The sequence below is a fragment of the Nitrospira sp. genome (assembly GCA_015709715.1).
In the GTDB taxonomy this organism is placed as follows: Bacteria; Nitrospirota; Nitrospiria; order Nitrospirales; family Nitrospiraceae; genus Nitrospira_A.
The window spans coordinates 401,930-459,600 of record CP054184.1; the positions used below are offsets into that span (position 1 = coordinate 401,930).

48 protein-coding genes and 1 pseudogene (2 of these 49 running past the window's edge) are annotated in these 57,671 nt (G+C 56.0%); 25 read left to right on the forward strand and 24 right to left on the reverse strand.

The features are described 5' to 3' along the window. The 17 genes in view from HRU82_01900 to tssJ are tightly spaced (at most 51 nt apart) and all read right to left on the reverse strand, a layout consistent with a single transcriptional unit that may run on beyond the window. Positions 1 to 333, reverse strand: the 5' portion of a protein-coding gene (locus HRU82_01900; GenBank protein ID QOJ33775.1) for a DUF4150 domain-containing protein. The gene continues 48 nt to the left of window position 1, outside the view; the window shows 333 of its 381 coding nt (coding positions 1-333); its start codon is at positions 331 to 333; its stop codon lies off the left edge, out of view. Positions 334 to 358: 25 nt separating this feature from the next. Further along, positions 359 to 1,387, reverse strand: a complete 1,029-nt coding sequence (locus HRU82_01905) for a hypothetical protein (GenBank protein QOJ37080.1) — start codon at positions 1,385 to 1,387, stop codon at positions 359 to 361. Between the two features lie 35 nt (positions 1,388 to 1,422). After that, on the reverse strand, positions 1,423 to 2,457 hold the full coding sequence (locus HRU82_01910; GenBank protein QOJ33776.1) for a DUF2169 domain-containing protein: 1,035 nt from the start codon (positions 2,455 to 2,457) through the stop codon (positions 1,423 to 1,425). A gap of 12 nt (positions 2,458 to 2,469) precedes the next feature. Next, positions 2,470 to 2,979, reverse strand: a complete 510-nt coding sequence (locus HRU82_01915) for a hypothetical protein (protein ID QOJ33777.1) — start codon at positions 2,977 to 2,979, stop codon at positions 2,470 to 2,472. Between the two features lie 23 nt (positions 2,980 to 3,002). After that, positions 3,003 to 5,135 (reverse strand): type VI secretion system tip protein VgrG, encoded by a 2,133-nt coding sequence (gene tssI, locus HRU82_01920; GenBank protein ID QOJ33778.1) that lies wholly within the window; start codon positions 5,133 to 5,135, stop codon positions 3,003 to 3,005. A 14-nt stretch (positions 5,136 to 5,149) separates the two neighbouring features. Further along, positions 5,150 to 7,789 (reverse strand): type VI secretion system ATPase TssH, encoded by a 2,640-nt coding sequence (gene tssH, locus HRU82_01925; protein ID QOJ33779.1) that lies wholly within the window; start codon positions 7,787 to 7,789, stop codon positions 5,150 to 5,152. A gap of 15 nt (positions 7,790 to 7,804) precedes the next feature. Further along, positions 7,805 to 8,863 carry a type VI secretion system baseplate subunit TssG gene (tssG, locus tag HRU82_01930; protein QOJ33780.1) on the reverse strand — a complete coding sequence of 353 codons (1,059 nt, stop codon included), beginning with the start codon at positions 8,861 to 8,863 and terminating at the stop codon, positions 7,805 to 7,807. Next, a complete protein-coding gene (gene tssF / locus HRU82_01935) occupies positions 8,827 to 10,599 on the reverse strand; it encodes a type VI secretion system baseplate subunit TssF (GenBank protein ID QOJ33781.1) in 1,773 nt (590 codons plus the stop codon). Before tssF ends, tssG begins: the two co-directional genes overlap by 37 nt. A gap of 48 nt (positions 10,600 to 10,647) precedes the next feature. Continuing rightward, a complete protein-coding gene (gene tssE / locus HRU82_01940) occupies positions 10,648 to 11,061 on the reverse strand; it encodes a type VI secretion system baseplate subunit TssE (GenBank protein ID QOJ33782.1) in 414 nt (137 codons plus the stop codon). A 17-nt stretch (positions 11,062 to 11,078) separates the two neighbouring features. Next, on the reverse strand, positions 11,079 to 11,564 hold the full coding sequence (locus tag HRU82_01945; protein QOJ33783.1) for an Hcp family type VI secretion system effector: 486 nt from the start codon (positions 11,562 to 11,564) through the stop codon (positions 11,079 to 11,081). Positions 11,565 to 11,582: 18 nt separating this feature from the next. Further along, positions 11,583 to 13,070, reverse strand: coding sequence for a type VI secretion system contractile sheath large subunit (tssC, locus tag HRU82_01950; protein ID QOJ33784.1), 1,488 nt, complete (start codon positions 13,068 to 13,070; stop codon positions 11,583 to 11,585). Positions 13,071 to 13,097: 27 nt separating this feature from the next. Further along, positions 13,098 to 13,595, reverse strand: a complete 498-nt coding sequence (tssB, locus tag HRU82_01955) for a type VI secretion system contractile sheath small subunit (GenBank protein QOJ33785.1) — start codon at positions 13,593 to 13,595, stop codon at positions 13,098 to 13,100. A 51-nt stretch (positions 13,596 to 13,646) separates the two neighbouring features. Further along, positions 13,647 to 15,257 carry a type VI secretion system protein TssA gene (tssA, locus tag HRU82_01960; GenBank protein ID QOJ33786.1) on the reverse strand — a complete coding sequence of 537 codons (1,611 nt, stop codon included), beginning with the start codon at positions 15,255 to 15,257 and terminating at the stop codon, positions 13,647 to 13,649. Between the two features lie 40 nt (positions 15,258 to 15,297). Further along, complete coding sequence (tssM, locus tag HRU82_01965) at positions 15,298 to 18,798, reverse strand: type VI secretion system membrane subunit TssM (GenBank protein ID QOJ33787.1); 3,501 nt, start codon at positions 18,796 to 18,798, stop codon at positions 15,298 to 15,300. Continuing rightward, positions 18,795 to 19,502: a DotU family type IV/VI secretion system protein gene (locus HRU82_01970; GenBank protein QOJ33788.1), complete on the reverse strand. Its 708-nt coding sequence runs from the start codon at positions 19,500 to 19,502 to the stop codon at positions 18,795 to 18,797. The genes tssM and HRU82_01970 overlap by 4 nt, the downstream gene beginning before the upstream one ends. 9 nt (positions 19,503 to 19,511) lie before the next feature. Next, on the reverse strand, positions 19,512 to 20,846 hold the full coding sequence (tssK, locus tag HRU82_01975) for a type VI secretion system baseplate subunit TssK (protein QOJ33789.1): 1,335 nt from the start codon (positions 20,844 to 20,846) through the stop codon (positions 19,512 to 19,514). 15 nt (positions 20,847 to 20,861) lie between these two features. After that, on the reverse strand, positions 20,862 to 21,371 hold the full coding sequence (gene tssJ, locus HRU82_01980; GenBank protein ID QOJ33790.1) for a type VI secretion system lipoprotein TssJ: 510 nt from the start codon (positions 21,369 to 21,371) through the stop codon (positions 20,862 to 20,864). A 1,328-nt stretch (positions 21,372 to 22,699) separates the two neighbouring features. Here tssJ and HRU82_01985 point away from each other — a divergent pair. The 6 genes from HRU82_01985 to HRU82_02010 all read left to right on the forward strand — a co-directional run bounded on the left by HRU82_01985 (position 22,700) and on the right by HRU82_02010 (position 26,305). Further along, entirely contained in the window at positions 22,700 to 22,942 is a 243-nt protein-coding gene (locus tag HRU82_01985) for an AbrB/MazE/SpoVT family DNA-binding domain-containing protein (protein QOJ33791.1), read from the forward strand. 87 nt (positions 22,943 to 23,029) lie between these two features. Then, positions 23,030 to 23,212, forward strand: a complete 183-nt coding sequence (locus tag HRU82_01990; GenBank protein ID QOJ33792.1) for a DUF2384 domain-containing protein — start codon at positions 23,030 to 23,032, stop codon at positions 23,210 to 23,212. 410 nt (positions 23,213 to 23,622) lie between these two features. Then, positions 23,623 to 24,096, forward strand: coding sequence for a hypothetical protein (locus HRU82_01995; protein QOJ33793.1), 474 nt, complete (start codon positions 23,623 to 23,625; stop codon positions 24,094 to 24,096). Between the two features lie 46 nt (positions 24,097 to 24,142). Continuing rightward, on the forward strand, positions 24,143 to 25,471 hold the full coding sequence (locus HRU82_02000) for a TonB family protein (protein ID QOJ33794.1): 1,329 nt from the start codon (positions 24,143 to 24,145) through the stop codon (positions 25,469 to 25,471). Between the two features lie 438 nt (positions 25,472 to 25,909). Next, positions 25,910 to 26,065: a transposase gene (locus HRU82_02005; GenBank protein QOJ33795.1), complete on the forward strand. Its 156-nt coding sequence runs from the start codon at positions 25,910 to 25,912 to the stop codon at positions 26,063 to 26,065. Between the two features lie 24 nt (positions 26,066 to 26,089). After that, positions 26,090 to 26,305: a hypothetical protein gene (locus HRU82_02010; protein QOJ33796.1), complete on the forward strand. Its 216-nt coding sequence runs from the start codon at positions 26,090 to 26,092 to the stop codon at positions 26,303 to 26,305. Between the two features lie 562 nt (positions 26,306 to 26,867). On the opposite strand, the gene HRU82_02015 is transcribed toward HRU82_02010, so the two are convergent. Beyond that, complete coding sequence (locus HRU82_02015) at positions 26,868 to 27,422, reverse strand: hypothetical protein (GenBank protein ID QOJ33797.1); 555 nt, start codon at positions 27,420 to 27,422, stop codon at positions 26,868 to 26,870. Between the two features lie 862 nt (positions 27,423 to 28,284). Between HRU82_02015 and lexA the strand changes: the two genes are divergently transcribed. Genes lexA through HRU82_02030 form a run of 3 tightly spaced genes read left to right on the forward strand, consistent with a single transcriptional unit; the run spans position 28,285 to position 33,078 of the window. Continuing rightward, positions 28,285 to 28,830: a repressor LexA gene (gene lexA, locus HRU82_02020; protein QOJ33798.1), complete on the forward strand. Its 546-nt coding sequence runs from the start codon at positions 28,285 to 28,287 to the stop codon at positions 28,828 to 28,830. A gap of 29 nt (positions 28,831 to 28,859) precedes the next feature. Then, entirely contained in the window at positions 28,860 to 30,044 is a 1,185-nt protein-coding gene (locus HRU82_02025) for a hypothetical protein (protein ID QOJ33799.1), read from the forward strand. A gap of 4 nt (positions 30,045 to 30,048) precedes the next feature. Continuing rightward, the gene (locus tag HRU82_02030) at positions 30,049 to 33,078 is read left to right on the forward strand and encodes a DNA polymerase III subunit alpha (GenBank protein QOJ37081.1); all 3,030 of its coding nucleotides are present in this window, start codon (positions 30,049 to 30,051) and stop codon (positions 33,076 to 33,078) included. Here the strand turns inward: HRU82_02030 and HRU82_02035 are convergent. Further along, a complete protein-coding gene (locus HRU82_02035; protein ID QOJ33800.1) occupies positions 33,075 to 33,590 on the reverse strand; it encodes a thermonuclease family protein in 516 nt (171 codons plus the stop codon). The genes HRU82_02030 and HRU82_02035 overlap by 4 nt on opposite strands. A 98-nt stretch (positions 33,591 to 33,688) precedes the next feature. Here HRU82_02035 and HRU82_02040 point away from each other — a divergent pair, with 98 nt between their 5' ends. Continuing rightward, a complete protein-coding gene (locus tag HRU82_02040) occupies positions 33,689 to 33,829 on the forward strand; it encodes a hypothetical protein (protein QOJ33801.1) in 141 nt (46 codons plus the stop codon). Between the two features lie 109 nt (positions 33,830 to 33,938). Continuing rightward, positions 33,939 to 34,877, forward strand: coding sequence for a DUF72 domain-containing protein (locus tag HRU82_02045; protein QOJ33802.1), 939 nt, complete (start codon positions 33,939 to 33,941; stop codon positions 34,875 to 34,877). Between the two features lie 326 nt (positions 34,878 to 35,203). Here the strand turns inward: HRU82_02045 and HRU82_02050 are convergent, their stop codons facing one another. Then, positions 35,204 to 35,542 carry an XRE family transcriptional regulator gene (locus HRU82_02050; protein ID QOJ33803.1) on the reverse strand — a complete coding sequence of 113 codons (339 nt, stop codon included), beginning with the start codon at positions 35,540 to 35,542 and terminating at the stop codon, positions 35,204 to 35,206. A 619-nt stretch (positions 35,543 to 36,161) separates the two neighbouring features. On the opposite strand from HRU82_02050, the gene HRU82_02055 reads away from it, so the two are divergent. The 14 genes and pseudogenes from HRU82_02055 (at position 36,162) to HRU82_02120 (ending at position 53,741) form a co-directional block, all read left to right on the forward strand. After that, a complete protein-coding gene (locus HRU82_02055) occupies positions 36,162 to 36,395 on the forward strand; it encodes a type II toxin-antitoxin system VapB family antitoxin (GenBank protein ID QOJ33804.1) in 234 nt (77 codons plus the stop codon). A 108-nt stretch (positions 36,396 to 36,503) separates the two neighbouring features. Further along, positions 36,504 to 37,489: pseudogene (locus HRU82_02060) on the forward strand (IS481 family transposase). A gap of 1,313 nt (positions 37,490 to 38,802) precedes the next feature. Continuing rightward, the gene (locus HRU82_02065; protein ID QOJ33805.1) at positions 38,803 to 39,726 is read left to right on the forward strand and encodes a hypothetical protein; all 924 of its coding nucleotides are present in this window, start codon (positions 38,803 to 38,805) and stop codon (positions 39,724 to 39,726) included. A 69-nt stretch (positions 39,727 to 39,795) separates the two neighbouring features. Beyond that, positions 39,796 to 40,884 (forward strand): DUF1036 domain-containing protein, encoded by a 1,089-nt coding sequence (locus HRU82_02070; protein QOJ33806.1) that lies wholly within the window; start codon positions 39,796 to 39,798, stop codon positions 40,882 to 40,884. A 499-nt stretch (positions 40,885 to 41,383) separates the two neighbouring features. Continuing rightward, positions 41,384 to 42,028 (forward strand): hypothetical protein, encoded by a 645-nt coding sequence (locus HRU82_02075; protein ID QOJ33807.1) that lies wholly within the window; start codon positions 41,384 to 41,386, stop codon positions 42,026 to 42,028. A gap of 559 nt (positions 42,029 to 42,587) precedes the next feature. Then, positions 42,588 to 42,920, forward strand: a complete 333-nt coding sequence (locus HRU82_02080) for a PilZ domain-containing protein (GenBank protein ID QOJ37082.1) — start codon at positions 42,588 to 42,590, stop codon at positions 42,918 to 42,920. A gap of 238 nt (positions 42,921 to 43,158) precedes the next feature. Continuing rightward, on the forward strand, positions 43,159 to 43,305 hold the full coding sequence (locus HRU82_02085) for a hypothetical protein (protein QOJ33808.1): 147 nt from the start codon (positions 43,159 to 43,161) through the stop codon (positions 43,303 to 43,305). Continuing rightward, positions 43,302 to 43,577, forward strand: coding sequence for a hypothetical protein (locus HRU82_02090; protein QOJ33809.1), 276 nt, complete (start codon positions 43,302 to 43,304; stop codon positions 43,575 to 43,577). Before HRU82_02085 ends, HRU82_02090 begins: the two co-directional genes overlap by 4 nt. 594 nt (positions 43,578 to 44,171) lie before the next feature. Further along, positions 44,172 to 45,254 carry a transglutaminase family protein gene (locus HRU82_02095; protein QOJ33810.1) on the forward strand — a complete coding sequence of 361 codons (1,083 nt, stop codon included), beginning with the start codon at positions 44,172 to 44,174 and terminating at the stop codon, positions 45,252 to 45,254. A 708-nt stretch (positions 45,255 to 45,962) separates the two neighbouring features. Next, complete coding sequence (locus tag HRU82_02100) at positions 45,963 to 47,981, forward strand: SAM-dependent DNA methyltransferase (protein QOJ33811.1); 2,019 nt, start codon at positions 45,963 to 45,965, stop codon at positions 47,979 to 47,981. Beyond that, a complete protein-coding gene (locus HRU82_02105) occupies positions 47,978 to 48,322 on the forward strand; it encodes a hypothetical protein (protein ID QOJ33812.1) in 345 nt (114 codons plus the stop codon). Before HRU82_02100 ends, HRU82_02105 begins: the two co-directional genes overlap by 4 nt. 16 nt (positions 48,323 to 48,338) lie before the next feature. Further along, a complete protein-coding gene (locus HRU82_02110; GenBank protein ID QOJ33813.1) occupies positions 48,339 to 49,295 on the forward strand; it encodes an IS5 family transposase in 957 nt (318 codons plus the stop codon). A gap of 163 nt (positions 49,296 to 49,458) precedes the next feature. After that, entirely contained in the window at positions 49,459 to 50,487 is a 1,029-nt protein-coding gene (locus HRU82_02115) for a restriction endonuclease subunit S (GenBank protein QOJ33814.1), read from the forward strand. After that, positions 50,484 to 53,741 carry a type I restriction endonuclease subunit R gene (locus HRU82_02120; GenBank protein QOJ33815.1) on the forward strand — a complete coding sequence of 1,086 codons (3,258 nt, stop codon included), beginning with the start codon at positions 50,484 to 50,486 and terminating at the stop codon, positions 53,739 to 53,741. Before HRU82_02115 ends, HRU82_02120 begins: the two co-directional genes overlap by 4 nt. Positions 53,742 to 53,746: 5 nt before the next feature. Here the strand turns inward: HRU82_02120 and HRU82_02125 are convergent, their stop codons facing one another. The 4 genes in view from HRU82_02125 to HRU82_02140 are tightly spaced (at most 27 nt apart) and all read right to left on the reverse strand, a layout consistent with a single transcriptional unit that may run on beyond the window. Beyond that, complete coding sequence (locus HRU82_02125) at positions 53,747 to 55,129, reverse strand: TniQ family protein (protein ID QOJ33816.1); 1,383 nt, start codon at positions 55,127 to 55,129, stop codon at positions 53,747 to 53,749. A 6-nt stretch (positions 55,130 to 55,135) separates the two neighbouring features. Next, positions 55,136 to 56,026, reverse strand: coding sequence for a TniQ family protein (locus tag HRU82_02130; protein QOJ33817.1), 891 nt, complete (start codon positions 56,024 to 56,026; stop codon positions 55,136 to 55,138). Positions 56,027 to 56,053: 27 nt separating this feature from the next. Beyond that, entirely contained in the window at positions 56,054 to 57,442 is a 1,389-nt protein-coding gene (locus HRU82_02135; GenBank protein QOJ33818.1) for an ATP-binding protein, read from the reverse strand. Next, positions 57,439 to 57,671: the 3' portion of a transposase family protein gene (locus tag HRU82_02140; protein QOJ33819.1), read on the reverse strand. The gene runs 1,864 nt beyond the window's last position; the window shows 233 of its 2,097 coding nt (coding positions 1,865-2,097); its start codon lies beyond the right edge, outside the window — the gene reads right to left on this strand; the stop codon is at positions 57,439 to 57,441. Before HRU82_02140 ends, HRU82_02135 begins: the two co-directional genes overlap by 4 nt.

The window sequence follows — 57,671 nt, forward strand, 5'->3', positions numbered from 1 at the left end:
GCACACGTTCTTCCCTTCGAACTTCACATCGAACGAGTACATCATGAACTCTGCTTCGCCCTTGAAGGAATTACTGACGACACCTCCACCAGCGTTGCCCGCCTCGTCGCCGCTGGTCATTTTATAGGTGGCGCCCTTCACCATCGGCATCTGCCCGTCAGTTTTTACGCTTTTAGGACCGCCCGACGTGTTCGAGGACATGCCGATGTTCGGATAGGGAATGGGAACCGGTCCGCCTGGCGTGGGCGTCTTACAGACATCCGGAAAGACCGTGCTCGTTCCTCCGCTACGCTTATGGACGACACCACGACAATTCGCAAAGATCGATGCCATACGAGCCTCACCCACCAGTGATTGTTCAGTTCATATGAATCAGGGCTGCCCCTCGTTCTTGGCGGTCGGACGAGCACCACACGAGGCAGGGGCCATCGAGATAACCTTTCTGCATTCCGACCGCTCCTAAACCCAGCATCAATGGACCTAGCGCCGCGCCGGGATCCCCGAAACAGTCAGCCGGATGTTCTATTCTGACGTTCTCTTGGAACCGCTCCTTGCTTCGGAGATAGGCGACGCCCCACTCCTTGGACCAGAAATTCTCGCCGTTGAAGCCGGCTAACACTGTCTGCACGTTGTCTTTAACGGATGGGATGGCAGCGAAGAGCTCTTGGATCGTGCTCGCGAGTCCGTCGCCTCGATACGGTTCTTCACTATATCGATGGCCCTTCTCGACCCCAGTCGCGGCACCGGCAATCCTTGAGATTTGACCTTGGTCTGAAGTGCTTTTGTATGGAGCCGTGAGCAATAAGAAAGCCGCCCCTTCACCCGGCACGAATCCGTCCATCACGCCTTTGGCCAGGATCCGACCTTCCATATCGAGCGTGCCAAGTAGATAAAGGTCCAGATAAGTGTCGACCCCACCTACGATCACAGAGCTATTTTCGCCGGACTGCAATCGCGCGAGGGCCTCTCGAAGCGCCAACAGGCCTGCCGCGCGACCATGCGGAAACATCTTGCTTCGCGCGAGATTGAACTTCAGACCGGACTGCGTTGCGAGCTGATCAAGAAACTTCTCTCCCGCGGGATCGGCACGGTTCGGCAAAGACTCCGGCGTGCCGAGCAGGACCGGGATTTCCCCCACATTCGACATTCCTCTCAGAACCTCGCTCAACGCCGGTGCTGCGAGTCTTAACATTCTGGCCTGACGTGCCGTCATGCCGATGGTTTCTTCCAACGACCGTTCGAGCGGTGGAAGACATTCATCCGGAACGAGGGCCATGGTGAAGGGTTGGAACCGTCTATCATAGATCGACGTTTCGCAGAACCGCGAGATACCGGCCCTGACCGAGGAGGCCGTCTGCTGGGCTCCGATCCCCACCGCTGAGATCATGCCAAGAGACAGGATTGCCGCTCCTTGCTCAGACATCAGGCTGCCTTGGCTTCAAGATCCAATTTCTGGATTCCTATGTCGATCTGCTCGACTTTGAGCACTTGCTTATCGCAGGGCACGGCTGCTCGCCACAGCATCGAGAGGCGTGCCTCGCCCGGCTCAATCAGCACGGTTTCTAGATTGAGCGGCGGCGTCTGGTTTTTCCCCGCCACCCGTACGATTGCCTCAAGGCGGTAGGCCGGCAACTTGCACTTGAATGGTCCATGGGGCGACGCATTGAGCACTTCCACCGGCTCGCCGCCCTTCAAATAGCCGTCACACACCAAGTCGGGGTGGGCCATGTTGAAGAACCGTGGATTGAAGTCTTGGGGCAAATAGGGCGCTCGCTTCTTTTGCCAAGTCTCGTCATAGGTCCCGGCAAAGGATTTTCTTGGCTCCCAGGAGGGAGCGATATATCCAAACCCTGCGGGGCGAGGCCTGGCGCTATGCCCCGATATGAGATCGGCCGGGTCTTCGAGGTTTGGGATTGGCATGCCCTTGATGTCCTTTCGTCGCCTCTTTCCCGTGAACCCAGATCCGACTGGGTTCCGGGCCTCATACAGAATTCCCTTCTGTTCGGCAGTCCGATCATGGATTCCCCCGAATGCCCGCTCGTACACGAGCGGCATCGAGCGAAAGGGCGCCGGGCTGGTCATGCGAAGCCAAAAGGGTCCGCCTTTCCATTGTCTATCTCCGAATACACGGACGACCTTCTTGCGATCGGCTATGGTCACAGACACATCGAGTTGAGTCACCTCCCGCTGGTCCGGTGCGCAGGCCTCGCCCATCAACACCACATCCGTCGATGGCTTGGTAAGGTGCATTTCGGAAGCGTATTTCACGCTCGACGCTCCCGGTTGGCCCCAGTACTCGTCCGCAGGGATGATCGGTTGCTGCTTTGGGGCGATTTCGAGCGTCTCCCCGAGCTCAAAGGTCGCTTTGATCACCACGTACAGGGTGTCTATTCCCTGCTCGTTCGGGAAGACTGCCATCGAGGCTGGAAACGGAGTCGTGTTCTTCAGTTGAAGCACAGCTCATTCCTTTTAATTGATACTGACGCTTCCCCCTTGGATCCTATGCGGCCCGGAAGATCGCGACAATATGTGGGTACCCCTGATGACAATCTTGCCGTCCTTTCGAAGTGTCATGCTGCCACTGCCGCATCGCAGGACGATTTCCTCTCTACCTTCGATGATGAGCCGTTCCCCGTCGATCACCATTTCCTTCGGCTTCTCCGGCTCATCCGATGTCACAACCATTGATGCCATTCTTTCCAAGCGGTCTTCTAGGACGCCAACAATAATGGGATGGTCGGGATCGCCTCCCTCGAACACCAGAAGGACTCCTTGCCCCTTAGTTCTTCGTTCGGCCGGATCACTGCCCATCACACCTGAGACGATCCTGACGGGCATGTTCCTCCGGCCCTCATAATCAACAAGGATTTCCCCCGAGTCATTCCAGCCAGCGACATGACCGATGCAAGGGAACATAAACCGGGCTTCATACGCCTCTGTGGTTTCGACTTCTTCCATGGAGTGCTGATTGCCGGCCATATCTCCCCCCCCGAATTCACCTGTTAGTTTTGAGTAATCTTCGAACCCTTCAAAGCCAGATCTCCGGACGCGTTGATGGTGATCTTTCCGCCCTTGATCACGATGTCCCCGTTGCTCTTCATCGTGATGGAGGCGCTCCCAGTCTTGATCGTGATTTGGTCCCCCGCGTTCAAGACCATATTCTTGCCGGCCGAGATGGTCACATTGTCGCCCGCCGTGATGCCGATGTTTTTGCTGGCGTTCTCGGTGATGCTTTCGCCAACATCCACAGACTTATTCTTTGCCACGTTCTCGCTGCTCAAGGCTCCGACCACGACCGTCTTCGCGCCACCGATCTCTTCAGCCTTGGCGCCGCCCACCGTCTCGTTCATGGCCGCGCCGACGCTGACCTGATAGGCGCCACCGATCGTCAAGGCCCGAGCCAACGCAACGGTGTGAGCCGAGCCCTTGCCCACCGTGATGGATTCGGCGCCGCCGATGCTCTCCGTATGGTTCGCCCCGACTTGGATCGTTTTGTTCGCCCCGACCGTCTCGCTCTGGTCCACGCCCACCGTCTTGGTGCGATTGTTCGTCACGGCCAATGTTTCGTCATGGCCGACCGTTTGGTTCTTGTCGTTCTCGATGGCGATCGTCCAGTCCTTTTGGCCATGAAGAAAAATTTCTTCCTTGTCCTTCCCATCTTCGAATCGAATCTCGTTCGACCCTCCGCCGCCGATGGAGCTATTGGACTTGAGGGTGCTCTTGGTCTTTTCACTCGGCAGCGCGTAGGGCGGCATGTTGTCGCCGTTGTACACGCGTCCTGTCACAATCGGCTGGTCGGGGTCTCCTTCCAGAAATTCCACCAGCACTTCCTGCCCGATCCGTGGAATGAACATGGCACCCCAACTCGTGCCGGCCCAGACCTGCGCCACCCGCACCCAGCAGGAACTCTTTTCGTCCCGGTTCCCCTCGCGATCCCAATGAAATTGAACCTTCACCCGCCCATGCTTATCCGTGTAAATCTCCTCTCCCTTCGGCCCGACCACGATGGCCGTTTGCGGCCCTTGGATCGTGGGCCTCGGCGTGATCGCAGCAGGACGGAAGGGCACATCGGAAGGAATGCAGTGGAACTCATTGTGATAGGCGGGCTCATTCGCGACCGTTCCCGTCTCAGCCCCCAACGACTGCGATTGGGTCCCCTTGTGTGTCACCCCCACGGTCAGATACTCGCGGTTCAGATCAGACCGATGGCATTGTTCCATCGTGAAGCGGTAGCCGGGGATGATCCGGCAACAATCACTGTGCCCCATTCCCAGCTGCCCGACCGCCTGCGCCTCTTCCAACCGCACCTTGGCCAACAGATTCCTCTCACTGCTGTCGCGGCATTCACCGAGATATTCGTAGTCCTCCAACTTACCGTCCATCTTGGCCTGCGCGTCCCCGGTGACGGTCAGTCGCGGCTTTTCGAAGTCGAAATCCCGTAACTTCACAGCGCCGCATCGGATCTCGCGGTGGTAGGAGAAGAAGGCGATATGTTCGTCGGTCGAGAGGCCGGCGGTCGCGGGCGCGTGGTATCGGATGGAAGATGCACCGGGCAGCGTCGCTGCGGCGGAGGGGTCGTCGCCCAGGACCAGGACGTGGCTCGTTTCCCGGTGCTCGAAGTAGTACCAGATCCCATACTGCTCCATGAGCCGGCTGATGAAGTTCAGATCGGACTCGCCGTACTGGACGCAATAGGTCCGGCTCTTGTACCGGCCGGAATTCAGCGCGAACCGAAATTGGTTGGCGGTCAGGCCTGCATCGAGCAGAACTTCCTTGATGATGTCCGGGATCGTCTTCTCCTGGAAAATCCTGCAATTGGTTCGAAGGCCGAGTTTCCAGATTCCCGGCACCACCTCGGCCCGGTAGAGGCTCCATTTCCCCTCTTTGCCCGTCTGCTCGAAGGAGCTGACCAGTCCGTGGAGGAGCCTGATGCCCATGCTCCCTCGCGCCGTCAGCAGGGCCGGCTGGCCGATGACTTGATCGAAATCAATCTTTGGGTCGGACGAGGCAAGGTCCAGGCTGAAGCGAAATACTTGAGACAGGCCCTCGCTCCCCTCGAAGCGAATGACTCGGAGCTTGTCGCCTGAGTAGGCGCCGACTTTGAAAAGATGGGGCGCGTCGGTGTGTGTGTCCATGAGAGGCATGGTCCTTATCCTTGCACCAAGGCCACGGCCTGGCGCTCCGAGAATGCGAGGTTGAAATCGCCGTCCGCCGCCAAGGTCAGGCTGAGCCGCTCAGGCAGGCGGCCTTCTCCCAGACGCGAGAGGATTTCCGTCGAGACACGCGGGAGCAACGACCCCTGCATGATATGGTCGATGTTGCGCGCCCCGGTTTCGACCTCGTTGCAACGCCGCACGATCTGTTCGACCACGGCCGACTCGTAGTCGAAGGCAATCCGATGGCTCTCCATGAGCCGCTGGGCCAGGCGGGCCAGCTTCAACTCCACGATCATTTTCATCGCCGCTGCATCGATCGGGTAGAACGGCACGATGGTCATCCGGGCCAGCAGCGCCGGCTTAAAGTGACGGCTCAACAGCGGCCTGATGGCGGCGGTCACCTCGTCCGGCGAGGGCCGCGTCCCGCGCGCGCACAGTTGGAAGATCATGTCCGAGGCCAGGTTACTGGTCATGAAGATCACCGTGTTCTTGAAATCGATGACCCGGCCTTCGCCGTCGGCCAACATGCCCTTGTCGAAGACCTGATAGAAAATGTTCATGACTTCAGGGTCGGCCTTTTCCACCTCGTCGAGCAGCACGACCGAATAGGGCCGCTGCCGGACCGCCTCGGTCAAGGCGCCGCCTTCGCCGTATCCCACATACCCGGGCGGTGAACCGATGAGTCGCGAGACCGTGTGCTTCTCCTGAAACTCCGACATGTTCAGCGTGACGACGAATCGCTCGCCGCCGAACAGCGCCTCCGCCACGGCCAACCCCGTCTCCGTCTTTCCCACACCGCTGGGGCCCACGAACAGAAACACGCCGATCGGAGTGGCCGGATTCCCGATGCCGGCCTTGGAAGCCCTGATTCCTCTCGCGATGGCCTCGATCGCATGGTCTTGGCCCTTGATTCTCGTCTTGAGCCGCTCATCCAACTGCAGAATCGTCTGGGCTTCGTCCCTGACCATGCGGCCCACGGGGATGCCGGTCCAATCGGATACGACCTCGGCCACGACATCCGTATCCACTTCGATCCTGATCAGCGGATCCTTCCCCTGAATCTTGCGCAAATCGGCCTTGGCGCGGTCCCAGTCGGAACGATAGCGCTCTGCGCCCTGAGCCCCTTCCGCCTGTATTTTTCCCCGCAGGGCCAAGACCGATTCCGCCAACACTTTCTCCTCGCGCCACCGCGCCTCTAACTGCTCCAGTTCCTGCCTTCGTTTCGCGATGGCCTCACCCAGCGCGCTAATCCGCTCCGGTTCCACCGGCACCCCGCTGAGCAGATCGCGTCGATGAGCGCCTTGTTCCCGTTCCAGCGCTTGGATCGTCCGTTCGATGTCTTCCAGACGGTCCGGTTTGCTGGTCAGCCCGATCTTGATCCGAGCCGCAGCCGTGTCCAACAAATCCACCGCCTTATCCGGAAGTTGGCGTCCTGAAATATACCGGCTGGACATGCGCGCCGCCGCGACGACACCTTCATCCAAGACCTGTACCTGATGGGCCTCTTCGTACTTGCTCCGCAGGCCGCGCAACACCAGAATGGCATCGGTTTCGGACGGCTCCTCAAGCTTCACGAGCTGGAAGCGCCGGGCCAATGCCGCATCCTTTTCGAAATACTTCTTGTACTCCGACCAGGTCGTGGCGGCGATCGTGCGCAATTCGCCCCGCGCCAGGGCCGGCTTGAGCAGATTGGCGGCATCACCCATCCCCGCCGTGCTCCCCGAGCCCACCAGCATATGGGCCTCGTCGATGAAGAGAATGATAGGTTTCGGAGAGGCCTTCACTTCATCGATGACGGACTTCAGGCGATGCTCGAACTCGCCCCGAACCCCGGCGCCGGCCTGGAGCAATCCCAAATCCAGCGCCAGCATGTCCATATTCTTGAGCAGATCCGGCACATCATGTTGCACGATCCGCAAGGCCAATCCTTCGACGACCGCCGTCTTTCCCACCCCGGCCTCCCCCACGACGATGGGATTGTTCTTGCGCCGTCGGGCCAAGATATCGATCATCTGCCGAATTTCCCGATCCCGTCCGAAGACCGGATCGATGCCGTTGGCGCGGGCCCGTGCCGTAAAGTCCACCGTGAACCGACCCAGCGCTGTCTCCGCGCCCCGCCCCTCAGCCCCGCCCTTCGCTGCCGCCTTCGCCGCTTCGCCTTCCGACGATTTCGCGGTAATGTCGAAAAACTTGTGGGTGAGTTCATCGGCACGGACCGGTTGCAGCAGCTCATCCCCGAAGCCATAGGCGAAACGGCCGAGGTCCCTGACCATGGCCAGGAACAACGCCCCAGACCGGATCTCGGTCAGGTTCAGATCAATCGATCCGATCAGCCAGGCCTCCTGCAGCCATTCGATGAGTCGCGGGGAGAACACGGGCTTGGCCGCGTTCCCTGACTTGAACTCTTCCAGAGCCCGCTGCAGGGCCTTCTGCACCCGAGCCGGCTCGATCTCGAAATGGGACAGGATCACCTGGATGTCGGCGGTGGGGTCGTCGAGCAGTTGCACCAGCAGATGCTCGACGGCTACTTCATAATGCGTGCGAGACAAGCAAAGCCCCGCTGCGGACTCAAGTGATCGGCTGCACAAGCGATTCAAGCGGCGAATCAAGGATCGCCTATCCACCACATCCATGGCTCCCACTCCTTTTTATTGGTCGAGCGAAGGCCCCTTTGCCCCAGCCGGGGAAAACTGAAACAGGACTCTCCGCGACCCGCCATTGCTTGATCGCGCCGGCAACCAACTCGTTTGCCCGAGACGGCTTCGTGGCCCATCGCCTTCCGTGGACAGCAGCCGAAAGGTCGGAATCCCCTCCTCGGGCATGAGCAGTTCCAGGTCCGCATCGAATCGATCTTGCACGAACAACCGAGCCAACGCCTGCACGATTTCCATCCCCTTGCTGCCTGGCAGCAGGCTCACGAAGGTGTCGTGACTCATGGGACCCATCGTGAGGCGAAAGCTGGATTGCCGGTTGATGACTCGGTTCCCGAGCGCACAATCCCGTCCCAGCACGCAGTTCTGCCCGCCCAGCGTCGACTGTTGTTCCGCGGGAATCGCCACCCATCGGCCGGTGCATTGGGTGATCCGCACTTCAATCCCATTGAAAAAATCGCTCAAGACCCCCTCCAGCGCCGACGCCGACCTCGGCCGCTGACTGAACAACCCCGCATACCGAAGAAGCCGGCTGACGGGCAGCCCGGTCTTTTCCGCCACCTCCTTCGCACCCAAGCCGAGGAAGGCCAACATGCGCTGTGAAAAGGGATCTTCGCCGGACGGTTCGAATTGGATGTGGTAACGGTATTTGACCCAGGAGCGGTAGAACAATGACAGCAACCGGTGGTGAAACAGATCCAGGAAGGAGCGAACTACCTCCTCACCCTCCTCTTGAGCGATGAGATCTTCGGTGTAGAAGGGCGGCAACGGCGAGGTGGTCCCGTAGAGTCCCAAAAATGTCGTAGTCACACGGAACCGCGGCGGCTGCGTTCCGGTCTTCTCCAGACCGGCGATATCAGAGACAGGAAACGCGAAGGAAAGCTCCGGTCGAAACCGAAGGGCCTCCCCCTCGGCCGACCCTTCACCGCCGACCGCCGCCCTGGGACGGCAGAGCCGCTCCACGAGCGTGACCAATTGGAAGAAGGAGTAGTCCTGCGCCCTCCGAAGCAGATCCGCGATCAGAGGATGATCTGTTGTCCGATCCTGCTCGGCCATGAATACTGTTCTCCCTGCTCGATTTCGTTCACGACCAATTGGGTAAACGAGTTCACCGAGGCGTAGAGCGCAAAAAACTCGGAGAGCACGCTTGCAAATAAGAACATGTCCCCCTCCCCGGCGAAGTGGTCTTGTTTCAGCGAGAGGGTAACTTCCGTCCCACGGATCGGAACGCCGTGGAAGAGATGATCCTTCCCTCGGCTCTGGACATCCACAATACCTTCCAACAATCTGGCCTGGGCGCGTCTCGCTTGCTCATCCTGGCGCGCCGCGAAATTATAAAGATCCACCAGCCCACGCAGCGCCTCCACACTGGTCAGGGAGAGGTAATTCAATGAGAGATGAGACAGCAGGCGCCAATGGAGATCCCCACCGACCGGCGCCCGACAGGGGGCAGACACGCGGGTAATGTTCTTGAATTGCGCGAATCCCGGCGAACTGTCCGTCGGCACCTGAATGTCTCCGACGCGAAGTTTCCCGGCCACATCTCGATTGGTGCAGGTCAAATTGAACGTCACGATCTCGGTCGGGACTTCCACGCCACGGACCGGAATCTCGTCCGCATTCACAAACGACACATAGGTCTCGGCTCCGCCTTTGCTCACCACGGATTGCCGAAGGTGCGTTTGGTAATAGACCGTGGCAGTGGATTTGCCATAACCGTGGCGAAATGAGTAGAAGGGCTCGTAATGCAATTCCTCCCCCGTTCCACGTAGATGTCCGTTCGCGCCGTCGACCGAAAAGATTTCATCCTGCATGGCCTGGGCAGCCGACGGGCGGACGAGGTATTCGGTCCGTTCATGGCTGATCTGGATCGGCTGGGAATCCGACTTGAATAGATTGACGATCGGGGTACAGAACAACCGGACATGCTCTTTGGACACTCGCAATGACGCCGGTGGCGCTTTCGTGAACAGGATGAGGATCTCGAACGTCGCGGCGGAGGCTCGCCGGGATAACGGCTGAAGGTCGGACAGATCCACGGCAAGAAACTTCTGAGGAAAGGTCAGATATTCCTGGAGCAAGCGATATCCGTCGAAGGCCGTCTTGGGGTAGGGCAGCAACGCCTCTTCCCTGGAGAAGCCGAAGGGCTGGATCTGACAGTCCGTCAGCCCGATTTCTTCCACGGGACGCCCCTGTGCGAGCAGGCGCAGCCTGATCTTGCTCACGTGGCGACAGAGCCAATAGTAGAGGGTGTAGGCAGGCTCCCCAACTAAGTACAGTCGGAGCCGCCCGACCTGCGCCTGCGCCAATGTGGCCCCCGGCAGAAGGGTGAATCGAAGGCGGAGCGCGGAATGGCCGCCGCTGGCCGCCTCCAGGGACACCTGTTCGAGTTGAAAGGGATAGAGGTCCACTTCGGCGGTGGTCCGAAAGCGGCACCCCGTCCCCTCGATCTTGCCGGATTCCACTTCGGTCTCCATGGCCGGAATACGTTTGCGCTCGGTGACCGCGCCTGGAATCGGTGAAAATTCCAGCAGACTCATGGCGGGGACGGGACGCAGGTAATGCGGCCACAACAGATTCATGACCCCATGGATCAGTTCGGGGAATTCGTCGTCCAGTTTCTGCCTGATCCGACCCGTGAGAAACGCGACGCCCTCGAGCAATCGTTCGACGTCCGGGTCACTCCCGACGTCGGCCAACAAGTGCGCCTCTTTGGGATGCGCTTCGGCGAACTCACGGCCCATCTGCCGAAGGAACTCGAGCTCGTCCTTATAGTATCGATTGAACGTCACGACCCTCACCTCTGGCATGGCCCCACGAAACGCCTGCAGGTATGCGGCTCACTCAACGATCTCGACCCGTCCCGCCGGACTGATCTCCGTCCGAAATTCCACGTGTGGTTCCCTCTCGCTCATGAGTGCCCCGGCGATTTCGAACCGCAGGATCGGCTGCCCCGGTTCCGAAGGCACGTGTGTGACCGAGACATCGCGCAGCCTGGGTTCGAACCGAGTAATGGTTCGCAGGATCGCAGCCTGCACCTCCTCCACCGCCGCTGCCTGGTCCTGCACCAACTCCGTGAGATCCGGCATCCCATATTCGGGCTGAATCAAGACCTGATCCGGCCTGGTATTCAGCATTTTCCTCAAATGCCGAAGAATCGACTCGGCCAGCAGGTGAGGATTGTCCCTGAGCGTCTTCGAACCTGCCGGCCGCTCATCCCCCAGTCGTTCCAACAAACGACCTTCTCGCCCCATATTTCCTCCGGCTGCACCTAAACCGGCACATTCCAGTCATCTTGCCCTTCCTTCTTGTCCACCTCATGCCGCCAGATGGCCTTTCGGTACCTGAAGGACACCTCCTCCATATGACCCAATTGCACAAATGCTTTATCGAGGCAATTCGGCATATAGGGATGCATCTCGATGACAATCCCATCCTCGAACTGAGTCGTGAAATAATGTTCCTCCGTCCCGTCTTTCGCGATGCGGTACCATTTGATCGTGATGGTCTTCAAATGTTCTCCGGTACAGAGCGCCTGATACAAAAGGGGCGAGGCCTTATCCACCTCCTTCGTGATCGTGGCCGCGCCGTGGACACGCTTTCCTGCCGCAAGCCCCGTTTGTGGGTCGGAGGGAATGTAGACCTTATGGTCGAAGGCCTGGACGAGAATCGTTCCCTCCCGTCCCTTCTGCTGACATGACCCTTCGATCTTGCCTTGTTTTTCTCCTTCAATTTCCAAGTAGGCTGGAATCGGCATAGTGCGCTCCTCCTTTTCCTATTTCTTCTTATCGAGCCGACCGACCAGGGACAACGTGAAAAAGGCGCCCATATATTTGATGTGCGGCACCACTTTCAGATCGACCCGATACCAACCGGGATTTCCCTCCACATCGCTGACCGTCACCTGAGCATCCCGGAGTGGACGCCGACGCCGCACTTCCGCCGTGACGACATCCTGCGCGGACACGTACTGGCTGATCCAGGTATTGAGTTCCCGTTCCAGATCCGCCCGGTCCTTCGTGCTGCCGAGTTGTTCGGTTTGCAGCACCTTGAGGTAATGGGCCAACCGGTTGACGATGAAGAGGTAGGGCAACTGAGTGCCCAATCGATAGTTCGCCTCCGCCACCTTGCCCTCCGCACTCTGGCCGAAAGTCTTGGCACGTTGGCAGGAGTTGGCGGAAAAAAAGCAGGCGTTGTCCGAGCCCTTCCGCATGGTCAAGGCGATGAAGCCCGCATCGGCCAATTCCTTCTCGCGCTCGCCGGAAATCAGGATTTCCGTCGGTATCTTCGTCTCGATCCCGCCCATCGACTCGAACAGATGCACCGGCAGGTTCTCCACCGTCCCGCCGCTGATCGGACCGATGATGTTGGTGTACCAGCGGGACTTGGCGAAACTGTCGGTCAGACGCGTGGCGAATGCGAAGGCCGTATTGCCCCAGAGGTAACTCTCGTGGCCGTTGCTGAGCGATTCGGTGTAATTGAAGACCTTCGCCGGATTCGCCTCCTGACTGTAGGGCAGCCGCAGCAAAAACCGCGGCAAGCAGAGACCGACGGATCGGGCATCCTCGGAATCGCGGAAGGCGTTCCATTTGATGTACTGCGGGCCTTCAAAATGTGTCTTCAAGTCTCTGAGGTTCGGCAGGCGGAGAAAACTCTCCATGCCGAAGAACTTCGGTCCGGCCGCCGCAAGAAACGGAGCATGCGCCATCGTGGCCACACTGGCGACATACTGCAGCAGCTTGACGTCCTGCGGGCCCGGGCCGAATTCGTAATTGGCGACCATCGCGCCGATAGGGTTGCCGCCGAACTGACCGAACTCAGCCGTGTACAGATGTTTGTACAGGCTGGACTTTGTGACATCCGGCGCCTCCAAAAAATCGGTCAGTAATTCTTCTTTCGACACGTTCAAGATCTCGAACTGGATGTTTTCTCGAAACTCGGTCCGCTCCACGGCCAGCTTCAGCCCGCGCCACGCGGATTCCAACTTCTGAAACGTCGCGTGATGCAGGATGGCGTCCACCTGTGCGCTGAGTTTTCTGTCCATCTCGGCGATCATGTCGACGACCATGGCCTGGTTGACCTTCATATCCTTCCGCTCCGGCACCAGGAGGGCCCGTACGATCTCCTCAAGGCCCCGTCTGGCCGGAGAATAGGCTTCTTCTTGCGGTCGGATATCGATGGACTCCAACATCTGCTCGATCAAGCTGGATTCGGCTTCTGCGACCGGTGTTTTGGTGGATGGGGTCTCCTGTGTCTCCGCCATGGCCTGTCCTCCTCCGGCATAAATGGACTATCGCGATTCTCCCGCGCCCAATTCTTTGATCAAGCGCTCACGCGCCTCCACGTCACTGAGCAAGCTGTCGATCTTTTTCTTGAAGGCCGGCACATTGCCGAGGGGCCCCTTCAACGACTGCAATGCCGCCCGCAGCTCCAGCAGCTTATTGAGTTCCGGAACCTGTTGCGCGATCGAGTCGGGGCTGAAATCCTTCAAGCCGCTGATGCGAATGGCGACCGGAAGATCCTCTCCCTCTTTGCCGGAAAGCCGATTCGGCACCGTCATCGACAGCTCCAGATTCAGACTCCGCATCACCTCGTCGAAATTGCTCTTGTCGACTCGAATCTTCTTTCTGTCCTCCAGCGGCGTGTCGTCCGGCTTCAACGTGAAATCACCCATGAACACCATTTTCAAGGGCAGTTCTTTTTCTTCCTGGGCTCCCTCCGTGGCCGGTTTGAAGACGATATTGACTCTCTCTTCCGGTGCCACCGACCCCTCTTTGCCACCTGCCATGGCTCGCTCCTTCCTGTGTGAATCCTCGCGAGGAGGACTCGCTGGTTGACGCTATCGTTCGACTCGTGCCGATTGGTGCTTGCCTTCCATATCCAAGCCCGAGAGCATGTCCACCCGACAGATGCGACGGTGAACCGCCTCGGCCCGATTGGCCCATTCCTCCGAGGGTGGCCTTGAGTCCTTCAGCAACTGCTGGAGGACCTGCCACATCGTCTTCCACACATCGACCGACAAGGTCGGTTCCCAGGCATCGAGGGCAAACCGTACGATGGCCTCCTCGAGGCCTTCCAGTTGCGACAGCGCAATTTTCGGATGCCCGGCGCGTAGACAGAGCTTGGCCGCATCCAGTCTCAACAGAAACCGCTCTCGTTCCGAGCAGGAGCCGGCTGATTCGTTCTGCAACAGTGCGATCGCTTCTTTCAGCCGGCCTTGCTCCGCCAACGTTGCGGCTTGCCCGCACAAGTCGTCAAGCCGGTCGCCCGCTCGACCAAGTTTGCCGTTGTCTCCTTTCCCGGATCCCGTTGCCTCGGCAGTGGTGTCCCGCAGTGCCTCGATCCATAGCCTGGTCTCTTCGTTTGCGAAGGGCATGTCGTCGGAAAATCGGCAGCCCGCGAGTTCCGGCAGTCGCTCGATCAAGGTTCTGACCTCGTCCTCCACCGCTGTTTTCGCCTGCCGGTACGACGCTCCGAGTTGGCCCAACGCGCGGGCAGCCATCCGATGGGGATCGAGCCAGAACGGGGTCTCGGGACATTGCGACTCGACCTGTTCCACGAGTTGAGCCCATAACCCCTTCTCATACAGCTCTTGGTATCGGTGGACGACATGAGGGGTGGGCGGAGGTATGCGCGACAAGCCATCGTCGAGTGGTGACGGCATCTGAAGCGTCGCCCACATGGTGGCCCGCACCAAGCGATAGGGCCACGGCGACGAAGAGTCTTGGGCCCTTGCGAACAGAGCGGCGCGCCGGATAAGGTCTCCGGCTTCACGCAATGCATTGCGACAATCTTCCGCCGTAGTGATGGAGCGCGGCCCACCGGAGGTGGTCGGTGGCCCGGCCGCTCCTTGAATCTCTTGGCCCTTGCCTTCCGGCTTCGGTTCGGGCTGCCCCAGCTGTTCGATCTGCCGTGCGATTTCATTCCGCAGTCCCGCAAAACCGGGGGCCTTGTCCGCCGCCTTCTCGACGAGCAGCATCTCAAGCGTACGCAGGAGTTCTTCGCAGGTCCGCAACGCGTCGAGATCGTGAGACGAGAGCCCTCTCTCGACAAAGGCCGTTTCGAGTCTGCCCTCCAACCAGACCAGCACATCCATTCGCTTCTGCACTCGCTTGGCTTCCGGAAAGAGTGAATCCCAGTACCGGGCCAGCATGTCTCGCAAGCAAGCCAGTCCGGCCGCGAGCCCTGGAATCCCTTCTTCATGCAATAAGCCGAGACAGACATAGGCAGCCGCCAAAAGATCTTTCGATTTGTCGGCCAGGACGATCCGCCCCCCCGCCACAACCTGCTTCCAGTTCACCGGTTCGTGGGATAGAGACTCCAGCTTTTGGATCTCATCCTGCATGGAGAGAAAGTCGGCATCGTCCCGGACAGGGCTGCCGGCAGGTGCATCGGCGCGAATGGGTTTGGCTCCGATGGCCTGCCACTCCATGGTTAAGTCGGTCACCATGTCGTCGTTCGCCTTTCGCTCCCCTCACCCGTGGCTTCCGTTAGGGGCATTTGAACTTCGCAAAGAAGCCCGGGGCGAAGGGATGTTTCACATGCTCCGCCTTCAGATCAAACCGGATGACCACCGGCTCCTTCATGCCGACCGAGAATTTCCAGGACAACCGGTATTCCGTCGGGCTGATCGGAACAGGGCGACCTTCCTGCAGCATCCTGAACAGCCCCCACCGCCCCTCATACTGTTTCGTGTAACTCTTGCGCTGCGCTTCATCGGTGCCGACTGCGATCTGCAGCAGCGCTCCGCGTTCGTCCGAACGGCCGGTCCAGTGGAACGGCGAGTAGAATTCCGGGCCCATTTGATACGTCAGTTCTTGCCCCTCGATCATCAGGCGAATTTCACTCAAACCCACTCCGCCGGTCGCATTGGGCTTCAGCTCGAAGGGAACGTTTGGCTCCGGACTGCCGGAGGGGAACAGGGCGTCCGAAATGGCCTTCACCTGCTGGAGAGCGGTTCCGGGGACGGTATCGGAAGAGGCCCCCGTCTTCGCGATTTCCTCTGCGGAGACCGGACTGACGTTCGACTTGTAAAACGCCAGCAACCTCCCGCTTTGAGGATTGAAGAAATCGATCAAGTTGGGAATCGTCACTTCATCCGCGCTGTCTGGACGGAATGGATACAGACTGCCGATCGCCTGGGCACAATCTCGGCTGAGTTCCTGCCTCTTTTCCACATCGACCATGTGGATCGGCTGCAGGAGAAGCTGTTCCGCTGAGGATCGAATCCTTTGATCGAGACGGCCTGTGATGGCCGCCAGGCGATGTTCGGCCTGCAGTTGCTCGGAGGAAGGCATGCCCCCCTCCACGCTTCGGCTTAAGGCATCCCGTAACTGTTGCAACTCCTGCATATACTGTTTCAACGGCGCCCCCTGGTTTTCCGGGCAGGACACGACGAATTCATGCAGGGAATGAAAGGCTTCCGCGACGGGATGCGGCGAGGCACTGCCGTGAATCCACCCCTTGCTGACATCGCAAACGAAGTCCGACAGTTTGCTGAACGACGTATGGTCGTCCACCGCCTTCAGGAGCGCGACGAGGACGGAGTTCTCCTGCGTCAACCCTTGCAGAAGCGTGATCGTCTCTTCCCGCGTGCTCACGGCACGCAGTTTCACGGCGGCAAGAAACTGCAGCCACCGGCGGATATAGTCTTCGCGATACAACGTGTGGATACGTCTTTCGACCTCTGCGCGCGAATCTTTGGGCACATCGAGGACCCACGAATCCGCATAGGCCCGGTCCAAGATCCGATCCATGACCTTGCGGAACAAACCGTTGTCGAATTGAGGCGTAAAAAACCCGGGAATCTCGTCGCTGCTTTCGAGCAGGCTGGTCTTTTGCCCCTGCAGGAGGGAAGCCAGCGTCACAGGGACCGGTTTATATTGCTGCATTACTTCGCGCTGGATGCGAGCGTAGATCCGTTCGGGGTAGGGCGATTGTTGCAACGCCGCTCTTGTCGCCGAGACCAAACCGAGATCTCGTGGGAAGGGGACCTGGTCCGGCTGCAACACGCGACTGTAGAGGTCGATCTGCCGATCGATCGTGTTTTTCGCATCGGCGGTCGCAGCCTTCTGGCCATACCGGACCGGTAGGAGGTCCTGCCAGATCCGCCTGAGCCAGTCGGCAAGGAAAGGCCGGTCCAGATGACCTAGCTCGGTCGCCCCCGATGTATAGGACAGCATGAGGTAGGTCTTGAGGTAGGAATAATAAAAGTCGCTGTCGTGGGCCTGTGGCGCGCGGGATGGGTCGGCGGCGAATCCTCTCAGGGTCTCTTCCACATGCGTGCGCGTCTGGTCTCGATAGAATTTGTGGAACAACGCGAGATAGAGGTCTCGCGCAACCGGGTAGAGAGTCGTTTCTCGGTTCATGCCCCAGCGACGCGCCAAGGGCGGTCTCGTTTCGTGATCGGTCTGAAGAACCTCGATCTGTTGCCGGAATTGTTCGAAATCCCTGTCTTGTATCCCCTCCACGAAGGGTTTGGCCTCTCGGATAATCGCCTGGTACACGTGGCCGGCGCTGGCTTCGATCCGATTGTGGAGGTCTCGATTCAAGGAAAAGGAATAGAGTGAGGCTCCGACAAACGCCACACCGGCCGCCGCCGTCCCGGCAGCCAGCGCCCGTTTCTTCAGCAGCAGGCGACGCTGCACCGCGATCGAAGGGTGGGCAAGTCCTTGATCCGGAACGACGATCCCGCTGAACAGGTGTTTCACGAAGTAGGGTCTCTTCTCCCGTGGTTCTATAGGCGGAGCCCCACCTCGTTCCTGGAGGCCGGCACGACGATTCACAAGCTGTATGACACCGTCCAGCGAAGGCCCTTCTTGAGTCGCGCTGGTGAGATAAAACCCTCTGAACAGCGGTCTGTCCTGAAATTGGCCGGGCTGGAACAGAAGATCGACGAAACGAGTGAGATTCGGCTTGGCCAAGGCCAGGTTCAATGGGAAGCAGAAGATTTCCCTCGCCTTCTTCGAGCCGAGCACAGACAGCAGTCGGGCATGACGCCGAACCAACATCGCTTGCAGCAATTCCGAGAAGGCAGCATCGAACTGCTTCTGGGGCGTCCCGCTGGACGCCGTTCCCGCGGGAAAGGTATGGCCCCACACCTGCTCCTCGCGGCCGGCGTGATCTAAATCCTCAAAAAACTCGGCGAACCCGCCCAACACGTCGCACTTCGTGAATACCAGATAGACAGGGAAGACCACACCGAGTCGTTGGATGATCTCTTCCAACCGCGCGCGGATCTGCTTCGCCTGCACATCAACATCCTTCTCCCTTGCTGCGAACAGGTCCGGCAGGCTCACCGTGACCATGACGCCGTTCAAGGCAGTCTTCTGGCGGTGGGCGGCAATCGACTCCAGCAAAACCAACCATTCGCCGCGAGCCTCGCCTCCCACAGCGCAGTGCCCCGCCGTGTCGATGAACAGGGCTTCATTCGTACACCACCAGTCACAGGTCCGAGCCCCGAGTGTCCCACTCCCTCCCGCCTCATCCTTTCGAGGGACGATGACTTGCAGGCCGGAGTTCAACAGCATGGTGCTTTTACCGGAAGCCGGAGGCCCGACCAGGAGATACCAAGGAAGCGCCGAAAGGGCCTTCTGTCCGAAGGACGATTGCGAAAGCTCCAGAATGGCTTGTTCGAACTCGGATCTGAGCCCTTCAAGCCGTGTCTGTTGCTCGGAAGAGGTTCGGCTTACCTGATCCGGCGCCTGCCTCTTCAACGAGACGTCCGGGCCCGTCGCCCGCTTTTCTTCCCGATAGGTGCTGATCGTTTGATAGAGACCATACGCGACCAGGACGGCCACGCCCGCGAAGGCCCGCGTCTCAAACCGCTCCAGGCCGATCAGCGCCCCGAAGGTCAACACCAGCACAACCAGCAACAGACTGCACCAGAATGCCGCCTGACGCGGATGACGCTGCACGTACAACCTGGCCTGGCCGAGTCCGGTCTTCGCAGACTCCCGAAACCGCAACGTGATGTCGCTAATGTGTGTCATCGGCTCAACGTGACGACTTTCTCGCCCAACTCTTTGAGTTGTGCAGCGACTGCATCGGCATGGCGGTTGATGTTCAGCATGAGTATCAGAAACAGGCCCAGCGCAAACAGGGTTCCCGCGGCCACCGCAATCCAAGGGGTGGTGATCGCGTGACGCGCCGGCGCGGGGATGCCGGTCACTGTTTCGCCGAGCGATAAGGGCGGCGCTTCTCCACGTTTCGCTTGGATGTCGCGCCCCATTTCTTGCACCAAGGCCTTGAGCTGATCTTTGCCTTGCAGCTTGTATTTGCCTTCGAATCCCAACGCCAAACAGAGGTAGTACAACTCCAACAGGTCCGCATTCAGAGGACGAGCACTCCAGATCTCATCCAATTGGTCAAAAAACCCCTGCCCTGCCGTGTCGATGCCGAAGAGTTCGCTCTGCAAGCTCAACTCCGGCCATTGGTGTTTTTGGGGCCAGTTCGAGATCATGATCATTTCATCCAGGTAGGCGGCTACGGCATACCCCGCCGCCTTCATGGTTTCTTTTGGCAGGCTAAGCTCATTCCCCGCCTGATTGACCTGATAGAAGAGGTCCAGTAATTGAGACCGCAGTGTCCTCGGCTCTCCGCAGTCGGCGGCAACCCGCAAGGATGTCCCCAACACGAGGAGATCATTAAAGAGGGTGATCAGATTCGTCTTCCGTTCCGTCACCGGGGTAGGCATGGACGACACCTATCTGGTCCAGATGAGTTCCAACTTGGCCTCTTTCAAAGCCGGAGGCACATACACGGCGAGCGCCCGCGCTCGACAGATGGCTGCCCAGCGCGGCCCTTGCTCCTCCAACCTGAAATACCTGTACCCTGCCTTGACCGCCATGGTCGGTGGAGGAGCCGCCACATGTGTGACCCCCAACCCTTCGACAGCGCCGGACACGATGCTCTCCACCTCATCCGGCGCCGCGATGCGAATCTGCTTCACGAACTTGGGAAGCTGCTCATCCGTGACTCCTCCCGCAACCACGAGATAGAGATGGCCGGATTGGAGCAGGAGTTCGTCTGCCACGGCCCCTTCCCAAATAAATTCTGTGCGCTGCGTAAGTGGGATCGACTCCGTGCGCGTCTCTTCTTCTTTCAATGCCTGTCTGATTCTCGCGTCCATCTCGCGAAACACGGAGTACAGGTTGAAATGGTCGTATGGGGGGACCTCCATCGGATCGAGCATCGGGTAGACCGTGCTCAATTCGCCCAGCAGTCTGGCCAAGACCAGGTACAATCCTTCGGGGTGAGCATGACCTGTCTGAATGTAATGAGCCACAACAGGAAGATGGGCATTGAGGATATGCAGACGCGAGCACCGAGCCTGATCCATGCCTCCCGGGCTCGCCGCAAGTTGTTGGGCCACCAACGCCTTGCGTTTGGCGGACAGCAGTTCCAGCAGACTGCGTAATAGGCGCATGAGCCACGGTGAGGCACCGATGGTGAGGCAAGGAGGGAGGTACTTGTCTCGCAACACCAGGCCTCCACCGGAAGCCCTTTCAAGCTCCAATACTTTCAGCGTAATAAAACCGGCCGCATCTTCTCCCGAAAACAGAATTCGTAAGTTGGCTCTCGCGAGGAGAATCTCTCGTTTTTCTCCGGAATTAAGGTCCGCGACGCTGGCCCTGACCGCAACATAGCGGGTAGGCGCCCTGCCGCCGGTCTCGTCGAGCAGACAGTTCGGTCCATCGGTTCGCTCGGCGGGAATTCCCACGAACACATCCAAGTGATCCAGGGAGGGGGGGAAATAGCGGTCTATGGGGCGGGGCTCCAGCAGGCTCCCGTTCTCCTCGCCGGCGGCAACGCTGATCACCGTCCCATCCGGCAGGACACCTCTGAGCGCGAGAATGCGCACGATATTGTTTGCCAAATCGTCGGCATCCAGCCGAACGGCCATCAGCCCCCACCCGAAAGGATTTACCACGCGAAGCCGCTCCTGCAGCAACTGCCCGTAATACTGATCCCATTGCTGGAAGTGGTGCGGGGCCAGGAACATGCCTTCATGCCACACGACTTTGCCGGGCTGCCCCATACACGCGCCTTTCGCTCAATCGACGATGATCTCTCGCTCTCGAATCTTGATCTTCACCGAGAGGGTCCACAATTTATTGAGGTCCACCACTTGTCGCCATGCCTTCCCCTTTTCGCGAAACAACGCCATCACGCCGAAGTATTCCGCGCCCTTCTTGCGCTCTTCCTTGAGAACCAACTCGGAGTTGGGAAACAACGTGATTTCTTTCCTCCAGAGGATGTCTTTTTCCAGCACCTTATGGTCGCTCCTCGCAAGCGAGAGGAAGTCGCCCTTTTGAAACCGCTCTTTGTCACTGAGCTGGTACAGCCGCACGACCACCGGTAATGGCTTCCCCTCCGCATCTCGATGCGGCACTTCGGATTGCACCGACAGTTTGAGCGAGCCACAGGCGCCGAAGAAGAGCGGGAACAGACAGGTGACGAGGAGCAACAGCCGCCGACCAGTCGAGCCGCCCTCCTCTGTAGGACGTTCACCCTCATATGTAACCAGACGGCATCGATCGCTACATGATTGGCCGTTGCTCATGCTGGGATCTGCCTCCCTGCATCTGTTTGCGAACGTATCGAAATGGATACGTGGAGTTCGACTTTTTGATACACCTCGCTGCATTGCTCCTGCTTCGTCACGTCATCCCCATGTATTATGTGGCTCTTGCAACCTCAACCCGATGAATGCGGAATCGGCAGGAGTGATCTGAACAAGCATCCATGCCAATGCCGTACCACGGTACTCACATCAAGGCAGGTTTGAGGAAGCGGGCAAATCCCCTCACCTATACGTATGGAGATGATTCCGCAGGGGTCTGGAATGGCACCTATCCAAAGGGCGGCCTGTAGCAGTATGCAGCAGCGTGGTCTACGTAATTGTTGCCAATATCAGCAGAACTGCCTGTCGAAAAACACGAGCATCTTGATGAAGTTAGTCTAGCCGATGGTAACGCAGCGGCATCCGGAGGAGGAGCCGGTGCGACACAGACGGCAGGCGAGACATTCTTGGGGGACTGGCCAAGCACCAGCCTGGTGAGGTGCCTTAAATTAAAAGGGCCGTGCTCCATCCAGAGCACGGCCCTTCTGCTAGACACCGGCGCCTACGACTACTACGTGTGGAGACAAATAAAGTCGTTACCCCCCACCCGACAAACTCAGGCAATTTTGACCTCTTTTCATTTTTGGTGCAGCAGACCATAATCGCTTACTATTGAGATTTCCGCACCTAAGGCGAAAAATAAACTCGCTTACTATAACTATGCAGAAGTTCTCATGTTCTGATTTCCGCATATCCAAAGGATCAATAACCCGATGTGCCGAAAGTTGAATTGTCATCTCTTCTGAAGCATAGGCACAGTCACAATGCATTGATAGGAATGATGATGAGAATTCTTTGGACAGTCGTGTTACCTTGTCGCGACAGCCACCCAAGCCCACGCCTGGGGAGAAGAAGGGCATCGGGAAATTGCGGACGGCGCACGGCCACCTCCAAGCGTCGACCGCTAACGCCATCGCCAAGATTACGGGGACGGGGGAAAACCTACCACCGGGAACTCTCGCACGTCTGTCCGTCTGGTCAGATCGTATGTGCACATTGGCCCACGCGGAGATCCGCATTTTTTTGCATTCGCTGCCCCTCTGCTTCGGCTTGTTACGGAACGAAATCACCATCGCGGAACCTCGCGCTAGATCCAATCAGCAGACAGACTTTCCGTTGTCCAGGCCAGCCGACTATCCAGGCACGGAATAAAATTGATTTACTAAGGCTGACTGTTAACAATACAGTAAGCCAATCTCATGGCCGCCCTTCAAGAGCTATTGTCGGGCCTAGGTGGCTTTGACGATCAAAAGTAAGGAACCCCTCCAATGAAAGCCGTGTTAAAGAAGTGGGGTAACAGCGTTGCATTGAGATTACCGGCACCTGTTCTCAAGGAGGCAGGTCTCAGAGAAAATCAGATTGTCGAGATCGTGGTCGCAAATGAAAGAATCATCATTTCTCGTCCTGCTCGACAACTGAAATACACGCTATCAGAGCTTCTTGCCCGTATGACTAACAAAAACAAACACGCCACGGAAGAATTTAGACCGATGGGAAATGAAATTCTGTGAAACCGTTTATGGCACGTCGTCGACAATGGAGCGATGATGATCTCCCCAACCAGTAGCGCTGAATTCCCAGGAGATCGAGCCTCTCGGGTGGCGAGTCTTCGAGCGAGAGCCGAGGATGTTTTTGGAGACCCGGAAACAGCCTGGAAGTGGCTGAACCGGCCCAACCGCGCGTTGGCCCAGAAGACTCCCCTAGAGATGATCGATACGGATACCGGTTTCCAGTCGGTGCTTACCATCCTCGGACGACTTGAGCACGGGGTCTATAGCTGACCTACCCCCCTGAACGGGCTTAGATCCTAAGTTAGGGGCACCTCCTGCCTTGGCGACATCCTCGGGCATTCTACGCTCCAATTCTCAGTTGGATGGGGAAACGAGCAGTCTCTCAAACCTTCGAGGTGCGAGAGTCTGATTAAGTGGCTAGAAAAGGCGGGGGGAGTCTGACGACACTCCCTTTACCCCCAAGAGGCGCCCGCGTGGCAGGCGGCGGAGCCTTCGTCATCAGCGGCTCTGCCCATCGATCATACTTTTTATAATCACAAAAATGAACATCTCAGCGCGCTAAAGTAAAGCCCCGACGTCTTTCTAATTGGTTCGCAACAGGCTAATATCCCTCCATCCAATCGGAGTTTGAAGCGTTTAGCGGTAGTTTGGCCGAACTGGAGTGCATAATGACAAACCGTGTGGTAGCAATCGTCGCGACCATGGTGTTCAGTAGCCAGGTCGTCGCATGTTCTCTACTCTGGCCGGCGTTTGACGGGTCTAGTTGCGGCAATGTCGCAGCAAGAAATGATTTGCGCGAAGTAGCTACTAAGGAATTAATCAAGAATGGATGGCCGGCCGAGACGGCTCCGCTAATCAAAACGCGAGTGAGTTCTGTCTCCGACATTAGCAAAAATAGCTCAGAGTACAAATGCCACGCCAATGTACACACTCAAGTAGGAGAGCGGACCTACGAGGGATTCAATTTCGGCATCTATTACAACTACGACAATTACAAACTCACTGATTACAAATCCACCTTTGATGAGGGACAACGTAGGACAATGGCGGATATGTTGGCCGGAAAAATGGAACCAAGAGCACAGAAAATGAAGACTTGCAGCCAGGCTGAAAAAGCAGCGGGGTGTAGAGATGGAAGAGATCGGCTGCAATAGGGTTAGCCTTAATAGGCATTTGGTCATTTCTGCTCGGTGCGCATTAATGGCCACACTGCTGTTCGCGGCATATATAGTCATGTCGCCTCAACAGACACTGGCCGAAAATGGTGAATCGTTCGGCAGCTCATCAGTTGACTACTCTAAGCCATGTAATAAACTGCTGTCTGCGGCCCCTAGACTCCCGTCCAAGCGCGAGTCCCTGGCAGATGAAATCTCCAGCGATCTCAATCGAGAGTTGCAAGACCTGAAGAACCTTCAAACCTCCCCCCCGGTGAAGTATTCTGAACCGACGAGAGAGATAAAACCGATGTTCCGCGAAGCGCAACCTGTTGCGAGTGCTCCTCCTCTGACCTCTAGCGTGCCGCGCAGCACACCGGAAAGCCGGTTGCGCGTGGAGGGCATGCCGGGAGCGAATCCATACTTGGCCCGTGTGCACGCAAGAATCCGTGGTTTCTGGACGGCACCGCCTGTGGATATTTCAGGGAAAGCCTTGACCACCATAGTGAAGTTCAATTTGGAGCGTGATGGCCGGGTTGGATCGGTGATTATTGAGAAGTCTTCGGGTAACGATTACTACGATATGGCCGCGCAACGGGCGGTGCAGGCCGCCATCCCGCTACCACCCTTTCCTCCCGATCTGACGGATTCCTATTTCGATGCTTACTTTACTTTTGCCGTAGGCGAGGCCGCAACTTATCTAGAAACTCCATCGAGCAATAAGCCTGCTGAGGAACAGGCCACTATGTTCAGCGAGCAAGAGCTTCGCGACTGCGAGAGCCAGCTCAGCCTTATGTTTAATGCAATACACCAAGTCCCGGAATCCGAGGACGGGCTTAAGACGCTGCAACGGATAACGAGGGATCTGCCTCGGCTTGGACGCGTAGAACGCTATTCTCGTGAATATTCGAATCTTGTAGATACCGTCGAAAACCTACATGACGATATCAGGACAAAGGCAGAAGGCATCTCAAAGAAGATCGCCTTTGAGAACAAGTTTCGACAGTTTGACAAGCTGTGCGAGGGGAAAATCGCCAAAGGGGGAATGCCGCCACGATTCCGGAATGAACCAGTTTATTCCGGCTTATCCGGAAGACCTGAAACCATGACACTGGGGAGAACATTCTGCACCGCCATTAACGGAGGCGGCAAAGCGGAATTCCAAGTACTCGACGAGAAAACCCCAACTATCTCCATTTCTGTCACCACGAAGAAACGACGCTTTACCGTAATTTTTCAAAAGAAAATGCAAGCGGATCTCAGTGAAGCGTGGCGGGCTGTGGAAATCCGGACTCCTTCCGACCGAAGGCCAGCGTACGAGTTCTTAGGTCAAACGTTTACGGATAGATTCCCAGAGCTGGTTCAAGATGAATAGTAGGCGTAATAACGGTCTTTCGTAAACCTCACATTTCTAGGTGACCGTGGCCTGCTTATCTCTTCTAAGTTTTGTGCACATGAGTATAGCCTTCCGCAGAGCGGCCGATCTACGAGAACTGAGAATAAGTTAAGCGAAGGCCATCACCATCCCAATTAACGCCTCATGTATTGTTAGCCCCCTGTGTTTTACTAAGACGGACCCTGTTCCGCCCGTCCCGCTGTCGCCGGATCGGGCGGCTTCTGCTCGGTATATGAGTTAAGCAATGCTCCGAATAAAGATGGGAGAAGGATAACTATCCAGATAGGGCTGGTGACCTAGGGACTCATCCCTTCGCAATTGCCACCACATTTTGCGGTCTATATAGCACGCTGACATCATTGACAAGTCCTTGTGACGTCTCCCCGGAAAACGACGGCGATCTAAAACGAGAGTAGAATGACGCCTTCGGCGGTCCTCGACGAAAGTAGTGGATCGATGGAGCGGTCGAAATTCTCGGAAGAGCAGACCGTCTATGCCATTCGGCAAGCCGAGTCCGACACCCCGATCGGCGATCTGTGCCGACAATACGGAATTGCAGAACAAACTTTCTAAGGCTATCGTCGCGGTTGGATTGCGATGCCTGGCCGATCACGTGCCAGACGGGCGGTTAGGAAACAGCTGGAAGTCTACGGCCGTGGCTACCTGCCCAAACACCCGCGCTGCACCACACTCGCCGCCCTGGCTGGCACGCTCAAGACCACAGAAGAGACGTTGGAGCGGATGCTCACCAAATCAGCACTCCGTCTGATCACACAGACGTTTGCGGCACACGCTCAAGATCCGAACAGCTAACGCCGCGTGCGTGGCATTCAATATTGCTTCGCAGCGTTTCGCGTTATCTACCGTCATAACTTGTTTAGGTGAGATTCCACTATCTCACGCATACAGGGAACACAAACTGCTACGTGTTCATGTCCCCTCCGTATATTGTGATAACTAGGAGCACTTAAACCCTCTTCATGCGCAAGAGAAATCTTGCGATTACAGATGACGCAATCTACATATAGATATGGTGATGACTTTAAAAATCCAATCATAATCCCTCCATTTGTTGCCTTCCCAGATGCCACTTCCCGCGCAGTATATAGCCCTTCCATGAAATTAGACACAGAGAAGAGGAGCGACGATCTCAGACACGGCCTCTTGGGAGCTGTGCGTCCACCGGACGTGGAGCCACTCGCCGACGAAGTGTGAACCGCTCTCGCTGACTGAGAGAAGCACGATGGAATCCTCTGACTTCAGTCAGGGGAGGATGTCAAATCATTGGACAGCAATGCCGTCAGATCAGTTCCTTGGCCTCTAGGAACCCTGTGAAGCGTGTATGACCTGTTCAAGCAGCGCTCCGGCGAGCGCGTCATGCGCTCGGGCATTCGGATGGCCGTCGGCAGGATGAGAATGTAGTCGTTCCGGTGCGCGAAATACTCGGGCAGCAGCTCCGACACGAGATGCAGTTGAGCCCGGCTGACCGCAAGGCCGTAATCAGGGCCCGCTCAGTCGGGTTCTCTTGCTGACTGAAGTCCCAGACGATGACGTGGAATTGGATGCCGGGATAGTTCGACCGCAGTTCGGTCGCCGCCTCCGTGACAATCCCTTGGACACCAGCCACATCCTCGTCCGTGGTTGCGCGACGCATATAAATCAGCGCACGATAGAGCAATGACCGTTCAGCCAGCTGCTTGACTGGAACCGGCAAGGAGGCGTGCAGACGTCCCATGGCAGGACCGACCCCATGCTGCGGCATGGCGGTAAATATCCCCTGCTGCCTGATGTGCCCGTCCCGAGAGCGCAAACAGGGACCGGCCTGGTCCCAAGACTCCAGTCCTGCCGCCCGAAAGACATGACTCGGAATCGCTTGATAGATCGCATAGCGCGGGGAGCAGGTCACGAAGAGCAACGCCCAATCGATCACAGTTCGCCTTTCCGGTTCCTCACCGATAGCGACTCACGGTTCATGCCCGTCACGAAGCCCATTCCCCCAGAGCATCCACCGATGCGGCGAGGATCGTGCCGTACTTCGACTCGACAAGGGTAGCAGGTCTCACGGGGGCAACAACAATGCCGATCTCTTCGGTAGGTCCATCGCGTGTGCTTCATCACTGATCGAACACAGCGAGCAGAGCACCGGCTAACGATTCCAAAAACGCAGGCTGAGGCTGCGAAGTTGGAACGCACCTATAAGGCGGTCCCCCAATAGCCCCGCTATGAATCGAGCCGCGACGACCTGATAGGCCTCCCCCCAGGGGAAAGCCAACTTCATGGCACCCGTAAATACTTCACTCGCAATGCGCTGGCTGGTACAGCTTCGTCCATGACTCAGATGATGGCGGATAGCCGACCATCGATTGACTCCGGCTCATGGTGCTGTCAGCCCGATACGCAAGCGGGGCTTCCCCAAACGCTGTGGACAATCCTGGGGACATCGCCGGGAATGTCTACGAACGGCTGCTTTGGGAGAGCAGTTTTGACAGATTGCCTATTAAATGTGCACGGTCCCTCGGGTTGGCTGTGGACCGCTATATCTTGTGGCTTGACGGCTATTTGTGTTTTTCTTCCACTACGATGACGGGCGACAGTGCTAGGCATAACCCTTGGTTGGCGACTCGCGCGATGAGCCTCCAGCTGCCATATAACTCATGACATAGTTATTCACAGCGAACGTGGTGCCCCAGTCGCTAACACGAAGCGGTTGTGGCCCGAACTGATCTTGTGCCAGCGGCGTTCCCTGCCTTCGGTCTTGACGCCGCCCATCAATTGATGTATCCATTGGATACATGACGCCTGACGAGTTCAAACAGACACGCCTGTCCTTAGGTCTGACGCAGCAAGCCCTCGCCGACCAATTGAAACGTAAACGCCTGGCGATCGTCCGTTATGAAGGGGGCTCGCGCCGGATTCCCGGTGTCGTGGAAGTCGCACTCGCATCACTCGGAGCACCCTCATACATCCCGCTCGTGGGAATCGTCGCGGCAGGCGATCCGATCGAACCTATCCCTCAAACGGAACGGGTCGAAGTCCCGAAAACCATGCTGGGGCGAGGCGAGACGTTTGCCTTGCGCGTGAAAGGCACATCCATGCGCGATGACGGGATTTTCCCCGGCGATGTGGTGGTGGTGCAGAAGGGGCATACCGCGCGAAGCGGTGACACCGTGATTGCGCTGTTGAATGGCGAGGCCACGATTAAGACCTACCACCGCAAAGCAGGCGTGATCGAGTTGCATCCAGCGAACGAGACGATGAAGCCCATCACCGTGAGGGAGGCTGACAGCTTCCACATTGAGGGGGTGGTCGTGGGCGTCATTCGGCATATGCGACGATAGACACAGGTGCGACAGCGAGAACCACCACCATGGAGCGGCAGATTGTCTGTTTTGCCATTCCCTCTCTCGAAGTGGCGCTAGCCCGACTCATCAATCCGCCGCTTCGCACTCGTCCACTCGCCATTGCGAATCTCCACTCCCCGCGCGCGACCCTGAAAGAAGTGTCTCCTGAGGCTGAGGCCGAAGGCCTCCATGTTGGAATGTCTCTTGACCGGGCGCGACGCCACTGCCCGTCCCTTGCAATCTGCCCGCCGAACCCACAGCAGGTCGCGACTGCCGACCAGACATTGCTCACGGCCATCCACCGCTACGCCCCAGCGTGGGAGCCCTACGTGCCGGGTGCGGTCATGATGGACGTGACCGGCACGACCCGCCTATTCGGGTCGGCTTGCGATGTGGCCACGCACGTGCAAGCGGACGTGTTGAGTCAACTACACCTTGAGGGGGTGGCAGGAGTCGGCAGTAACAAGCTCGTGGCGCAAACAGCCGCCACCCTCGTCGAACCCTCCCAACTCTACGATGTCCGCCACGGATCGGAGCGCCTCTTCATGTCCCCCCTGTCCGTCCGGTCATTGCCCGGTGTGCACCGCCCGTGCATGCGGATGATGCTGAAACACTTAGACGATCTCAATCTTCAATCGCTGGGCGATGTGGCGGACAGTCCGCTCGACGCACTCGAACTCGTCTTGGGACAGGATGCCGGACAACTCGTACGGTGGGCACAAGGTATTGATCCGACTCCAGTCCTGGCGCCGGTGGTCCAGCCGTCGCTCGAAGACACCGTGGCCCTGAATCCGGACGAGGTAGACGATGGACGCCTGGAAGGCCGGCTGGCCGAGAGTCTCCAGCGGCTCTGCCGTACGCTGAGGAGCCAGCGTCGCGTCTGCGGCGGGATGTCTTTGATGATCCGCTATAGCGACCACAGGGACGTCTCAGCCAAGACGCAGGTCACTCCCGACACCTGCTGGGAGATCGATTTGGCTGGACCGCTTCACACAGTCTTTTCTCGAGCCTTTCGCCGACGCATCCGGCTCAGACAGATGACCCTCTGCCTGACTCATCTGACGAGTTTTGCGCAACAGGTCTCACTCTTTGAGGAACCATCATCCCAGGAGCAACGCCGTCGTGATCGGGCGCAACGGCTCGCGCAGGCGCTCGACCATCTCCATGCACGCTTTGGTGAAGGTGCCATCCGGTATGGGAGAACCCACTGAACCGATGGAGTTTGTCCATCTCCACACCCATTCCTCCTATTCGCCCATGTGGGGCGTCCCAACCTTGGAGGCCCTCTGTGAGGCCGCACGCGCACAGGGACAGAATACGTTGGCCCTCACCGATACCAATGGCCTCTATGGAGCGATCCGTTTCCTTGATGTCGCGAAACAAGCCGGCCTCAAGCCGATTCTCGGGGCCCAGGTCATACATCACGATCAACGGGCCGTGCTCCTCGCGAAGACACCCGACGGCTACGCGAACTTGTGCCGACTGCTCTCGTGCCGACATGAGGATGCCGGCTTTGACTTTATCCAGGCGATCGCCAGCTATCGGACTGGGCTAGTCATCCTTTCGGATGATCTCTCGGCGCTGACGGCCTGGCGAAACGAGGCTGCCGATGATCTCTATGTCGAATTGTCACCTGGTTCCCAGATGCAGGAGGCCATGGTGTTCAGCCGACGCACGGGATTGCCCGCCGTGGCCACGACCCGCGCGGCGCTTCTCCATCAGTCCGACTTTGAAGGCCATCGACTCTTACGGGCCATCGCGGACAACACGACGTTATCACGCTTGAAGCCGGACCGCTGTTGTGGCCCGATGAATTGGCTGATGCCGCCCGCCGTCATCGCACGATACGTTCCGCATATGCCCGAGGCACTGAGCAATACGCAGCGCGTCGCCGAACAGTGCCACACCGATTGGGATTTCACCGCGACGATGTTTCCCTCCTTTCGGCAGATGGCGTCCGGCGAGGCCTTCGACGCCTTGCGCACCAAGACCTACGACGGAGCCCAATGGCGCTATGGGTCTGTCTCCGAGACAGTCCGGGATCGGATCGAGAAGGAACTCGCCGTGATTCGGGAAAAACGCTATGCCGACTATTTCCTGGTCGTCGATGAAATCGTGCGTCAATCTCCGCGCACGTGCGGACGAGGATCGGCGGCCGCCTCCGTTGTCTCCTATTGCCTCGGCATCACGCACGTCGATCCCATCCGGCACAATCTCCTCTTCGAACGATTTCTCAATCCCGGCCGGCATGATCCTCCAGACATCGACATCGACTTTCCCTGGGATGAGCGCCCGAAGATTCTCGAATGGGTCTTTGGACGATATGGCGCTCGTCAGGCGGCCATGGTCGCAAACCAGAACACCCTCGCGTTGCGCGCGGCCCTGCGCGAGATCGCGAAAGTGCATGGGCTGCCAGCAGGCGAGATCGGGAGGGGCTTGGCCCTCCTGCATCGACGCGCCGATTTCGTGGAAGTCGCTGGCGATTCCAGCCTGGACCACTGGGCCCAGCAAGTGTGTCGCGCGTTGAACCTTCGGTCACCGTGGCCAGAGATTGTCTCTTGGGCGGGACGACTTCAGGGCCATTTCAGAAATCTCGGCTTGCACCCGGGAGGAGTCGTCCTCGTCCCCGACGAAATCCGTCGCTATGTCCCGGTCGAAACTTCGGCGTCGGGCTGGCCGGTCATTCAATGGGAGAAGGACCAAACGGAAGACGCCGGCTTGGTCAAGATCGATCTCCTGGGCAATCGCTCACTGGCGGTCATTCGGGACGCCCTTGCGGCGATCCACCGCAATACCGGCCTCCTGATTGAGTATGCCCAGTGGAATCCCATTGGAGATGTGGCCACCGAAGAAGTCATTCGGCAAGGCAACACCATCGGCTGTTTTCATATCGAATCCCCAGCATCCCGACTGTTGCTGAAGAAACTCTGGACGCTGATGCCAGCAGCAAGACGGAAGGTCGCCGATGTCTTCGAGTACCTCGTCATCGTCTCCTCCATTATCCGGCCGGCGGCCAACGTGTTTGCGGATGACTTCGTGCGGCGAGCCCATGGAGAGCCGTATCGATCGTGGCATCCCCTGCTCGACGAGGTTCTCGCGGACACCTTCGGGATCATGGTGTATCAAGAAGACGTGATGAAGGTCGCGGTGGCCTTAGGCGGGTTTTCCGCCCATGACGGCGATCAACTCCGCAAGGTATTGAGTAAGAAGCATAAAGCTCGACATGTACAGGATTATCAGCGGCAGTTTTACGAGGGCGCTCTTGCGCGACAGATCCCGAGACCGGTCATCGACCATGCCTGGAGCATGATGATGAGCTTCGCGGGCTACAGCTTTTGCAAGCCGCATTCCGCCAGTTATGCCCAAGTCGCCATAAAATCAGTCTATCTGCGAGCGCATTATCCGGCGGAATTCATCGCCGCTGTGATCAGCAACCAAGGCGGCTACTATTCGCCCTTCGCCTATCTGTCAGAAGCCCGTCGCATGGGTCTGAGGATTGTGCCCCCCGACATCAATGCCAGTGAGTGGGTCTATCGAGGATGCGGCAAGGCCATTCGAGTGGGATTCATGCAGATCAAAACCCTTCGCGAGGAGTTGGTGAAGACAATCGTCGCCGAGCGCCAGGCACACGGCCCGTATCGCTCGCTGCATGACTTTCTGGATCGAGTGAACCCGGATGTGGCTCAGGCCAAGTTGCTCATCAAGGCTGGTTGTGTCGATTCCATTGCCGGCGACCTGACTCGCCCAGGTCTCATGTGGAGACTCGTAGCCTTTCATGCCGGACAAAGAAACCGGTATCTGCCAATCCCTCCTGAATATTCACCGCAGCAACAATGGGCGCACGAGTGGGAGCTATTCGGTTTTCCCCTGAGCCGGCATCCCTTGGACCTGGTGAAGGAAGTGGTGGGAAAAGCCGCATACCGTTCGGCACGTGAACTCAATAAATACGTCGGAAGGACCATCACACTCTTGGGCTGGCTGGTCACGGAAAAAATCGTGTCCTCCAAGAAAGGCGAGCCGATGGAGTTCGCGACGTTCGAGGATCAAACCGGCCTGTATGACGCCACCTTCTTTCCTCGCACCTACCGCCAGTATTGTCATCTGCTTGCCTCGAACCAGGCCTATCTCGTCACCGGCCTCGTTGAAGAACACTTTGCCACGGTCACCCTGACGGTTACCGACCTGCGGCTCTGCTCGTCGCCTGAAGCTCAGCGGGAGGACGCTTCCCTTGCGCAAGGGCTCTAACGCCGCTCAGTTTCTTGCGGTCCGCTATGGTTACGAGCCGAGCGCATGCCTTTTCTCCATTCCCAAGGCGGCACCGGATGCGGTTCTACCCATAGACCCTTTTTCATCACCTGTGCTTGCCGTTCCAACTCTCCCAGCCTCAAGTCCTTGGAATACTTCTTAAACCACCAAGCCAATCCGGCCTTGAGGACTTCCTGATTCAGGCTGCGGCCATCTGAAAGCAATACTTCGGCCAATATTCGACCATAGCGGTCGCGCTTCTGCCCATACACGGTGACAGTCTGACCAAAGGCCAGTTCCGAGGTGTATGCCTTCGCGCGTGCGCCGAAGGGTTGCCACCTTTCGGGACAATCAATCCCAAGTAACCGTATCTGTTGTGCTTCGCCATCGTGTATCACCCGGATGGAGTCACCATCGATGACGCCGACTACCTTTCCCACAAATTCGGCATGGGCTAGGATAGGGACACAGATCAGGCCAAGGAACAAGATACAACTGCGAAACGTGGCCACACACCGTGGAGTGCTCATGGCGGAGGAGTGTACACTGCTCAACCTGCTGAGCATAGCAACGGTTGGGGCATCCGACGGAGCAATCAGAGAGGAGACGCATGGAGGATAGAACAGATCATCGACGCCACACGATTGAGGAACGTCTTGATGGGCTAGAAGAAATGGGCAAGGCGTTGAAGGAAGACATCGAAGCGAGGTCGGAGGAGACGTCTGTGACCGATACGGACTCTATTTGCTGAACAAATTCGATGAGATTCTGAAGTTGCTGAAACCGCGCAACGATTGAACGTATTGCCGCCGGAGTGCCGCGAAACACGCTCGACGGATCGTGCGGGAAAGCCATCACGCATGAATGAACTTCAATTGCCTTTCGACCCTCCGGGGACGCCTACCACATCTAGAGTTCCTGACCTGATCCGCTTCGGCACCTCCACCTGGACGTATGAAGGGTGGCAGGGACAAATCTATCGCCGCACGTATGCGCCAACGGCGTTTACCCGCGAGTGTCTTGGCGAATATTGCCAGTATCTCTATAAAGGTCAGCCGCTCTTCAAGACCGTCGGCGTGGATTCCAGCTTTTACCGACCGGCGACCACTGCGCAATTGCGGCGCTATCTCACACAGATCCCCGAGGACTTTGAGATGTGTGCCAAGGTGTGGGAGGAGATCACCATCCCGGTGTATGCCAAGCACCCCCGCTATGGCCCTCATGCCGGACAACGGAACCCGACGTTTCTCGATCCCAAGACGTTTATCGACTTCGTGCTCAAGCCCTACCGCGACGCACACTTCCAGCCGCATGCCGGGCCGTTTATCTTCGAGTTTCAACGCCACGGCTTGTCGGCAGATGAGTTTTTGTCGCGACTCGACGACCTTCTCGGTGCATTGCCGAAAGAGTTTCGGTATTCGGTGGAGCTACGCAACGCGGGATTGCTCGGCGAACGCTACGACCAGGTCTTGAAAAAGCATGGTGTGGCCCACGTCTACAATCATTGGTGTTTCATGCCGGGTCTGGCTGAGCAACACCAGCGGATGCAGGAGTTCACGGCATCCTTCACCGTCCTCCGGTTGTTGACGCCGCTCGGAATGACCTATGAGGCGGCAAAGAAGCGGGCCGCACCGTATGACAAGATTGTGGGTGAGTTACCGGAGATGCGGGCTCAAACGGTGGACTTGGTCAAACACGCTGTGAGCCGAAAGATTCGAGCCTATGTGCTCGTGAACAATCGGACGGAGGGAAACGCCCCCCTGACTATTCAAGCCCTCGTCGATATGTTGCGGAGTTGATGGGACTGCGATGGCAAGGAGCCATCCAGAGGTGGGGTCGTCAGACCGTCGTCGAGTTGAAGACTAGGCCTGCTTGGCGATGACCCTGCTTGAACAGGTGTGTAACGGAGGACGATTACCATCACGAGGCATCGCGTGCCTATGGCGAAGCTGGTCCCCCTTTGAGGGACACGTCGGGCGTCTGCCTTATGCGGCTATACTGGAGGGTATGCGTGAGTTGCGCAACAGGATCAATGCGTTTCCAAGATATGATTGAGGAGAGTTGGCGGCGTCGAGACGCGTGTCTGTAGGTAGTCTCTTTCGATAATCGTCAAGGAACCTATATATCAGTTGCGAACTGTTTCCCTTTTTCGGCGTTGATGGCCAGCTGCGACTTCAATAGGTGGATGATTCGGGAATGTTGCAATAATCGACAGACTACCACCCATGGCTTCGATATAGCTGCGCAGTGTTGAGATCAAGAGATCGCTGCGCTTTTCGAGGCGGGAGACGCCTTCCTGTCGGATACCAAGAGTCTCTGCAATGCGCTTCTGGGTGCGTCTGTGGGCCTGGCGTAATTCACACAACGTCATTTCATGCGCGATGAGTTCAGCCGCACGCGCTTCAATCTTCTTCCGGCGCGCCGCCGGCAGCTTCTTCATCTTATCTTTCAGAGTGGTAGTCATAATACTAGTCCCTTGAGCTTACCGTCGCACCGAGACGCCGGTCACACGTATCGTGAGCCTTGCGGACCAATTCTTTGCAAAACGCTTCATACTATCGTCTGACTTGTCTCCGGCAATGAGCATGAGGGCCCGGCGGCAGCGATCACAGGCGAAAGGCACCAGACCCTATCCGCAGCATTGAACCTCAGATTCTTCATGTTTGCATGCTGGTGCCTTTTAAGATGTCGGCTCATAGGCGTCCGAATACAGGGCCGAATTGCTCAAGAAGGTGAAGAGGGGTCAGCAGCTTGTCCTGGCCCTCCCTATGATCAGCTCGTTCAACTTCAGGTCGAAGTCCGCACAAATTAGACATCTCACGCCACAGAGTGATTATGTCTTTAACAGCATATATTTTCAATTGCATACTACATCGAAGATAACTCTTCCCTTCCGAGGCAACCGAAGTGGCACTCGTTCTGAAAGAAGATTACCTTCTTTCCTTTTTTGAAATCAGATCCGATGATACTTATGAAGAGTACTAAGGAGGACGCTATACGCATGACATACATGCGTGCATGTCATACTGTAGGATAGACCTACAAGTAGGCGGCGTTATGTATATTATCCTGAGTGTCTACTCATGCGAACCAATATTGTGATCGACGATAAATTGATGCTCCAGGCCATGAAGGCAGCTGGTGCTCGCACCAAACGCGAAACCGTCGAGGCTGGATTGAAAATGCTTGTCCGAGTCTACCGCCAAAGGAAAGCGCGCAAGCTCCGAGGAGCAATACATTGGGAAGGCAGTTTAGATGAATCACGCCAAGAACGACTGTCTGTATTGACTCCTCCCACGAAAACAACAGCACGCTAAATCGAGAGTAGCCTGAAAGGCTTCGGCGGTCCGCAACGAAAGGACTGGCCGCATGAAGTGTCGGGATCACACACATCCTTTCAATGAACTGAGGTATATTCCGGCACCGTGAATGGCGATCAAGATGAGTTGCGACGGCGACGGGTCTGGGTTCAGCTCTATGCCGAAACCAAAGATGCGGGCTTGGTCTGTCGGCACTGCGGCATCAGTCGTCCGACTTTACGACTCTGGTGGAAACGGTTTGTGGCGAAGGGGGAGGCGGGACTCGTCAGTCTGAGCCGAAGACCGCAGCATTCAGCCCGCCGCGTCCTGGATCAGAAACGTATCGACCTGATTTTAGCCCTACGCGATGAGCGCAAGCTTGGCCCGAAACGCATCCAAGCCGAATTACTGCGTCATCATGATCTTCGCTTGTCCACTGCCACAATCTGGAAGGTCCTTTATGCCCATGAGCGAGCCCCACTGGTACGCAGGCGACCGCCAGAGAGTCCACGGCGGTATAGCCGACCGCTGCCTGGCGATCGCGTACAGGTCGATACGATGAAAGTCAGCACGGGGCGCTTCCAGTATTACCGCCATCGACGATTGTACGCGTCTCCGCGTGCTGGGCCTGTACCCCAGGCGCACCGCCAGCAATGCGGTCCACTTTCTGGAACATCGCATGGTTGAAGAATTTCCGTTTCCGATCCAGCGGGTCCAAACGGACCCCGGGGGAGAATTTTTCTGGCTGGCGTTCCAAGAGATCCTGCAACGGTATTGCATTAAGTTCCGGCCCAACCGTCCCCGAGCCCCCCCATCTCAATGGCAAGGTCGAACGTTCTCAGCAAACCGATTGGATGGAATTCTATTCCACCGTGGACCTCAAGGATCCGTTGCTTCCTAACCTTTTAGAGGAGTGGCAGTTCTTTTATAACTGGCATCGCCCTCACAGCGCATTGGGCGGGAAGACACCCATGGGACGCTGCTGTGAACTCCTGGAGACCACCCCATACCAAGAGGAAGTGGAAGCCAACTACCATCTCAAACAGGAACGCGCTAAGGTACGCGAATTTGGGGTTGATCAACGGCTAGCAGAATTGAAAGGATGTCCGTGATCTTCACACATGAAGCGGTTGAAATTCTCGCGCATTATAACCAGAATGAATCAACCTGTAATTAACATTGACTCCTCTTCTTGGGCGAAAGATGTGTCCAATCGTTTGTCTTTCAATCTTTCACAAATCGAGATTTGATATTGCTTTGCTAAATGCAGCATGGCTTTATACATGGCGCTCGTTTATGGTGGACCTTGACCTGCTGCCAGTTTGCTAGATGCATGCAGCGCACCAGTCATCGTAGCGCTAATTTGCAAATGAGCATCCATAGCGCATGACTCAATGCCCCTAAGCCTTTTTGGACCACTTATCAGATCAATAGTTTAGAAGATCGCTAGCGAACAACCCTATTGCCCCTGTCCAGTTGTCAGCCCAGTTTCGATCTTCGGAACAAACCTTCAAGGTTCACCATAAACGAAACGGGATTCCCCACAGACGCGTTGAGGCTTCGTGTATCTCTTCGTCGTTCCGGACTCGGCGAGTGGCCGGTGTAGGCGTGGCGACTCGCCAATACGCTGACGACCAACTTCCGCCGTTCTTACGGTTACCTTGCCCAACTGACTCCCTCCCTTAAAAAAATGGAAGTATTTTAGCATCGTCAGAAATCCACCTGACCCGTTGCTTTTCGTAGCTGTTTCAACTACACCTGAGCACGAAATCTCGAGAGATCCAGGGGTGTAGTCGATGCCGCAAACACGTTGCCCCAGCTGCTTCGGTACAGGGCGCTATAGCACTACTCAACAAGTGCCGAATCCAGGGGGCGGCAGCTTGTATCGGGATATCGCGGTATGGAAATCATGTTCCTTCTGCGGTGGGATCGGCACCATCTATCGCCCGGAACCCTATAGTCCTCCCCGTCCGCACTCTTCCCCTACCGCCGAATCGCAAACATCGAAGCGCACACGTCCATTCCAGTTTGAGGAAAGCATAGCGTCGCTGGCCGTGTTCGGAGCCTGGGGTGCCATCTGGTACTACGGGTACCGCTGGACGACTCTTGATTGGTATTGGTCAGGGGCCGTCGGTGCTCTAGTCGGTCTCCTCATGGGCAAGCTCCTGACAGGCCCTTTCCGCTGGATACTAACGTGGCTCAAATACATTGTCGTCATGGGACTGGTCCTGGCAGGCTTATGGACGGTCTACATCATCGCCACAACATGAGTGTCTCTCGATGACGACCGGCCATCTCATAACGAACCGTCTACTCACTCCCGGCAACACTGTTTTCGATAGGTCAACATCCTGGGCGGAGTCGTCCATTCTGTGGCTGATCATAGTCGGACAATGACGTCAGAACTCTAAAGAGGAGGCATCCCATGCAAGACGGTCCTAAACAACTCCGTAGACGTAAGGCACTCCAGTTTGCACTCTTGTGCCTGTACGCCCTAACTTTATCGGCATGCTTCGAAAGCGATATCGCTCCTTCACTCGATCCCAACCACCTCGTGAGAGTCCCTGGCTTACAGGGGATCATAAAATTTGACAATGATATTTGGCGCATTGCGGAAGCATCGGGATATCAATACGAGATGACAAAAGTGATTTTAGCAGCCAACGCATACACGGTTCCCCCTTCGTCCGAAAACCTGTCGATACTCCCACTGAACACCCCGGATGCACCTGGTCAGCATTTTCTTGTGATTCGGGCAGAGCATGTAAATAATCCCGCGAATCCGCGAAAGGTTATATATAAGTATTACGAGTTACGGACGGATGGTAGGACATTTGCCGTGAATCTATTTGACCTTCACGAGAAGAATCCACAGTGGGAAGAATCCACTCGAATCGCCGCTCGTCATGGAGTGACCCTTGGTGACACCGGTGCAGGCATCCTGATGAAAGGGAGTCTCACTTCGCAGAATCTCCAAGCGCTATTCAGCGACCCGGCTTTTCGGAAAAATGTCCTTTCCAACTACATGTCCTTGCAACGGTTGTCTGATGAACAAGTCGCAACCCTGCGAGCTGCAGCGATCGCTGAGCTCAGGAACACTGCCACCAGGAACCCTTCTCCTCCGCCGCCATCGATGAACGAGGACATCCCGCAATGGATTGGAGGAGCCGCTCTGTTCCTGGGCATATTAGGAGCTCTCTCGAACGGGAGTTCTGGAAAAGATCGGTCGTCGTCTGGAGCGGCCGGTTCTGATAACGACGTTCCCTCTGATTACGACAGGCAACAGCAGTTCAATAAGGAGCGCGAAAAATACTGGCGGGATTGCGCCACCTGGAAGTCACTGTGTTAACCGAACGAACCCTGCTAGGCACGCTCTGAACATAAGAAAGACCATGGCTTTAGTTGTTGGAGTGTCACCATGAACCGTCTTCGTCTCTACAGCAACGTTCCCCTCCTTCTACGCCTTGCCATAATGCTGGTATTTATTTTTGTCGGACTGCAGGACGTTCAAGCGTACGAGGTCGAGTATACAAACATTAAGGTTTGCAATACGGGGAACGTCAAATTTCTGGTCGCCGTTGTCAAAGCCGATTGGAATTTATTCGGTGGCGACTTTCGAGGGGATGGATGGTATGGGGTCGATCGTGGAAGGTGTAAGGGAGTTGATTACCGAAGTCAGCCTGGAACCTATTATCTGACATTCATCCAATATGATTCTGATGGGAACCCGGGCATTGCGACATATAGACCGGGAAGTAGTAGCGGTATATTTAAGGAATCTGGGTGGTCATTTTGCGTAAAACTAAAAAATTTCGAGTATGAAGAGTCAGGACGCCCCACTCAAGATTGCCCATCCCCATACTTTCTGGCGCCCTTTCCATTCAGCATTTGGCGCGTTCCTGGTCAAAATGATTTGTCAATTGACATTCCCGCTACCTCGTCTGCGAGGTTAGTTGCCATTCCTGGATATAAACAAAAGAGCCCGCCAGCTAAACAAAGAGAGCAAGAGGCGACCCCAGTGGCGCCAGCTCCTCCCGCGCCGCCCCCTCCTCCAAAGAAACCGGGCTGGATTGGCATCACCGTTATTGACATGACTCCTATGGGTGCAAAGATCGGAGCGTTCCTTGGAGGAACCCTCGGGAACCAAAATACTTTAGAGGAAAAGAGGGATGCAGGAGAGGCATGGGGAAAAGAGTTCTTCGGAGGTTTGCAAATCGAGTCCGTCGCCGATGGTAGCCCGGCAATGAAGTCGGGACTCTTAAAAGGAGATCGAATCAAGACAGTCATTTACGATATATTCAAAGAGTGTACGCCAAAAGACATACCAGAGCTGCGCGCATGTACTAAGCAATTTCAAACCGAAGATCTGATTGCACTATACGTGCAGCGGGGAAAGCAACATCTCGCACCTGTGATTAGATTAAAGGAAAATCCCATAGTTAACGGAGATGCCTCGTCGGCCAATAAAGAGGCTGAGAAGGAAGATGATTTCAAGGAATCATTTTAACATGACACGGGCTTTGACGTGATCTGATTCAATCTTGCAGTGCATTATTATCTCGTCATACAAGCGTAAACACACGGGGAGTCGGCATACCATTAGACTCCCCATTCAGCTTGGTTATTAAACTTCACACGAAACGTCAGGGAGTTCTCAGGCCGCGTCTTCCGTCGATCATATAGAGGAAAAGCCCATGATCGACGGAGATACCTCATCGACTGACAAAAAGATTGAGCTGCCCGATGATTTCCGCGAAACATTTTAGAAAGACACGAGGCGAACAAATCATCGTCGGCCCGTCGAGGCATGCCGTGTCAGAGCAAGCGATGTGTCGACATGGGGATGGCCACGCCTCAACGGGCCGTGGGAGGACAGGAGGCCCAGCGATCTGGGACATGCACTGACAGGTCTTTTCACGGCGATTGCTGCATCGTCTGCCCTCGCCTGCCTGCCCCCTGCTACGGCGAACGGTGCCGATGTCGGCTTCTGTGCCACGCCCGCCACAATGACGGAAGCACTGAAAGCGGAAGGGCAACGCTCCCTCGCCTTCGGCAACCAGCGCATCCTGTTCGAACAACAGCCCGACGGCACGACCAAATCCGTCGACAAGCAGATCGGCCACATCTTCACGGCCGGGGCATTCGACACAAACGGCCTCGCAACAGTCGGGTACGTCATCCAGGCCGACCAGCCCATCGGCACGCCCGCAGCGAAAATGTGCGTCGCCGACCGGATGCAGGATGTGAAGATGTACGACGTCCGCAAGCCCGAATTGCCCGACGAAACGCTGATCCAGAACACGCCGGAAGCGGCGGCGAAAAAATGCGACGAACTGACGGCGAAGGGGGTCATCACCCGGGACGGGTGCGGCTTTCACAATGATATACTGAAAAGAAGCGAGGCCGTTGGTGAACGGGTCATGCTGCAAGGACTAGGCGTCAAAAAACAGAATGACGGTTCATTTACACCAAACGGCCTCGTCATTACCATCACCGCAAACATGACCGGTGACAAAACTTTCCGCGATGGGCGTGGCGCAATTCAGTACAGCACCCTGCCTGAGGGCGCCTCCATGCTGGCGGGAGTGTTTACCGGCACGGGCTATACGCAGACCGCGCTGGGCGAACTGTCGCGCACGACGGGCCGGTGATGGTGGGGCGGGGCGTGGATCGCGGCCCCACTCGAATTGAAATAGGACTGCTCAGGGCAATGTAGGAGGGTGCCCATGGCGACGACCTAAAGCCTGTCGGGCGCTGGCCAGCTATCGCGATCGTCTTGGGCCTCTTCGATTCCAGATTGGGGGAGAGTTAAACGCCTCTCACACACTCCCTTTGCCGACATCGGCGATCCAACTGCTCCGTGATCTCCTGGCAGAGATGGCGGCAGGAAACGGTGTCATCCTCCTGCCCGTTCAGGCTCAGCTGACGACGCCCTGAACGTCTCCAGACCCTTTCTCGTGAGTCTGCTCGAAGCAGGCACGATCCCGCATCAGACAGTGGGGACACAGCGCCGGATCCTTCTCGAGGATCTCATGCGCGACAAGCAGAGCGTTGATCGAAAACGCTGCCAAGCCCTTGATGCGCTCGTCACGGAATCACACGCATTGGGTATGGGCTACTAAGGTTGGCGATATTCACGGCCATTGGCGCGTGGTCCCTGACCTCCTTCATCCCAATGGGGTATCGCCTGAGGCCACTTGATCCGGTAGACTGCCGTTCCTGGCTACACCGCAACGCGTCCGTCTCCGAACCTATCGCCGCGTTCCCATCCAGGGCACGGCCTTCTTTCTGAACGAGGACACTCGCAGCCGGGGGGTCGTGTGGAACCTTTCGCCCACGGGATGCCGAATCGATGCAGAGAAGACCGTGCCGGCAGGGACGGAACTGACCATCATCCTTCATCTGGACAAAGCTGACGAGAGCATCCACGTCCACAGCGCGGTGGTGGCGTGGAGCCGCGGGCAAGAAGTTGGGCTCCGCATCGATGCCATCGACACACCGGAGGCCGTCCGCTTGAAACGGTACCTTCGGCACGCTCACTAGCTCACCTCGTCAGATCCGCCGGCTCGCGTGAGTCCATAGCGGCAAGCCAGCCCATCCCGCAATTTCAGCGACCGAGGTCATGGAGGCAAGCGAAAAGCCTTGGGGGCTGTGTGGGAAGGAAAGTTCAACTTTCAGACGAATGCTGACCCTCCCCCAATAGTGACACCAGCGCCGGGGAATGTGGGGATGGCCTTGGTGTCCGGTATCTGCTAGTATTGAGCCATTCCTGAGAGGGCCTATGACCCACCTCATTGCCTTCACCGCGATGGTTGTCGGAACCGGAATTCTTGCCAAGGTTTTCCCGAAGGTCATGGTGTGGGTGTTCGGTCGCTTTCCAGAGCACTTCAAGCCTTCAGAAGCCGCCCAATCTATACCAAAGAAATGAAGGGGCACTGTGAACGGGAGAAACAGCTCGCCCGCCAGGCGAGAGACGTGGTCCGTTCGATCCTCAGCCAAGCCGAAACCATCCATCTCCGCAACGCCAGCCGAGACAAGCATTTCAGAATCGACCCAAGGGTGATCGCCAATGGCCAGCATCTCAGCGCGGTCTTGATCAAGCAAGAGCTAGCGATACCCTATGACGGCGGGACCAAGACCAAAGACTGGTGCGTGGAGGTTCCAGGCGATGCCTCCAACCATCTTAGCGGTGTGCCATGAACCCAGAGGAGCCTGTCCATTACTGCCCTATCTGCCAGACCCCCGTCGTCCCAGAACGTCTGCTGATCAGGCCAGACGTTCCCGGTCGGCGTGGCGCCCCTCTGCGGCCGGAATGGCACTGTAACCAGTGTGGGCGGACGTTCGCGCCGGATTACTTCGATGCTGCGAAGTAGGGATAGCTCCTGAACTGGTGTAAGCCGCATCAGGCTCACCACCCCACTAGACCCGCAAGCACTCGGCACGTGCCGCATCCAGGAGCGGTGGAAGCGTGCCATGCAGATGGGCTTAGCTTTCCCAATCCTCGGTCCTCTCTTGCCCGTGTCGTCGGAGCACTGACTGCCAGGGGTGGACATCGAGTCAGGACCCGTGCCCGAGAGATCCATCAGCGCGTCTCTACTGAGCCCTGACGGTAGTCCGAGGGTCCCGCTTGCCGTCGCGACGGCGATGAGGCCCCAAATCGCGCAAATCATGGGCCATTCTCCCTCTTCGTGATAGGGTGCGATGGATGCCGCGAGCAATGCCGCGGAGGCAGGTATGAGCTCCCGTGGCTCGCAGAGAGGCTGCGAGCCCTCATGTTCTTGATAGGACAGACCCATGGGCGTCCGCGATCGAGCATACATGCACCACCGGGATCCCCTGCCGGCTTCTCGTTTGCCGACGCGCCGAGTCCTGGTGATCGGATTAGTGCTGATCGGGCTAGGGTCGTGGTACCGCCTGACGCACACCGTCACGAACCAAGCGCCGCCGACCACGCAGCAGGCAGCCCCTGTCCCCGTCAGTCCCCGCACGCCACTCCAATCGCCAGCCCATCGCTATCAGCGGTATCTGGATGCCATCGTGCCGGAATCCGATGGGCTTCGGGCGCTGGCCTATGGAAAAGTCAAAGACTGTCCAGCCGGCGATCGCACATGTGTGCTGACGGAGTTGTATCGATTCGTTCAACAGGAGATCGGCTATTTGGCCGATCCTGTTGCCCGGGAGCACATTCAATCCCCACAGGCGACACTCGACATTGGCGCGGGAGATTGTGAAGACCTGTCGATTCTCCTCGCATCACTCCTCGACAATGTCGGCATTCCTAACTATCTCGTCTTCACAGAGGACCATGCCGATACCATGGCCTGCGAGGTCGACTCACGGACGATCGTCCCCACGCTTGAACAGCGGTACGCCATCCAACAACCGCCAGTCCTGCGGGAAGAGACGCGCTGGATCCAGCCTTGGTCACTCTCAGTGACCACGCTCACCGCCACCACGCCTCTTCAGGTGGATATCGATCTCCACACCAGTGGTCCACTGGATTGGATGGTGGTCCCCTCGCAGCAGGACGTCGAGGCTATTCAGCAGCACCGTGCCTATCGGACCTACCCGTCATGCTCGAGAGAACAGATGACCAGTTTTCGTTCGACCTGTGCGATCCCAGTGGGCGCGCCCTTGGTGGCCTACAATCGTCAGGAGACACCAATTGAATTGGCCCTCACGGTACGGTATCAGCTCCCACCAGTACCACCCACGTTGCCGCCCATCAAGACATACGTCGTCAATGGCACCCAATGCCTGCCGCTCGATCCGTCCATCAAAGGTCAAGCCTATCCAGGACAGCTCATGCCGAACGTCGTGACGGCTCCCTCCAGGACAGCTGTGAATCGAGCGGGGCACCTGCTCACGCTCAATTAAGCCGTATCACGAGCGCTACCTGCGCGAATTCCCTGTCGGCGGCCCAGTTCAGACCACCAAGAGAGCCAAGCTCACACCAAATCGAGTGTGTTGGTGACTTACGCAACCCCCAACACACGGGTAAAGCTATGGTTGCACTGCTAGTCGCCGGGGCCACGATTCATCATAACTGTTGCTAGGACCGCCGCCGCGACGGCAATGGAGTAGTCCTGCGAGCGGCGTTGCCTCTTGTGCCGGACGCCCAATGCATTTAGTACAGTTTTGTACGTGCACCACAAAACGGATCGACCTGGTCTGGTTTCGGTAGATTCGCCGTTTGGAAGGGGGAGTCGGCACCGTGAAGGACTCCCCCTTCAGACCAGTATTTCTCACTGCCGGGCGGCTGTGCCCCATCACCAATTCTTTCCATCCCATCTCGCGCGAGTTCGCCAAACGGGAGTACAATTGCCCCTCGACAAATTGCTATTAAGCTGTCGGTTTAATTGAAGATCTCTGAGCGAAAAGATATCGATTTACTCACTGCCCCACGCTGGACTACGTGTGACCGAGAAGAATCTGAGCCATCTCCTCGCTTTAATTGGCGTGAAGAAGATACTAGGTCCTGCACCTCGGCTATATATGTATGCCATTAGGTGTTCCGTTTAATTCCACATTGAGCGCGACGCCCTCAATCTATTAGCGAACTCGCACATCACACTGGATGACAAAATGACGAAACTCACGGGATCAGGGGCCTCTTTAGCAGACTTCATCTGGAAAAACGCCGAAGACTTATGGGGTGACTTTAAACATACCGACTTTGGCAAGATCATCCTTCCGTTTACGCTGCTTCGTCGTCTGGAATGCGTCCTTGAACCCACGCGCCAGGCTGTCCTCAAGGCACAGAAGAGACACAACAAATCGGGCATCGATCTTGACCTGATCCTGCGTCAGACGACCCGGTATCCGTTTTACAACACCTCCGAATATGAGCTCGTCACATTGGGTGGTACGAAGACCAGGCAGAACCTCCAGGATTACATTGCGCAATTTTCAGACAATGCTCGTGTAATCTTTGAACAATTTGATTTTACGAATACGGTCATTCGCCTGGACAAGGCAGGCCTTCTGTTCAAAATCTGCAAGAACTTTGCTGCGATCGATCTACATCCGGGCACGGTCCCCGATCGAGTGATGAGCAATGTCTATGAGCACCTGATTCGTCGTTTTGGGTCGGAAGTCAACGAAGGGGCTGAAGACTTCATGACTCCTCGCGATGTGGTTCATTTGGCCACGGCACTCCTGCTGGATCCCGATGATGACCTCTTCCGTTCGAACCCGGGCCTGATTCGCACGCTGTACGACCCAACCTGCGGCACGGGTGGCTTTTTGACTGATGCGATGAATCATATCGCCGACTACGGTAGCCGCTTCAAAGTTCCTCCAGTCTTGGTGCCGCATGGACAGGAACTCGAACCGGAAACTCATGCCGTCTGTCTCACCAGCATGCTCCTGCGCACACTGGAGTCTGACCCTGGACGAGATCTCTCAAAAAACATCAAGCTGGGCAGTACGCTCTCCAACGATCAATTTCCCAGCGATCGCTTTCACTACGGCTTGTCCAATCCGCCGTTTGGGAAAAAATGGGAAAAGGATGCGTCTGATGTGACGAGCGAGCATAAAGAAAAGGGTTATAACGGCCGCTTTGGACCAGGATTGCCCCGCATCAACGACGGATCCATGCTGTTTCTGCTCCATCTCGCTAGTAAACTTGAACACCCCAAGAACGGGGGTGGCCGCGCCGCGATCGTCCTCTCCGGCTCGCCATTATTCAATGGTGGCGCAGGGTCAGGAGAGTCCGAAATTCGCCGGTGGCTCTTGGAACAGGATTTGGTGGAAGCCATCGTGGCGTTGCCCACCGAAATCTTCTTTAGAACAGGCATTGGGACCTACTTGTGGATCTTGTCGAACAAGAAACCGAAGCATCGACAAGGTCTGGTCCAACTGATCAACGCCACCGGCCTCTATACCCCAATAAAAAACGAAGGCAATAAGCGCCGAATCATCAGTGACGATCAGATTCGTCAAATCGTCGATATCTATGCTTCTGCGGAGGACACTGACATCAGTCGGATGGTTGACTCGAGACGCTTTGCCTATCGCCGCATTCGCGTGCTGCGTCCGCTTCGGATGGCCCTGCACATTAACCCGGAGACGATGGCAACCCTCCAGACCGAAAAAGCATGGACCAAGCTCACGCCGGCACAGCAGAAGGTCTGGACACGCGCGTTGAAGCCGTTCATGGAATCCACTCAACCGGTTCGTTGGGCTGAATCCTTCGTAACCAACACAGCCAAAAAGGAAAAAGAGGTCAGCAAAATTGGCGGAGGGTTCCTGAACGCGCTGACTCACGCGTTTGGGGTTCGTGATCCTCAGGGCGAACCGGCCTGTGACGTCGATAGTCGTCCTGTGTCTGACCCTGATCTAACTGATTACGAGAACGTCCCACTGCTCGAAGATATTCGCGAGTACTTCGATCGAGAGGTCTTGCCGCATGTGTCAGATGCTTGGATCGATGAGTCTTACTTGGATAAGAAAGATAAGGCGATTGGGCTTGTCGGCTACGAGATCAACTTCAATCGCTTCTTCTATAAGTATGAAGCGCCACCCAAATTGAAGGATATCGATAAGGAATTGAAGCGCGTTGAGGCCGAGATTGCAGCATTGCTTGGCGAGGTGACGGAATGAGTCACTACAAGCCGTATCCGAAATACAAGGCTTCAGGACTGGAATGGATCAACGCAGTGCCGGTCCACTGGAATACAAAACCTATTAAGGTAGTAGCCTCATGTAATGATGACTGCCTTCAGGAATCTGTGTCACCCGATACCCCAATAAGGTATGTCGACATTTCCGCTGTTAGCCACAATGAAGGAATCACAAAAGAAGAACTAATGCTGTTTGGTGATGCTCCTTCTCGCGCTCGGCGCAAGGCAAAAGTTGGAGACGTGATAGTTTCGACTGTTAGAACTTATGGAAGGTCTGATTTATTCTCTTTGCATGATGTGCTAAGGGTAGCGCAGCACTGAACTGGAGGCGTGCCCCATGCAGCAACAGACGTTTGCCGAAGTCTCGTTTGAACAGTATCGCAAGCCCACCCGCCGGGAGCAGTTTCTCAACGAGATGAACCAGGTTGTTCCATGGGCGGAATTGGTAGCGGCGATCGAGCCGGTCTACCCCAAGGCCGAGGGCCCAGGGCGTCCGCCCGTGGGTGTCGAACGCATGTTGCGCCTCCATTGTCTGCAACAGTGGTTTAACCTGTCGGACCCGGCGGTGGAGGAAGCGCTGTACGACTCACACGCCATGCGGCAGTTCGTGGGGATTGATCTGGGCCGCGAGCCCGTACCGGATGAAACCACCATCTGTAAGTTTCGGCATCTGCTGGAAGCCCACCACTTGGGCGCACAGCTCTTTGCGCGGATCGGCGCGTATCTGGCTGCCCACGGGCTGAAGGTCAGCCGGGGCACGATCGTGGATGCCACGATCATCAATGCGCCCAGTTCGACGAAGAATCGCCAGAAAGAGCGAGATCCGGAGATGCATCAGACCAAGAAGGGGAACCAGTGGTATTTCGGCATGAAGGCGCATATTGGAGTGGACAGCCGGACGAAGCTGGTTCACTCAGTGGCGGCCACGGCGGCGAATGTCCATGACAGCCAGGTGTTGCCGGAGTTGCTGCATGGACAGGAGACACGAGTATGGGGCGATGCCGCCTATAGCGGGCAACGCGACATGATTCAGCACCATGCTCCCCATGCCAAGAGCTTCGTCCAGACGAAAGCCCATCGCCATCGGCCCTTGAGCGAGACGGAGCGGGCCCGCAATCGGACGAAGTCGAAGGTTCGTGCCAAAGTCGAGCATGTGTTCTTGGTGATCAAGCGGATCTTCGGGTGGGCCAAAGTGCGGTACCGGGGGCTCGCGAAGAATGCGCACTGGTTGTCTATCAGTTGCGGCTTGGCGAATCTGTATGTAGCACGCCGGCACTTGCTGGCGGCAGCCTAGCGGACGGGGGTGCGAACGGGGCGCGGGCCGCCTGACGGCGGAGGAATCCGAGAAAGGCGCTCTCGGACCAGCGGGTTCCCAGCTGATGGCCCGTCTTGATCCACCGAGAAACAGATTGCTTCGTGGAAACGCGAATTAATCAGACGTTCCTTATCTTAAGGCAGTGGCATCGGTTGATGACAAACATGCCGACTGCGTGTACTCGACGGGGTTCGCCATACTTCGCGCTCGTGTCGAACAGCTCAGACCGGAATTCCTCAAATGGCTTATGCTCAATGAGTTGCTCATCCAGGCGGTAGAGTCTCATTCTGAGGGGCTTAGTTATCCAGCAATCAATGCAGCGGAATTGATAAATCTGAAAACTATAGTGCCGAGCTTATGTGAGCAAACGCGAATAGCATTAATCCTCGATCGCGCAACCTCCCGCATCGATGCCCTCATCGCCAAGAAGACTGAATTTATCGAACTCCTGACCAAGAAGCGCCAGGCCCTGATTACGCATGCCGTGACAAAAGGGCTGAACCCGAAGGCCGAGATGAAAGATTCAGGGGTGGAATGGATTGGAGGGGTGCCAAAGGGTTGGTCCGTCTGTAAATTGAGTTACCGGTACTATGTGGAGCTTGGAAAGATGCTTGACGAAAAAAGAATCACCGGTAGTCATCCCATCCCGTACCTTCGAAACAAGGATGTTCAGTGGGGTAGCATTAATACCGCCGATCTCCCGGTTATGGATATTCCACCGAATGAAATCGATCGCTATACAATCCAGAATGGCGACCTTCTCGTGTGCGAAGGAGGAGATGTCGGGCGAGCTGCGATTTGGCGTGGTGACAGCAACGTTATTGGATACCAAAAAGCACTGCATCGTCTTCGAGCGGTCTCAGGCGACAAAGATTATGTCGAGTTTTACTTCTATGTTTTATCTGCTGCGAAGACAAATGGGGTATTCAGTGAAAGTGATAATAGGTCAACCATTTCACACTTGCCTGCAGAAAAATTCCGAGAGTACCGCTTCCCATTTCCGCCTTTCGCCGAACAGAAAGCCATTGCTGATGAACTCACAAAGCACTCAGAACGCATTGATACCATGATCAAAAAAACTCAAGACAGTATCGGTCTTCTCTATAAACGCCGTTCTGCTCTGGTCACCGCTGCCGTCACCGGCCAAATCGATCTCCGGGAGCCCGCATGAATAACACGGCCCATCAGGAACGACATTTCGAGGAATACATTGTCTCCAAGCTGAAAGCCCAAGGCTGGAACGTTGGGGATTCGAAGGGCTATGACACGGAACGCGCCCTGTATCCCGATGATCTAATTGGCTGGCTGAAAGCATCCGGTCAAGACGACAAATGGACCAAGTTCCAAAAGGACAATCGTGAGCGGGCGATTGACGCGCTCATGGATCGACTGGACAACGCGCTGGAGACTCATGGGACTATTCACGTGCTCCGCAGAGGGTTCTCCATCGCTGGGTGCGGCCATCTGGATCTTTCCGAGGCAGCTCCAGAAGACGCGCGGAATAAGACCATCCTCAAGCGTTACGCCGCCAATATTCTGCGCGTGGTCCCACAACTCAAGTACCATCCTTCCCGTGAACTGGCCATTGATCTGGGTTTGTTTATTAATGGGATCCCGGTCGCCACCGTCGAACTGAAAACCGACTTCACCCAGTCGGCCGAAGCGGCGATGGACCAATATCGCACCGACCGCCTTCCATTTGATCCGAAGACGAAACGCCGCGAACCACTCTTAACGTTCAAGCGAGGTGCGATCGTCCATTTTGCCATGTCCGATTCCGTGATTCAGATGACGACCAAACTCGATGGTCTGAACACTTACTTTCTTCCGTTCAACCAGGGGCACAACGATCATGCTGGCAACCCGCCGCGGCCTGACGGCGAATACCCCGTCGCCTACTTCTGGGAATCAGTGTGTGATCGTGATGCCTGGTTGCGTGTCTTTCACAGTTTCGTCTACGTCGAAAAGAAAGACGTCGCCGACCTGAAAGGAAAGTGGTCCAAAAAGGAGACCCTGATCTTCCCCCGGTACCACCAATGGTCCGCCGTCAACAAGATGATTGCTGACGCCAAAAAGCATGGGCCTGGGATGCAATATCTCATCGAGCATAGTGCGGGATCCGGCAAAACGAGTACGATTTCATGGACCGCACACGATTTGGTGAAATTGCGTCGCAACAATGGCGAGGCGATTTTCAACAGTGTCATTATCGTCACCGATCGTACCGTTTTGGATAGTCAACTCCAGGAGGCCGTCAAACAGATCGATCATCAGTTTGGCGTCATTGCCGCAATTGATCGTCAGAAATCCAGCCAATCTAAGAGCGATCAGTTAACTGAGGCGCTTCTCGCTGGCACGCCGATTATTGTGGTTACCATTCAGACCTTCCCTTACGCCATGGAGGCGATCGTCACCCAGAGCAAGCTGAAGGATAAGAGCTTCGCGGTGATCATTGATGAAGCCCATGCCTCGCAAACTGGGACAACTGCGGCGAAGCTTCAAGCGGCTCTCGTGATGGGTGGCAAAGGAGCACTCGGATCTCTGACAGTGGAAGAATTGCTCACCGAACTTCAAAACTCTCGATCGCGCCCTAAAAATATCAGCTACTTCGCTTTTACCGGGACGCCGAAGCATAGCACGTTGATGTTATTTGGCCGACCTGGCGATCCATCCCGCCCGGCGTCAGAAGCTAACCTTCCTGAATCCTTCCATCGCTACCCGATGCGCCAAGCCATCGAGGAGGGTTTTATTCTTGACGTCCTTTCAGGGTACGTTCCGTACAAGACAGCCTTTAACCTCGCAAAGCAGATTGAGGATCTCAATCGAGTGAGCGGCAAAGCAGCCAAGCGGGCACTCGCACAATGGATGGCACTGCACCCCACAAATGTGACCCAAAAAGTACAATTCATTATTGAACACTTCAGTAACAATGTGGCTCACCGCTTGAACGGGAAAGCCAAGGCCATGATTGTCACGAGTTCTCGACCGGCAGCGGTACGCTATAAGAAGAGTTTCGATGCCTATATCCAGCAGCATCCGGAATACGCAGGTATTCGTTCTCTGGTTGCGTTTTCTGGAAAAGTGACCGGAAAACAGGTTCTACATGCTGATGATGAACGGATGGGCGGCGAAGCGTTCATTGTGGATGACGGCGAGGAATTCACCGAGATCAGCATGAATCCAGGCGTCTCCGAGCATGATCTCCGGATCGCATTTGAACGACCTGAATATCGCGTGATGTTAGTGGCAGATAAATTCCAGACTGGCTTCGATCAGCCCAAGTTGGTTGCCATGTACATCGACAAAAAGATCGCCAACGATGTAGAGATCGTCCAGACGTTCTCACGTCTGAACCGCAACGCTCCTGGAAAAGACCAGGTGTTTATTATTGATTTTGTGAACGAACCGAACACGGTAAGGGCGGCCTTTGCCAAATATGATCTTGGCGCACAAATTGACGAGATCCAGGATGCCAACGTTGTCTACGACATGAAAGACCAGCTTGATGGCCAGCATCTATATGAAGTTGCCGACCTCGAGTCATTCAAAACGGCCCGCTTCAGCACCCTCCACGACATCGTTAACGCCAAAGAACCACAGCACAAAGCACTCTATGCTGCCACGGATCGTCCGACCCGCCTCTTCAATGAACGACTCAAGGCCCTATGGGAGAGTGTGAAGACATTGGAGACTGCTTACGAGAAGGCTCGAAAGCAGGGCAATAAAGATGGGATGCACGCTGCCGATCACCAGCGCAAAGACGTTGGTGACCAACTCAAGGTCCTGATGAGCTTCAAAACGGGACTGGGACGGTTTTGCCGTACCTATGGGTATGTGGCCCAGCTGATCGAATTCGGTGATCCGGATTTGGAGAATTTTGCAGCGTTCGCAAAATTGCTTCAGAAGCGGCTCGACAGTGAGCCTCATGAAAACGTGGATCTGAAGGGTATTGTTCTTACTGGTTATGATATTCGAGCTAACGACCAGCCGCGCGATGATGGTCAAGAGACTCCAATCATCCACCCTATCGGCCCGGGAGGACAGTCACGAACAGGAGATGATCCAGAGTATGTTCGCGAGATTATCGAACGTTTGAATCGCTTGTTTGGTGAGGCGACTCCGCTTCGAGACCAAGCGACTTTCGTGAATCACGTCGTGGCGATTGCAAAGGAAAATGATGTTGTGGTCGCCCAGGTGGAGAACAACACCCGCGAACAAGCACTAAAGGGCAACCTCCCTGGGGCAGTCCAGCAGGCTGTCGTTCGTGCGCTCAGTTCGCACCAGGCATTGGCTACCCTTGTGCTCAAATCTGACAAGCAGGCCATGTCGGGGCTGATTGAAATAATTTATGATCTTGTCCGAAATCATCAGACCATCAACCTAGATCACCTGAATCCTAGCCACACCACACATCCCAATAGTTGAACAGATCACGATATCCGACGACCGGTTTCGCCATCATAATTCCTAACATTAATTACGCCTTCCTTGGAGGGCATTGTCGTAACAGGATTCAGCGTGTGGCGCGTAGGTAATCCCAGCCGCGCTGCCTGACGCTTGATGGTTGCAAAACACACCCCTAGACGTACTCCCATCTCTCTGAACTCAATCGTTGGGTCCATCCACAATCGTCGTAGAGTCTTATCCCAGTCTCGGCCCCAGCTTCTCACCTTCCCAATTCGGAACATATCTTCTGGTCGTTCATCTGGACCTCGTCTCACATAGGTAAACAGGCATGTCGGACATGAAAACGTTCCAAGTGGTACGCCACCAACTGGCGAGCGCGTAACCTGACACGAAGGAATGATCATACGTTGAAAATGGTCGGAGGCGCGATTTAAACAGGGCCATGGCCCTGAACCGAATGGGTGTGATTTGATTTTTGTCTGTAAAAACTCTGAAACTGAATATCCCAGCCAATGAATAACCAGCAAGTGCTGCAGAGGATGCACCATCCGTATGCGAGAGGCATAAAACATCCGGACAAGCCAATTATTTCGATCCGGGCCGCCGATGATGCAGTGCACGCTGCCCAGGAACTTCCTTGAGTAAAAGTTCTGGAGCTCATTTATAAGATGGTTCCTCCGCAGACGATTGCCCCAGGTCGCCAAACCTTTAGCTTGGAGCAAGGTGAAGTATCGGTCGCGAAGTTCCGCCGGATCGACACCATTGCCAGGATTGTTCAGAATCCATTGGCAATCACAAGCGAGTCTTAGTTTGTGACGATCCATACCTACCGCTTCGGATCTTCTGGTTGACTGTCTTATTCCGTCCTCAGCTGATACCAGGGCTCGCCACTGAGCTCGCATCAGCGATGGGACTGAACTATTCTGAAGCGGAACTCCATGCAGGGGGCAGATATCTATGACAGGTAATTGGTGCATTCTATGCCAGTATCGAAATCCGAATTGTTCGCGGTCCTCGTCAGCGCATGTTCTGCAGTAACGCACCCACGGCGGCAAAGGCATGTGACTCGCATGAAGTCCCGCTAACACCTCCGCTCTATTGCCGCTTGCTGAACGCATGGCATTACGGAGAAAACTGACTCTTTCTGGAGACCAAAAACAGCTAACAAATGGCAATAGGGTGTGATGGTCCATCAAATAATTTGCCGTAAGGCTATGGCCTGGCGGAAGCATCGAGAGAAGATGATCGAGGCGACTAGGAAGAAAGTTGAGATTGATTGGGTTCAGAGAGCCTGTAAGCTCGTGAAGCAGCTTTAGGCGTCCAGGATACTGCACTCTTTGGCCATATCTGGCAAAGATACTGTAGAGGGTTTCATCCGGCTGAGGCTGCACAAAGAAACCGAGCATGGGAGGTTAAGCCAGTGGCATATGTAGGAATCTCATCATGACGAGGTGTTCTAGGGGGTGATAATTAGGCCCACCAAGGACTCTGTTTACCAACTTCCGCATATCATTTGAATAGGCGCTGAACGATAGTTGGTGAAGTAGGTTTGAGGTATAAAACCCCGTTATCGCCTGGCCTAGTTTATCGGTCGAAAGCCTATCATTCCAAATAAACTCTGTGGACTCAAGCTTAGTTCGATACTGAAAGCGAAGACCAGACAGCTGGATTAGTACGCCTTCCTCCACGATTCGTCTGGCATCATTGGCAAATCCTAACAAATGCCCATTGGCGGACCTGCTCGTTCTGCCTGTGTTCATCGTAGTAGTTCTGGTCTTGGCACTTACAAGGGATGCCCCCTGCGCCCCTACTTTACTCTCCATAAGGTGGCACTCGTGCTTCGTGCAAAGAAGCACGCCAGGAATTTGATGCAGGCGATGCCAATATGGTTCTCCATATAGAGACACATCTTCCTTGACACATTCATCGCAAAATCGCAGGTACTGGGGACAATGCTGTCGATACGTTATCATTCCGACGGCCCGGTACAAGACCGTAGCGGGGGAATCTCCAAGTGCCGCAATAATATGCCGTGCTTTCTCGGGAGACCGCGTGCTGACATAGAATGGGAAAAGAGTATGTCGATAGAGCAGCTCCTCTAGGGTTATTCCACTATTACTTGGGAGCTGGCTTACAAGACGGTTTAGCTGTCCTGGCACATCGTAAGCCACTCGACTGCAGCGATCACCAAACAGATCAGAAATTGCGCTCATCCGAGCAGGATATCGAAATGTATCTGCATAGCGAGCGCACGCACTCGATAACAGCTCATCTGGATATAAATTAGGAAACCACCCAATCATGATGAAAGGACGTCCGCATCCATTTAGTTAGGCAGCTTTCTTGACCTTGCTCTGTTTCGCCTTCTTTTTTTGACGCGCTTTCCGCTGATCTGTTCTTCCACTTGAGGATTGCTCAGCCGTAGGCCTTTTATCGTCGCTATTTTTCTGAACAACTTTAATTTTTCTGCTTTCTCGCGCCAAAAATTGGTCCAAATCGATCGGAGCAACGTCTTCCATTTCCATCAACCGTCCTCGATCCTTTCGCCTTAAGGCATCAAGAAAAGGCTCGGCCTGTCTCAGCAAATCTTTTGCAACGGACCTGATTATTCCGGAGGTAATTTGCTCTTTCCCTGCATCGATAGCGCGCACCTGAGCCGCAGTAAAGACCTTTACGATATAGTCGGTAACTCCCTGAGTGACATCGTACAACGTGCTGCGCATTTCAGACGAAAGTGCCACAGGTTTCTTCACATACTGATGTTGAAAGAGCGCCTCACAGAGGAGCTGATAGTCACTACTATCTTCGAGCCAGTTGTCCCAAATTATTTCGCCTTCAGTTCCCCCCGCACGACGAACTTGCATCATATATTTTCCAAGCACCTTCATGGCATGGTAGGTTCCAACCATTACGACCGGAATTCCTATGGTATTCACTAATTCCACAAAGAAATTCAGAAGACGTTCATGACCACCACTTCGTGCGGCATTCAGGAACTGGATCTCATCAATCACCAACAGGCCCAGCGCTTGCACGCTGGCAACTGTGGCCATCGCCCGGCCTAGTTGCTCGGCAGTTTCCCCTTTATACTGCTCCTCATACTTAGTCCCTAGCAGGGCATCCATCTCACTAAAAAAGTTATTGCATAGCTCTTTCAGTGAAGCGCCATCAGATGGACATGACACAATCAGCCATGGCACTTGTTGAAGAATCAGTGGCTGCCCATTATACCTACTATGGACGATAACCTGCGGATAAAGCCCCTGTAGAATCCCCACAAGAGATGTTGTCTTCCCCATTCCCGACATACCAATGAGTGACAATCCTAATGGTGCCGTTTGCAGCGATGGCGAGGTTCGCAACCCAGGCGTGAAAAGCTGACTATTTCCTCCGGTACTGCTTTGGCGACGCTTAGGGCATGGATTTCTAAGTAGATACCCCGTTCGAAGGCTTTGAGCAAGACGCCGTTCTAAGTCGAAATGTAAAGAGAGTGGCTGGAACAATGTGCGAATTTGAGAGGCAAGCACACATCGCCGTGTGTGGCTCGGCAAGCGACGAATCTTGGCGGGTAAGTCAGGAGCATAGCTTAAATGCTCAACAATATCCTCTTCCGTATAATTGGGTGGTAGTGCTTCAATTAATGGATTTCCGTCGAAATCAGGCACCCCTGTCTTCTGATAGTTTGCAGGACACGTCGCACCCTTGTTAAATCCGCTCATGGTCTACCTTCCCTTCGGACTCTGTTGATTGTCTTACTGCGGATCATGTTGGACCGGTCTGGCACCTTCACATCTTCGTCGTTCTCGTCCACGAGCTCTTTAGCATTGGCGGAGCGGTATTTTCTTCGTTCCTGCCGCTGCTCTTCCTTGCGATTCTTTTTTATTCCCTTCAAGCTCGCCGATTTCGACTCAGTGATTGGCGATTCCTTTGTCTTTTGTACAGCTTTGG

What these genes read in the sequence shown, in the direction of transcription:
- HRU82_01905 (QOJ37080.1), bottom strand. Translation starts at nt 1,387, where the DNA reads ATGATCTCAGCGGTGGGGATCGGAGCCCAGCAGACGGCCTCCTCGGTC.
- HRU82_01915 (QOJ33777.1), bottom strand. Translation starts at nt 2,979, where the DNA reads ATGGCCGGCAATCAGCACTCCATGGAAGAAGTCGAAACCACAGAGGCG.
- tssI (QOJ33778.1), bottom strand. Translation starts at nt 5,135, where the DNA reads ATGGACACACACACCGACGCGCCCCATCTTTTCAAAGTCGGCGCCTAC.
- tssH (QOJ33779.1), bottom strand. Translation starts at nt 7,789, where the DNA reads ATGGATGTGGTGGATAGGCGATCCTTGATTCGCCGCTTGAATCGCTTG.
- tssG (QOJ33780.1), bottom strand. Translation starts at nt 8,863, where the DNA reads ATGGCCGAGCAGGATCGGACAACAGATCATCCTCTGATCGCGGATCTG.
- tssE (QOJ33782.1), bottom strand. Translation starts at nt 11,061, where the DNA reads ATGGGGCGAGAAGGTCGTTTGTTGGAACGACTGGGGGATGAGCGGCCG.
- HRU82_01945 (QOJ33783.1), bottom strand. Translation starts at nt 11,564, where the DNA reads ATGCCGATTCCAGCCTACTTGGAAATTGAAGGAGAAAAACAAGGCAAG.
- tssC (QOJ33784.1), bottom strand. Translation starts at nt 13,070, where the DNA reads ATGGCGGAGACACAGGAGACCCCATCCACCAAAACACCGGTCGCAGAA.
- tssB (QOJ33785.1), bottom strand. Translation starts at nt 13,595, where the DNA reads ATGGCAGGTGGCAAAGAGGGGTCGGTGGCACCGGAAGAGAGAGTCAAT.
- tssA (QOJ33786.1), bottom strand. Translation starts at nt 15,257, where the DNA reads ATGGTGACCGACTTAACCATGGAGTGGCAGGCCATCGGAGCCAAACCC.
- tssM (QOJ33787.1), bottom strand. Translation starts at nt 18,798, where the DNA reads ATGACACACATTAGCGACATCACGTTGCGGTTTCGGGAGTCTGCGAAG.
- HRU82_01970 (QOJ33788.1), bottom strand. Translation starts at nt 19,502, where the DNA reads ATGCCTACCCCGGTGACGGAACGGAAGACGAATCTGATCACCCTCTTT.
- tssK (QOJ33789.1), bottom strand. Translation starts at nt 20,846, where the DNA reads ATGGGGCAGCCCGGCAAAGTCGTGTGGCATGAAGGCATGTTCCTGGCC.
- tssJ (QOJ33790.1), bottom strand. Translation starts at nt 21,371, where the DNA reads ATGAGCAACGGCCAATCATGTAGCGATCGATGCCGTCTGGTTACATAT.
- HRU82_01985 (QOJ33791.1), top strand. Translation starts at nt 22,700, where the DNA reads ATGAAAGCCGTGTTAAAGAAGTGGGGTAACAGCGTTGCATTGAGATTA.
- HRU82_02000 (QOJ33794.1), top strand. Translation starts at nt 24,143, where the DNA reads ATGGCCACACTGCTGTTCGCGGCATATATAGTCATGTCGCCTCAACAG.
- HRU82_02005 (QOJ33795.1), top strand. Translation starts at nt 25,910, where the DNA reads ATGACGCCTTCGGCGGTCCTCGACGAAAGTAGTGGATCGATGGAGCGG.
- HRU82_02010 (QOJ33796.1), top strand. Translation starts at nt 26,090, where the DNA reads ATGCCTGGCCGATCACGTGCCAGACGGGCGGTTAGGAAACAGCTGGAA.
- lexA (QOJ33798.1), top strand. Translation starts at nt 28,285, where the DNA reads ATGACGCCTGACGAGTTCAAACAGACACGCCTGTCCTTAGGTCTGACG.
- HRU82_02025 (QOJ33799.1), top strand. Translation starts at nt 28,860, where the DNA reads ATGGAGCGGCAGATTGTCTGTTTTGCCATTCCCTCTCTCGAAGTGGCG.
- HRU82_02030 (QOJ37081.1), top strand. Translation starts at nt 30,049, where the DNA reads ATGGAGTTTGTCCATCTCCACACCCATTCCTCCTATTCGCCCATGTGG.
- HRU82_02040 (QOJ33801.1), top strand. Translation starts at nt 33,689, where the DNA reads ATGGAGGATAGAACAGATCATCGACGCCACACGATTGAGGAACGTCTT.
- HRU82_02045 (QOJ33802.1), top strand. Translation starts at nt 33,939, where the DNA reads ATGAATGAACTTCAATTGCCTTTCGACCCTCCGGGGACGCCTACCACA.
- HRU82_02050 (QOJ33803.1), bottom strand. Translation starts at nt 35,542, where the DNA reads ATGACTACCACTCTGAAAGATAAGATGAAGAAGCTGCCGGCGGCGCGC.
- HRU82_02055 (QOJ33804.1), top strand. Translation starts at nt 36,162, where the DNA reads ATGCGAACCAATATTGTGATCGACGATAAATTGATGCTCCAGGCCATG.
- HRU82_02065 (QOJ33805.1), top strand. Translation starts at nt 38,803, where the DNA reads ATGCAAGACGGTCCTAAACAACTCCGTAGACGTAAGGCACTCCAGTTT.
- HRU82_02070 (QOJ33806.1), top strand. Translation starts at nt 39,796, where the DNA reads ATGAACCGTCTTCGTCTCTACAGCAACGTTCCCCTCCTTCTACGCCTT.
- HRU82_02075 (QOJ33807.1), top strand. Translation starts at nt 41,384, where the DNA reads ATGACGGAAGCACTGAAAGCGGAAGGGCAACGCTCCCTCGCCTTCGGC.
- HRU82_02085 (QOJ33808.1), top strand. Translation starts at nt 43,159, where the DNA reads ATGACCCACCTCATTGCCTTCACCGCGATGGTTGTCGGAACCGGAATT.
- HRU82_02090 (QOJ33809.1), top strand. Translation starts at nt 43,302, where the DNA reads ATGAAGGGGCACTGTGAACGGGAGAAACAGCTCGCCCGCCAGGCGAGA.
- HRU82_02095 (QOJ33810.1), top strand. Translation starts at nt 44,172, where the DNA reads ATGGGCGTCCGCGATCGAGCATACATGCACCACCGGGATCCCCTGCCG.
- HRU82_02100 (QOJ33811.1), top strand. Translation starts at nt 45,963, where the DNA reads ATGACGAAACTCACGGGATCAGGGGCCTCTTTAGCAGACTTCATCTGG.
- HRU82_02105 (QOJ33812.1), top strand. Translation starts at nt 47,978, where the DNA reads ATGAGTCACTACAAGCCGTATCCGAAATACAAGGCTTCAGGACTGGAA.
- HRU82_02110 (QOJ33813.1), top strand. Translation starts at nt 48,339, where the DNA reads ATGCAGCAACAGACGTTTGCCGAAGTCTCGTTTGAACAGTATCGCAAG.
- HRU82_02120 (QOJ33815.1), top strand. Translation starts at nt 50,484, where the DNA reads ATGAATAACACGGCCCATCAGGAACGACATTTCGAGGAATACATTGTC.
- HRU82_02125 (QOJ33816.1), bottom strand. Translation starts at nt 55,129, where the DNA reads ATGCTCGGTTTCTTTGTGCAGCCTCAGCCGGATGAAACCCTCTACAGT.
- HRU82_02130 (QOJ33817.1), bottom strand. Translation starts at nt 56,026, where the DNA reads ATGATTGGGTGGTTTCCTAATTTATATCCAGATGAGCTGTTATCGAGT.
- HRU82_02135 (QOJ33818.1), bottom strand. Translation starts at nt 57,442, where the DNA reads ATGAGCGGATTTAACAAGGGTGCGACGTGTCCTGCAAACTATCAGAAG.